General features: G+C 72.2%; 42 protein-coding genes, 1 other RNA gene and 1 pseudogene (1 of these 44 running past the window's edge). 21 read left to right on the top strand and 23 right to left on the bottom strand.

The genetic code is table 11. The features are described 5' to 3' along the window. Positions 1–321 carry the 5' portion of a DJ-1/PfpI family protein gene (locus tag ACFYMU_RS19835; protein WP_388374504.1) on the bottom strand. Its footprint begins 246 nt before the window's first position, so the window shows 321 of its 567 coding nt (coding positions 1–321); its start codon is at positions 319–321; the stop codon falls past the left edge of the window. Between the two features lie 585 nt (positions 322–906). Between ACFYMU_RS19835 and ACFYMU_RS19830 the strand changes: the two genes are divergently transcribed. The 3 genes from ACFYMU_RS19830 to ACFYMU_RS19820 all read left to right on the top strand — a co-directional run bounded on the left by ACFYMU_RS19830 (position 907) and on the right by ACFYMU_RS19820 (position 8,251). Next, entirely contained in the window at positions 907–5,847 is a 4,941-nt protein-coding gene (locus ACFYMU_RS19830) for an NAD-glutamate dehydrogenase (protein ID WP_388374502.1), read from the top strand. Positions 5,848–6,062: 215 nt separating this feature from the next. Further along, positions 6,063–6,620: a GtrA family protein gene (locus tag ACFYMU_RS19825; RefSeq protein ID WP_388374500.1), complete on the top strand. Its 558-nt coding sequence runs from the start codon at positions 6,063–6,065 to the stop codon at positions 6,618–6,620. 218 nt (positions 6,621–6,838) lie between these two features. Beyond that, on the top strand, positions 6,839–8,251 hold the full coding sequence (locus ACFYMU_RS19820) for a hypothetical protein (RefSeq protein WP_388374563.1): 1,413 nt from the start codon (positions 6,839–6,841) through the stop codon (positions 8,249–8,251). 96 nt (positions 8,252–8,347) lie between these two features. Here the strand turns inward: ACFYMU_RS19820 and ACFYMU_RS19815 are convergent, their stop codons facing one another. Beyond that, positions 8,348–9,184: an ABC transporter ATP-binding protein gene (locus ACFYMU_RS19815; protein ID WP_388374498.1), complete on the bottom strand. Its 837-nt coding sequence runs from the start codon at positions 9,182–9,184 to the stop codon at positions 8,348–8,350. After that, a complete protein-coding gene (locus tag ACFYMU_RS19810; RefSeq protein WP_388374496.1) occupies positions 9,177–10,091 on the bottom strand; it encodes an ABC transporter permease in 915 nt (304 codons plus the stop codon). The genes ACFYMU_RS19815 and ACFYMU_RS19810 overlap by 8 nt, the downstream gene beginning before the upstream one ends. A 220-nt stretch (positions 10,092–10,311) precedes the next feature. Here ACFYMU_RS19810 and ACFYMU_RS19805 point away from each other — a divergent pair, with 220 nt between their 5' ends. After that, complete coding sequence (locus tag ACFYMU_RS19805) at positions 10,312–10,938, top strand: TetR/AcrR family transcriptional regulator (protein ID WP_388374494.1); 627 nt, start codon at positions 10,312–10,314, stop codon at positions 10,936–10,938. Between the two features lie 190 nt (positions 10,939–11,128). On the opposite strand, the gene ACFYMU_RS19800 is transcribed toward ACFYMU_RS19805, so the two are convergent. The 5 genes from ACFYMU_RS19800 to ACFYMU_RS19780 form a co-directional block, all read right to left on the bottom strand. After that, positions 11,129–11,629, bottom strand: coding sequence for a hypothetical protein (locus tag ACFYMU_RS19800; RefSeq protein ID WP_388374492.1), 501 nt, complete (start codon positions 11,627–11,629; stop codon positions 11,129–11,131). Between the two features lie 234 nt (positions 11,630–11,863). Further along, on the bottom strand, positions 11,864–12,844 hold the full coding sequence (galE, locus tag ACFYMU_RS19795) for a UDP-glucose 4-epimerase GalE (protein ID WP_388374490.1): 981 nt from the start codon (positions 12,842–12,844) through the stop codon (positions 11,864–11,866). Between the two features lie 49 nt (positions 12,845–12,893). Then, on the bottom strand, positions 12,894–14,489 hold the full coding sequence (locus ACFYMU_RS19790) for a glycosyltransferase family 2 protein (protein WP_388374561.1): 1,596 nt from the start codon (positions 14,487–14,489) through the stop codon (positions 12,894–12,896). Between the two features lie 37 nt (positions 14,490–14,526). Then, complete coding sequence (locus ACFYMU_RS19785; RefSeq protein ID WP_388374488.1) at positions 14,527–15,876, bottom strand: glycosyltransferase 87 family protein; 1,350 nt, start codon at positions 15,874–15,876, stop codon at positions 14,527–14,529. Positions 15,877–17,611: 1,735 nt separating this feature from the next. Then, the gene (locus ACFYMU_RS19780; protein ID WP_388374486.1) at positions 17,612–18,154 is read right to left on the bottom strand and encodes a MarR family winged helix-turn-helix transcriptional regulator; all 543 of its coding nucleotides are present in this window, start codon (positions 18,152–18,154) and stop codon (positions 17,612–17,614) included. A gap of 125 nt (positions 18,155–18,279) precedes the next feature. On the opposite strand from ACFYMU_RS19780, the gene ACFYMU_RS19775 reads away from it, so the two are divergent. After that, the gene (locus ACFYMU_RS19775; protein WP_388374484.1) at positions 18,280–18,693 is read left to right on the top strand and encodes an organic hydroperoxide resistance protein; all 414 of its coding nucleotides are present in this window, start codon (positions 18,280–18,282) and stop codon (positions 18,691–18,693) included. Positions 18,694–18,699: 6 nt separating this feature from the next. On the opposite strand, the gene ACFYMU_RS19770 is transcribed toward ACFYMU_RS19775, so the two are convergent. The 7 genes from ACFYMU_RS19770 to ACFYMU_RS19740 all read right to left on the bottom strand — a co-directional run bounded on the left by ACFYMU_RS19770 (position 18,700) and on the right by ACFYMU_RS19740 (position 33,170). Further along, the gene (locus ACFYMU_RS19770; protein ID WP_388374483.1) at positions 18,700–20,907 is read right to left on the bottom strand and encodes a CDP-glycerol glycerophosphotransferase family protein; all 2,208 of its coding nucleotides are present in this window, start codon (positions 20,905–20,907) and stop codon (positions 18,700–18,702) included. A 3-nt stretch (positions 20,908–20,910) separates the two neighbouring features. Further along, positions 20,911–23,103 carry a CDP-glycerol glycerophosphotransferase family protein gene (locus ACFYMU_RS19765; RefSeq protein ID WP_388374481.1) on the bottom strand — a complete coding sequence of 731 codons (2,193 nt, stop codon included), beginning with the start codon at positions 23,101–23,103 and terminating at the stop codon, positions 20,911–20,913. Positions 23,104–23,269: 166 nt separating this feature from the next. After that, entirely contained in the window at positions 23,270–25,525 is a 2,256-nt protein-coding gene (locus ACFYMU_RS19760) for a CDP-glycerol glycerophosphotransferase family protein (protein WP_388374479.1), read from the bottom strand. A 163-nt stretch (positions 25,526–25,688) separates the two neighbouring features. Beyond that, positions 25,689–26,597, bottom strand: a complete 909-nt coding sequence (locus tag ACFYMU_RS19755; protein WP_388374477.1) for a carbohydrate ABC transporter permease — start codon at positions 26,595–26,597, stop codon at positions 25,689–25,691. An 88-nt stretch (positions 26,598–26,685) separates the two neighbouring features. Beyond that, positions 26,686–28,032, bottom strand: a complete 1,347-nt coding sequence (locus ACFYMU_RS19750) for a carbohydrate ABC transporter permease (protein WP_388374475.1) — start codon at positions 28,030–28,032, stop codon at positions 26,686–26,688. A gap of 42 nt (positions 28,033–28,074) precedes the next feature. Beyond that, positions 28,075–29,478 (bottom strand): ABC transporter substrate-binding protein, encoded by a 1,404-nt coding sequence (locus ACFYMU_RS19745; RefSeq protein WP_388374473.1) that lies wholly within the window; start codon positions 29,476–29,478, stop codon positions 28,075–28,077. Between the two features lie 248 nt (positions 29,479–29,726). Then, a complete protein-coding gene (locus ACFYMU_RS19740) occupies positions 29,727–33,170 on the bottom strand; it encodes an FHA domain-containing protein (protein WP_388374471.1) in 3,444 nt (1,147 codons plus the stop codon). A 495-nt stretch (positions 33,171–33,665) separates the two neighbouring features. On the opposite strand from ACFYMU_RS19740, the gene ACFYMU_RS19735 reads away from it, so the two are divergent. The 4 genes from ACFYMU_RS19735 (at position 33,666) to ACFYMU_RS19720 (ending at position 39,128) form a co-directional block, all read left to right on the top strand. Next, positions 33,666–35,372: a protein kinase gene (locus ACFYMU_RS19735; protein WP_388374469.1), complete on the top strand. Its 1,707-nt coding sequence runs from the start codon at positions 33,666–33,668 to the stop codon at positions 35,370–35,372. Between the two features lie 202 nt (positions 35,373–35,574). Continuing rightward, positions 35,575–36,807 (top strand): serine/threonine-protein kinase, encoded by a 1,233-nt coding sequence (locus ACFYMU_RS19730; RefSeq protein ID WP_388374467.1) that lies wholly within the window; start codon positions 35,575–35,577, stop codon positions 36,805–36,807. 259 nt (positions 36,808–37,066) lie between these two features. Continuing rightward, a complete protein-coding gene (prfB, locus tag ACFYMU_RS19725) occupies positions 37,067–38,173 on the top strand; it encodes a peptide chain release factor 2 (RefSeq protein ID WP_388374465.1) in 1,107 nt (368 codons plus the stop codon). Positions 38,174–38,498: 325 nt separating this feature from the next. Beyond that, entirely contained in the window at positions 38,499–39,128 is a 630-nt protein-coding gene (locus ACFYMU_RS19720) for an LPXTG cell wall anchor domain-containing protein (protein WP_388374463.1), read from the top strand. A gap of 123 nt (positions 39,129–39,251) precedes the next feature. Here the strand turns inward: ACFYMU_RS19720 and ACFYMU_RS19715 are convergent, their stop codons facing one another. After that, positions 39,252–39,443, bottom strand: coding sequence for a hypothetical protein (locus tag ACFYMU_RS19715; protein ID WP_388374461.1), 192 nt, complete (start codon positions 39,441–39,443; stop codon positions 39,252–39,254). Positions 39,444–39,727: 284 nt separating this feature from the next. Between ACFYMU_RS19715 and ftsE the strand changes: the two genes are divergently transcribed. From ftsE to ACFYMU_RS19685, 6 genes are all read left to right on the top strand, one after another. Beyond that, entirely contained in the window at positions 39,728–40,417 is a 690-nt protein-coding gene (ftsE, locus tag ACFYMU_RS19710; RefSeq protein WP_004000799.1) for a cell division ATP-binding protein FtsE, read from the top strand. Positions 40,418–40,445: 28 nt separating this feature from the next. After that, the gene (gene ftsX, locus ACFYMU_RS19705) at positions 40,446–41,363 is read left to right on the top strand and encodes a permease-like cell division protein FtsX (RefSeq protein WP_388374459.1); all 918 of its coding nucleotides are present in this window, start codon (positions 40,446–40,448) and stop codon (positions 41,361–41,363) included. 67 nt (positions 41,364–41,430) lie between these two features. Next, positions 41,431–42,594: a S41 family peptidase gene (locus ACFYMU_RS19700; RefSeq protein ID WP_388374457.1), complete on the top strand. Its 1,164-nt coding sequence runs from the start codon at positions 41,431–41,433 to the stop codon at positions 42,592–42,594. 102 nt (positions 42,595–42,696) lie between these two features. Beyond that, positions 42,697–43,176: an SsrA-binding protein SmpB gene (gene smpB, locus ACFYMU_RS19695; RefSeq protein ID WP_388374455.1), complete on the top strand. Its 480-nt coding sequence runs from the start codon at positions 42,697–42,699 to the stop codon at positions 43,174–43,176. A gap of 128 nt (positions 43,177–43,304) precedes the next feature. After that, positions 43,305–43,703: a transfer-messenger RNA gene (ssrA, locus tag ACFYMU_RS19690) on the top strand. 318 nt (positions 43,704–44,021) lie between these two features. Beyond that, a complete protein-coding gene (locus ACFYMU_RS19685; protein WP_388374453.1) occupies positions 44,022–45,014 on the top strand; it encodes an alpha/beta hydrolase family esterase in 993 nt (330 codons plus the stop codon). A gap of 21 nt (positions 45,015–45,035) precedes the next feature. Here ACFYMU_RS19685 and ACFYMU_RS19680 read toward each other — a convergent pair whose 3' ends face one another. The 3 genes from ACFYMU_RS19680 to ACFYMU_RS19670 form a co-directional block, all read right to left on the bottom strand. Further along, positions 45,036–45,650, bottom strand: coding sequence for a hypothetical protein (locus tag ACFYMU_RS19680; RefSeq protein ID WP_388374451.1), 615 nt, complete (start codon positions 45,648–45,650; stop codon positions 45,036–45,038). 520 nt (positions 45,651–46,170) lie between these two features. Continuing rightward, the gene (locus ACFYMU_RS19675) at positions 46,171–46,527 is read right to left on the bottom strand and encodes a hypothetical protein (RefSeq protein WP_388374449.1); all 357 of its coding nucleotides are present in this window, start codon (positions 46,525–46,527) and stop codon (positions 46,171–46,173) included. Between the two features lie 656 nt (positions 46,528–47,183). Continuing rightward, positions 47,184–48,602: an MFS transporter gene (locus ACFYMU_RS19670; RefSeq protein WP_388374447.1), complete on the bottom strand. Its 1,419-nt coding sequence runs from the start codon at positions 48,600–48,602 to the stop codon at positions 47,184–47,186. 83 nt (positions 48,603–48,685) lie between these two features. Here ACFYMU_RS19670 and ACFYMU_RS19665 point away from each other — a divergent pair, with 83 nt between their 5' ends. Then, positions 48,686–49,684, top strand: coding sequence for a LysR family transcriptional regulator (locus tag ACFYMU_RS19665; protein WP_388374445.1), 999 nt, complete (start codon positions 48,686–48,688; stop codon positions 49,682–49,684). A gap of 124 nt (positions 49,685–49,808) precedes the next feature. Here the strand turns inward: ACFYMU_RS19665 and ACFYMU_RS19660 are convergent, their stop codons facing one another. Then, positions 49,809–49,991, bottom strand: coding sequence for a DUF397 domain-containing protein (locus ACFYMU_RS19660; protein WP_388374443.1), 183 nt, complete (start codon positions 49,989–49,991; stop codon positions 49,809–49,811). Between the two features lie 11 nt (positions 49,992–50,002). Continuing rightward, complete coding sequence (locus tag ACFYMU_RS19655) at positions 50,003–50,875, bottom strand: helix-turn-helix domain-containing protein (RefSeq protein ID WP_388374441.1); 873 nt, start codon at positions 50,873–50,875, stop codon at positions 50,003–50,005. A 205-nt stretch (positions 50,876–51,080) separates the two neighbouring features. On the opposite strand from ACFYMU_RS19655, the pseudogene ACFYMU_RS19650 reads away from it, so the two are divergent. Then, a pseudogene (locus tag ACFYMU_RS19650) lies at positions 51,081–51,518 on the top strand (ATP-binding protein); the annotation flags it as partial. 152 nt (positions 51,519–51,670) lie between these two features. Here ACFYMU_RS19650 and ACFYMU_RS19645 read toward each other — a convergent pair. Further along, positions 51,671–52,258, bottom strand: a complete 588-nt coding sequence (locus ACFYMU_RS19645) for a CGNR zinc finger domain-containing protein (RefSeq protein WP_388374439.1) — start codon at positions 52,256–52,258, stop codon at positions 51,671–51,673. Between the two features lie 83 nt (positions 52,259–52,341). On the opposite strand from ACFYMU_RS19645, the gene ACFYMU_RS19640 reads away from it, so the two are divergent. Then, positions 52,342–53,235: an alpha/beta fold hydrolase gene (locus ACFYMU_RS19640; protein WP_388374437.1), complete on the top strand. Its 894-nt coding sequence runs from the start codon at positions 52,342–52,344 to the stop codon at positions 53,233–53,235. Between the two features lie 225 nt (positions 53,236–53,460). Here the strand turns inward: ACFYMU_RS19640 and ACFYMU_RS19635 are convergent, their stop codons facing one another. Continuing rightward, positions 53,461–54,093 (bottom strand): TetR/AcrR family transcriptional regulator, encoded by a 633-nt coding sequence (locus ACFYMU_RS19635; protein ID WP_388374435.1) that lies wholly within the window; start codon positions 54,091–54,093, stop codon positions 53,461–53,463. Positions 54,094–54,139: 46 nt separating this feature from the next. On the opposite strand from ACFYMU_RS19635, the gene ACFYMU_RS19630 reads away from it, so the two are divergent. The 3 genes from ACFYMU_RS19630 to ACFYMU_RS19620 all read left to right on the top strand — a co-directional run bounded on the left by ACFYMU_RS19630 (position 54,140) and on the right by ACFYMU_RS19620 (position 57,593). Continuing rightward, entirely contained in the window at positions 54,140–55,021 is an 882-nt protein-coding gene (locus ACFYMU_RS19630; RefSeq protein WP_388374433.1) for an ABC transporter ATP-binding protein, read from the top strand. After that, a complete protein-coding gene (locus ACFYMU_RS19625) occupies positions 55,008–55,769 on the top strand; it encodes an ABC transporter permease (protein WP_388374432.1) in 762 nt (253 codons plus the stop codon). The genes ACFYMU_RS19630 and ACFYMU_RS19625 overlap by 14 nt, the downstream gene beginning before the upstream one ends. Before the next feature lie 333 nt (positions 55,770–56,102). Beyond that, entirely contained in the window at positions 56,103–57,593 is a 1,491-nt protein-coding gene (locus tag ACFYMU_RS19620) for an ATP-binding protein (protein WP_388374430.1), read from the top strand. The last annotated feature ends 78 nt before the right edge of the window (positions 57,594–57,671 follow it).

Genomic DNA, 57,671 nt, shown 5'->3' with positions numbered 1-57,671 from the left:
GTCGAAGAACGACTTGAGGATCTTGCGGAGCTCCGGGTCGTTGCGCAGATACTCCGGGGCGCGTCCCCCGGGGATGACGACGGCGACGTACTCACCGGGGTCGACCTCGGAGAAGGCCAGGTCGGCGGGCCAGGTGTAGCCGGGTTTCTCGGTGTAGGTGTCGAAGCCGGGTTCGAAGTCGTGGACGACGAAGCGGAGCTTCTTGCGGGAGGGGGCCGCGATGTGGACCTCGTAGCCCTCCTCGCGCAGGCGCTGGTAGGGGTAGAGGACCTCCAGTGATTCCGCCGCGTCGCCGGTGACGATCAAAATCTTCTGCGCCATGTTCGCCGGGCTCTCCTCGATCGTGCGGTCGGGGTGCTTCAGGCAACGTGCCTGACGCCGGGGCCCTTGCCAAGGGGCCGCGCGCCGATCGTGCGGCGATGCTCCCATCGAGTGCCCCGCACAGCCGGGCCCCCGGTGCTCCTGTGCATAACGTCAAAGTTCGACCCCCGGTTTTGTACACATACGGCTCATGACGTGCCCCCGGTCCGGAGCGATAGCCTTGTGACGTGATCAGCGCGATACCTCGCGGGGACATCGTCGTCCCTGCCCTGCGCCCGGTGACCACGGACGACATCCGTGACCGGGCGGCGGTCGCTGGTCTTCGCGGGCGGGGCCGTTCGGGAGGGGCGCCGCAGGCGCCCACGGGGGCCACGGGAGCGCCGGGCACGCGGGAGGCGCACAGAGCGCCGAGAGCGGCGTCAAGGCCCTCCACGGCACCGTACATGGCCGATAACACCCCGCCGATCTCTCCAAGCGGCATAGCGTCGAAGCAGACCGGACACCCCGCGTCGTGGCGTTACGTCGGAGAAGAGACCGTACTTCCTTCTACGTCACGCAACGGCGCGCGACAGGAGCCAGAGGACAATGCAGACCAAGCTGGACGAAGCCAAGGCCGAGCTGCTGGAGAGGGCCGCTCGGGTAGCTGAGAACAGCCCGGTCGGGGGGTACCTACCGACTGGGACGACGGGCGAGGACACCCCCGACCGGGACACCGTGCTCGCGTTCCTTCAGCGCTACTTCCGGCACACCGCCCCCGAGGACCTGGCCGAGTGCGACCCGGTGGACATCTTCGGAGTGGCCTTCTCGCACTACAGAATGGCCGAGATGCGCCCACAGGGCACGGCCAACGTGCGGGTGCACACCCCGACCGTCGAGGAGAACGGCTGGACGTGCAGCCACTCCGTCGTCGAGGTCGTGACGGACGACATGCCGTTCCTCGTCGACTCCGTGACGAACGAGTTGTCGCGCCAGGGACGCGGCATCCACGTCGTCATCCACCCGCAGTTCGTCGTCCGCCGGGACCTGACCGGCAAGCTCCTCGAGGTGCTGCCCGCCGTGCCCGAGGGGGAGTTGCCGCACGACGCGCACCTCGAGTCCTGGATCCACGTCGAGATCGACCGGGAGACCGACCGCGCCGACCTCAAGCAGATCACCGCCGATCTGCTGCGTGTCCTGTCCGACGTCCGCGAGGCCGTCGAGGACTGGGAGAAGATGCGCGACGCCGCGGTGTCCGTCGCCGAGGGGCTGCCGACGGAGCCCATGCCGCGCGACCTGCCCGACGTGGAGCGCGAAGAGGCCCGCGAGCTGCTGCGCTGGCTGGCCGGCGACCACTTCACCTTCCTCGGCTACCGCGAGTACCAGCTCCGCGACGACGACTCACTGGCCGCCGTGCCCGGCACCGGTCTCGGCATCCTGCGCTCCGACCCGCCCCACGCGGGCGAGGACCACCACCCGGTGAGCCCGTCCTTCGAGCGGCTGCCGGCCGACGCCCGGGCCAAGGCCCGCGAGCACAAGCTGCTGATCCTCACCAAGGCCAACAGCCGGGCGACCGTGCACCGGCCCTCGTACCTCGACTACGTCGGTGTGAAGAAGTTCGACGAGAACGGCGACGTCGTCGGCGAGCGCCGCTTCCTCGGCCTGTTCTCGTCCGCCGCCTACACGGAATCCGTGCGCCGCGTGCCCGTCGTCCGGCGCAAGGTCGACGAGGTCCTCAAGGGCGCCGGGCTCTCGCCCCACAGCCACGACGGCCGTGACCTGCTCCAGATCATGGAGACCTATCCCCGCGACGAGCTGTTCCAGACGCCCGCCCGCGAGCTGCAGTCGATCGTCACCTCCGTGCTCTACCTCCAGGAGCGGCGGCGGCTGCGCCTCTACCTGCGCCAGGACGAGTACGGGCGCTACTACTCGGCCCTCGTCTACCTGCCGCGCGACCGCTACACCACGGCCGTCCGGCTGCGGCTCATCGACATCCTCAAGGATGAACTCGGCGGCACCAGCGTCGACTTCACGGCCTGGAACACCGAGTCGATCCTCTCCAGGCTGCACTTCGTGGTGCGCGTCCCGCCGGGCACCGAGCTGCCGCAGCTGTCCGACTCCGACAAGGAGCGCATCGAGGCGCGGCTCGTGGAGGCCGCCCGCTCCTGGGCCGACGGCTTCGCCGAGGCGCTGAACGCCGAGTGCGGCGAGGAGCGCGCCGCCGAACTGCTGCGGCGCTACGCCAACGCCTTCACCGAGGGCTACAAGGCCGACCACACCCCGCGCGCCGCGGTCGCCGACCTCGTCCACCTGGAGCGGCTCGGTGACGAGAAGGGCGGCAGGAACTTCGCCCTCAGCCTGTACGAGCCCGTGGGCGCCGGCCCCGGCGAGCGCCGCTTCAAGATCTACCGCAAGGGCGACTCCATCTCCCTCTCCGCCGTCCTGCCCGTACTCCAGCGGCTCGGCGTCGAGGTCACCGACGAGCGGCCGTACGAACTGCGCTGCGCGGACCGCACGACCGCGTGGATCTACGACTTCGGGCTGCGCCTGCCCCGGTCGCTGTCCGGCACCGGGGACTACCTCGGCGACGACGGCCGTGAGCGGTTCCAGGACGCGTTCGCCGCCACCTGGACCGGGCAGGCCGAGAACGACGGCTTCAACGCCCTGGTGCTGAGCGCCGGACTGACCTGGCGGCAGGCGATGGTGCTGCGGGCGTACGCCAAGTACCTGCGCCAGGCCGGTTCCACGTTCAGCCAGGACTACATGGAGGACACCCTCCGGAACAATGTCCACACCACCCGGCTGCTGATCTCGCTCTTCGAGGCGCGGATGTCGCCGGAGCGCCAGCGGGCGGGCCGGGAGCTGACCGACGCCCTCATGGAGGAGCTGGACGCCGCCCTCGACCAGGTCGCCTCGCTCGACGAGGACCGGATCCTGCGGTCCTTCCTCACCGTCATCAAGGCGACCCTGCGCACCAACTTCTTCCAGGAGGAGACCGGCGGCACGCCGCACGACTACGTCTCCATGAAGTTCGACCCGCAGGCCATCCCGGACCTGCCGGCGCCGCGCCCCGCGTACGAGATCTGGGTGTACTCGCCGCGCGTCGAGGGCGTGCACCTGCGCTTCGGCAAGGTCGCGCGCGGCGGGCTGCGCTGGTCCGACCGGCGCGAGGACTTCCGGACCGAGATCCTCGGCCTGGTCAAGGCGCAGATGGTGAAGAACACCGTCATCGTGCCGGTCGGCGCCAAGGGCGGGTTCGTCGCCAAGCAGTTGCCGGACCCGGCCGTGGACCGCGACGCGTGGCTCGCCGAGGGCGTCCGCAGCTATCGGACGTTCATCTCGGCGCTGCTGGACATCACCGACAACATGGTGGCCGGTGAGGTCGTGCCGCCGCCGGACGTCGTCCGGCACGACGGCGACGACACGTACCTGGTGGTCGCGGCCGACAAGGGCACGGCGACGTTCTCGGACATCGCCAACGAGGTCGCCGGGAAGTACCACTTCTGGCTCGGCGACGCCTTCGCCTCCGGCGGCTCCGCGGGCTACGACCACAAGCGCATGGGCATCACCGCCCGCGGCGCCTGGGAGTCGGTCAAGAGGCACTTCCGGGAGCTGGGCGTGGACACCCAGACCGAGGACTTCACCGTCGTCGGCATCGGTGACATGTCCGGTGACGTGTTCGGCAACGGCATGCTGCTGTCCGAGCACATCCGCCTGGTCGCGGCCTTCGACCACCGGCACATCTTCATCGACCCGAACCCGGACGCGGCGACCTCGTACGCGGAGCGCCGCCGGCTGTTCGAGCTGCCGCGTTCCTCCTGGGCCGACTACGACACCGGGCTGCTGTCGGCCGGGGGCGGCGTGTTCCCCCGCGGGGCCAAGGCGATCCAGCTCAACGGGCACATCCGCGAGGCGCTCGGCATCGACTCCGGCATCACCAAGATGACGCCGGCCGACCTGATGAAGGCGATCCTCACGGCGCCGGTGGACCTGCTGTGGAACGGCGGCATCGGCACGTATGTGAAGGCGTCGGCGGAGACGCACGCGGACGTCGGCGACAAGGCCAACGACGCCATCCGCGTGGACGGCCGCGACCTGCGGGTCAATGTGGTCGGCGAGGGCGGCAACCTGGGTCTGACCCAGCTCGGCCGGATCGAGTTCGCCCAGCACGGCGGCAAGATCAACACCGATGCCATCGACAACAGCGCGGGCGTGGACACCTCCGACCACGAGGTGAACATCAAGATCCTGCTCAACGCGGTCGTGGCCAACGGCGACCTGACGCTCAAGCAGCGCAACCAGCTGCTGGCCGAGATGACCGACGAGGTCGGCGCCCTGGTGCTGCGCAACAACTACGCGCAGAACACGGCGATCGCCAACGCCCTGTCCCAGTCGAAGGACATGCTGCACGCGCAGCAGCGGTTCATCCGCCACCTGGTGCGCGAGGGCCATCTCGACCGGGCCCTGGAATTCCTGCCCACCGACCGGCAGATCCGTGAGCGGCTGGGCACCGGGCACGGCCTGACCGGCCCGGAGACGGCCGTCCTGCTGGCGTACACGAAGATCACGGTGTCCAGGGAGCTGCTCGACACGGCGCTGCCCGACGACCCGTATCTGCGCACCCTGCTGCACGCGTACTTCCCGACCGCGCTGCGCGAGAAGTTCGCCGAGCAGATCGACACCCACGCGCTGCGCCGGGAGATCGTGACCACCGTCCTGGTCAACGACACCGTCAACACCGGCGGCACGAGCTTCCTGCACCGCCTCCGGGAGGAGACGGGCGCCTCGCTGGAGGAGATCGTCAGGGCGCAGACCGCGGGCCGCCAGATCTTCCACGCGAGCGCGGTGTGGGACGGGGTCGAGGCCCTGGACAACGAGGTCGACGCGGACGTCCAGACCCGTATCCGCCTGCACTCCCGCCGGCTGGTCGAGCGGGGCACGCGCTGGCTGCTCAACAACCGGCCGCAGCCGCTGGAGCTCGGCGAGACGATCGCGTTCTTCAAGGACCGTGTCGAGCAGGTGTGGAGCGAGCTGCCCAAGCTGCTGCGCGGCGCGGACCTGGAGTGGTGGCAGAAGATCTACGACGAGCTGACGGGTGCCGGTGTCCCGGACGAACTCGCCACACGGGTCGCCGGGTTCTCCTCCGCCTTCCCGGCGCTCGACATCGTCTCGGTGGCCGACCGCATGGGCAGGGAGCCGATGGCCGTCGCCGAGGTCTACTACGACCTCGCCGACCGGCTGCGGATCACCCAGCTCATGGACCGCATCATCGAGCTGCCGCGCGCCGACCGGTGGCAGTCGATGGCGCGCGCGGCGATCCGCGAGGACCTCTACGCGGCCCACGCGGGCCTGACCGCCGACGTCCTGGCGGTCGGCAACGGCGCCTCCACGCCGGAGCAGCGCTTCCAGGCTTGGCAGGAGCGGAACGCGGCGATCCTGGGAAGGGCGCGCACGACCCTCGACGAGATCGCGAACTCGGATTCCTTCGATCTCGCGAATCTGTCGGTCGCGATGCGCACGATGCGCACGCTGCTGAGGTCACACGGCTAGCGCCTGGTCACGCAGGACCCGGTACGGCGAGGGGGCACCCCAGGACGATGGGGTGCCCCCTCGCCGTACCCGGGATGATCTTCCCGCCCGGCGGCCGATTCCGGGACCCTTGCCGCGACTTAGGGTAATTACCTCTTCCTCCTTACCTTTCCCGTAAAACGGGACATTGCGGCTAGGGTTGGCGTGATCGCCGGACCAGTGGAGGACCCGTACCCGTGACTGTGAACCTCGCCGAGCAGCGTCCCCAGGCCGCTCGTGCGGCCGTCGAGGCCGATGTTCCCCCCGTGCCCGCCCCCGTCCTGGAGCCCGCCCCCGCCCTCGCGCCCGCCCCCGTTCCCCGGCCGGCCAGGGTGCGGCGGTTCGCGGTCGAGGTGGCCAAGTTCGGGGTCGTCGGCGGCAGCGGGGTCGCGGTCAACTTCCTCGTCTTCAACTTCCTGCTGCACGGCCTGGCCCGGCCGCCGATGACGGCGACCGTGCTCGCGAGCGTCGTCGCCATGGGCACCAACTACCTCGGATTCCGTTTCTTCGCCTACCGTGACCGCGCCTCGCGCACCGGCCGGCAGATCGCGCTGTTCTTCGTCCTCAGCGGGATCGGCGTGGTGATGGAGAGCGCGCTGTTCTACGCCGCCTACCACGCCCTCGCCATGAACGGGCCGTTCGGCTCCAACGTCGCGAAGGCGCTGTCGATCGGGCTGGCCTCGGCGTTCCGCTTCCTGGTGTACCGGACGTGGGTGTTCCAGCACGGGGCGAGACACGGCGCCGGCACCCGATGAGCGTCGCGGCCGAGAGAACCGGCGGACTCCGGGGTGCCGGAAGGGTCACGGGGGCCCGGACCGGCGGGACCGGCGGGACCGGCGGGGCGGGCGGGTCCGGTGCGGCCGGCGGTGCCAAGGGGCCCTGGGGTCCGCTCGCGACCGCAGGGGCGCCGCGCGGAACGGGCGGTGCCGCACCGTTCCTGCTGTGGGCGGCGGCGGCGCTGCTCGTCGTGCTGATGGTGCTCGTCGTCGGCCGGCTGCCGTGGGACGGCGACCTCGGCATGCACGCGGCGACCCTGGAGAGGCTGCGGCACCGGCTGCTCGACCCCGGCAACCCGCTGGTCGACGAGAACACGCCGAGCCCGTACTACTCGCCGTGGACCGTCTTCCTCGGCGTCGTCGCCCGCGTCACCGGGCTGTCCGTCTGGGCCGTGCTGCGCATCGGCGCGCTCACCGGGCTGACGCTGCTGGTGACGGGCGTGTGGCGGTACGTCCGCGCGCTGAGCGCGCACCCCCTCGCGCCACCGCTCGCCCTGCTGTGCCTGGTGCTGCTGTGGGGCACGCACGTGTTCAAGTGGAGCGGCTTCCTCGGGCTCAACTCCCTCGCGCTGACGGTGGCCTACCCGAGCGTGTTCGCGCTGGGTCTGGCCTTCCACTTCTGGGCGCTGCTGACGGGGGCGCTGAGGGAGCGGCCCCCGAGGTGGCTGCCCTTCCTCGGTCTCGGCGCGATATGGGCGGTGATGCTGCTCAGCCACCAGTTCACCGGGGTGGTGGCGACGCTGGGCGCACTGGCCACGGTGGCCGGGGCGCGGGCCGGGCGCCGGGCCTGGCCGCGGCTGGGGGCCGGAGCCGCGCTCGGTGCGGCCGTTCTGGTGCTGTGGCCCTACTACGACTTCTTCGCACTGCTCCGGGCGGACGAACTGGAGTCGATCCACCAGCCGCTGTACCGGGACCTGTTGGCCCGTCACTGGCTGGTGCTGCTCGGGATCGTGGCGCTCGCCGCACGGGCGCGGCGGGACCGGCGGGACCCGCTGGCGGTGTTCTTCCTGCTGGGGGCAGTGGTGTTCGCGGCCGGCGGGCTGACCGGGCACTGTTCCTGGGGGCGGGCGCTGCCCGCCGCGGTTGTCCCGGCGCAGCTCGCCGTGGCCGTGGAGGTGGCCGGGGCGGCCCGCGGGCGATCGCGGACCGCGGGGGCGGTGCTGCTGGCCGGAGCACTGGCCGCCGGGGCGTGGACGCAGGCGCAGACCGTGGGCTACGTGACCGGGCCCGGCGCCCTGCCCGGCGTGGTCGCGGCGAAGTACCAGGTGCCGTGGGCGGGGTACCGCTGGATCACGCCGTGGGTGCGGTACGGGGACGTGGTGATGGCGCGGACCTTCCCCGCGCGGCAGATCCCGGCGTACGGGGCGTACACCGTGGCGCCGGGGTACCCGGACTTCTTCCTGCCGGACGCCGGCGCGCGGGAGGCCGCGGTGCGGACCTACTTCGGCGCGGGGGCGTCCCGCGGCGAGCGGATCGGGGTGCTGCGGTCGTACGGGGTGCGATGGGTGGTGCAGGAGCCGTCCGGCGGGGGGCTGCCGGCCGGGGACGGGACGCTGCGGCGGGTGGCCGCGGGGCCGGACGGCCAGGTGCTGTACGAGGTCCTGCGCTGACGGCTTCCGTGCCGGGGGCCTCCGCCCCGGTGCCCGCCGCTGCCGCACCACCGCAGGAGCCGGGCCCCGGTGGTGGTGCGGCAGCGGCGGTGGCCGCTACTTCCCCTGCTTCGCCGGAGCGGGCGAAGCCGCGCCCTTCGGCTTGTCGCCGTTCGTGAACTCCTCGTAGGCGGCGAGGACTTCCTCGGTCGGTCCGTCCATGCGCAGCACTCCGCGCTCCAGCCACAGCGCCCGGTCGCAGGTGTCCCGGATCGCGCCGTTGCTGTGGCTGACCAGGAAGACCGTGCCCGCCTGCTGGCGCAGTTCGCGGATGCGCGCCTCGGACCGCTTCTGGAAGGAGCGGTCGCCGGTGGCCAGCGCCTCGTCGATGAGCAGGACGTCGTGGTCCTTGGCGGCGGCGATCGAGAAGCGCAGCCGGGCGCCCATGCCCGAGGAGTACGTCCGCATGGGGAGCGTGATGAAGTCGCCCTTGTCGTTGATGCCGGAGAAGTCGACGATCTCCTGGTAGCGCGCCTTGATCTGCTCGCGGGACATGCCCATCGCCAGGCCGCCCAGGATGACGTTCCGCTCGCCCGTGAGGTCTCCCATCAGGGCCGCGTTCACACCGAGCAGGGAGGGCTGCCCGTGGGTGTAGATCTTGCCGTTCTCCACGGGCAGCAGCCCGGCGATGGCCCTGAGCAGCGTCGACTTGCCGGAGCCGTTGGTGCCGATCAGGCCGATGGCCTCACCCTTGTAGGCGGTGAAGGAGACGTTCTTCACCGCGTGCACCCGGCGCACCCCGGCCGCCTTCTCCGCCTGCTTGCGGCGCACCATGCGGTTGAGCGCGGCCGTCGCGGAGCCCCGGCCGGAGCCGGTGCCGTTGACGCGGTAGACGATGTCGACGCCGTCGCAGATGACGGTGGGGATCCGCTCGTCGTTCACAGAATCAGCCACGGCCGTACTTCTCCTCAGCCTTCCAGAAGTAGATGAAGCCGCCGACGCCCGCGAGCAGGGCCCAGCCGATCGCGTAGGCCCACACGTGGTGGGGGAGCTGGTGTGCGTGGAAGCTGTCGATGAGCGCGAAGCGCATCAGGTCGATGTACACCGCGGCGGGGTTGGCCTTCAGCAGGACCTTCACGATGTACGGGATACTGCTGTCCTTGAGCATCGAGTCGATGCTCCACATGACGCCCGACACGTACATCCAGGTGCGCAGCAGGAACGGCATCAGCTGCGCGATGTCCGGCGTCTTCGCGCCGATCCTGGCCATGATCATGGAGACGCCCGCGTTGAAGGTGAACTGCAGGACCAGGATCGGCACCGCGAGCACCCACGAGAGCGCCGGCGGCACCCCGACGCAGAACAGGATCACGACGAGGGCGACCATCGAGAACAGCAACTGCTGGAGCTGCTGCAGCGCGAAGGAGATGGGCAGCGCGGCACGCGGGAAGTGCAGGGCGCGGACGAGGCCCAGGTTGCCGGAGATCGCGCGGGTGCCCGCCATGATCGAGCTCTGGGTGAACGTCCAGACGAACACGCCCGTCACCAGGAACGGGATGAAGTCGGCCACGCCGTGCTTGGTGCCGAGCAGCACGCCGAAGATGAAGTAGTAGACCGCCGCGTTCAGCAGCGGCGTCATGACCTGCCAGACCTGGCCGAGCTTCGCCTGGCTGTACTGGGCGGTGAGCTTGGCGGTGGCGAAGGCCGTGATGAAGTGGCGGCGCTCCCACAGCTGACGGACGTACTCCGACAGGGAGGGGCGGGCGCCGCTGACGGACAGGCCGTACCGGGCGGCCAGCTGCGCGGGCGTCTCGCCTGCCGCGGGTGCCGTGGGGGGCGGTGTGTCGAGGACCTGGCTCACATCCGCTGCTTTCGCTCGGGGGTCGGGTGCGGCGAACCGGTCCGTAGTCTCCCCCCGTCGTGGCCCCGCCGATACCGCGTTCCTGGGGCCTTGTGCCACTCTTGGGGGTTTGAATGGCCGCGCTTTACGTCGAGACGGGACCGTATCGTCGCAACGTGAGCGTAAGCCGTCCCGACGTCGGGACGCAACCGTTTCGTCGTTACGCCCTATGCTGGTGCGCATGACCACGAACGCCGACACTCCCCAGGTGAAGCGGCGCCGCAGGGCGCCCGCGGGTGCGGCCGTGCTCCGCGAGGACGTGACGGAGGCCATCCGGGTGGCGGTCTTCGAGGAGCTTGCCGCCGTCGGCTACGCCCGGATGTCCATCGAGGGCATCGCACGCCGGGCGGGTGTCGGCAAGACGGCGGTGTACCGCCGGTGGCGCTCCAAACTGCACCTGGTGCTCGACCTGGTCTCGGCGGTCGCGGTCCAGGGCCTGCCGGCCCCCGACACGGGGACACTGGAGGGTGACCTGCGCCTGCTGTACGAGGTGACGTCCCGCGCCTTGCGCCACCCGGTGGCCGGCCAGATCATCCCGGACCTCCAGGCGGAGGCCGCGCGCAACCCGGACATGGCCGACGCCATGCAGAAGGCGCTGCGCGAGGGCCAGCAGAGCGTGGCGAGCGGCATCGTCGCCGCGGCCGCCGCCCGGGGCGAGATCCGCGAGGGCGTCGACACGGACCTGGCCCTCGACCTGATCTCGGGCCCGCTGTACTGGCGGGCCGTGGTGGTCCGCAGCCCGAAACTCCCGAAGGACTATCTGGCGGGCCTCGCCCGTGCGACGGCGGGCGCGCTCAAGGCGCTGTGACGCGCTCTACGCGCTCTACGCGCTCAAGGCGCTGTGACGCGCTCTACGCGCTGTGCGGCGGTGGGCGCGCGCTCGAGGCGCCGTGCGGCGGCAGGTCGTCGCGGCACGGCTCCCGGACCGGAACGCGGAGGCGGGACCGGCCGCCGGTCGGCGATCGGTCCCGCCAGGGTCCGCTGTCCTTCTCCTGCCGTCAGTAGATGGGGGTGAACCCGACGCCGCACAGTGTTCCGATGTTCGCCGTGGTGAAGGGGGCGATGGTGGGCGTGCACGCCGCCCCGTAGACCGTGCCGTCGGGGCCCACCACGGTGAGGAAGAGGGTGCCGGTGGAGGTCGACTCGGTCACGGCCACGGACGCGTCCACGACGCAGGTCGGGGTACCGCGGACCGCTGTGAGGTCGATCCAGGCCGTGGAGTTCCGGCTGTCGTTGAGGAAGGCGTGTCCTTCGGCCGTCGTCACGCGGAAGACCGTCCCCTCCAGCGTGCCGAAGTCCACGACGGCGGAGTCGACGGTGTGGTCTCCCTGGTCCCGATCCCCTCCCAGGCTCCGCAACGTGCACGTCGTGGTGCCCTGGGTGGCGGACGACGACTGGTCGGTGTCGTCCGCGGACGCCGGTGCGGCCACGAGAGCCCCGACGAGGAGGGCCCCCGACACCGTCGCGAGCCCTCTGGCCGCCCAAGCGAGCTTCTTCATTCCTGCCTTCCTCTCCATTGATGCAAAGGCCGGCCGGCGACCGAGAAGAAGGCGTCTCCCTGAGCGAAATGCCGCCTGTCATCCAGAACGCCGCAAACGACCTCTTTTCGGCGATCAATATTCCAGGCGGAGAATGCGACTGTCCGCACACCGTTCCGACTCATCGCCCAGGGGGAGTAGGCGTTGTGCTCCCAATGGAGCCCGAGGGCGCGGCGGCGGGGTCGGGCCGAAAGCTCAACTCCGTGCCGCTCCCGGATGCCTCAGCACCCATCCCTCCCACGCCGACGTGATCATGTCGTCCACGCCGTACTGCGCCGTCCAGCCCAGTTCCTTGGCGATGCGGTCGGCCGAGGCGACGACGCGGGCCGGGTCGCCGGGGCGGCGGGGGGTGGACGTCGGCGGGATGTCGTGGCCCGTGAGCGCGTTGATGCGGTCGATCATCTCGCGGACCGACACGCCTTCCCCGCGGCCGATGTTGAGGGTCAGGTCGACGCCGGGGGAGGACCCGAGCGCACGGGCCGCGGCCACGTGGGCCTCCGCCAGGTCCACCACGTGGATGTAGTCGCGCACGCACGTGCCGTCAGGGGTCGGGTAGTCGTCGCCGAAGATGCGCGGGGGCGCGTTTCCGGTCAGCTTCTCGAAGACCATGGGGATCAGGTTGTACACGCCGACGTCCGCCAGGTGCGGCGCCGCCGACCCCGCCACGTTGAAGTAGCGCAGGGACGCCGTGGCCATGCCCGTCGCGCGGGACGTGGCGCGCACCAGCCATTCGCCGGCGAGCTTCGTCTCGCCGTACGGCGACATCGGCGCACACGGGGTCTCCTCCGTCACCAGGTCCACGTCCGGCATGCCGTACACCGCGGCGGAGGAGGAGAACACGAAGGAGGGAACGCCGGCCGCCGTCACGGCTTCCAGCAGGACGCGCAGGCCCTCCACGTTCTCCCGGTAGTAGTGGAGCGGCCGTTCCACCGACTCGCCGACCTGCTTCTTCGCCGCGAGGTGCACGACACCCGTCACGGCGTGCTCGGTCAGCGTCCGGCGCAGCAGTTCGCCGTCCAGGGTGGAGCCCACGACCAGCGGCACCGTGGCGGGTACGCGCTCGGCGATGCCGGTGGACAGGTCGTCGTACACCACGGCCCGCTCGCCCGCCTCGGTCATGGCGCGGACGACGTGCGCCCCGATGTAACCGGCGCCGCCGGTGATCAGCCAGGTCATGTGGGGCCGTCTCCTCGTCAGTTGTGGCCTTGGTACTGGTGCGTGATGTTCAGGGGAACAGGCGTCGCAGTCTGCGACCGGCGACGGAGGCCGCACCCCGGAGGCCGGACGCCACGCGCACTGCCAGCGCCCCGGAGTGCGTCGCGTAGGGCTGTACCAGCAGCACGCCGTGCCGGAGGCTCGGCACCGCGCGGCGGCGCAGCAGGCCCGGACCCGACAGGGCGTGGGCCGTGGTCTCACAGTTCGTGCCGTCGTCGAAGCGAAGCGTCAGCCGCAGGTCCCAGGTGCCGGCGCCGAGCGTCCCGAGGTCCAGGGCCGTCTCGGCCGTCCAGCCGCCCGAGTCCGTGTCCCGTGCGAGCCGGGCCGTGCGGGTGAGGCCGACCCGTGCGCCGTCCTCCCGCAGCACGCACTCCACGTCCACCCGGTCCGGGCGCGCGTTCTCCACCCGCCCGTACAGCTCGTGCAGGCGCAGCCGCAGCAGGGAGGCACGCGCGCGGGGGTGCAGTTCCGCGTCGACGGCGACGGGAAGGTGGTGGATGGGGCGGTGCAGCACGTGCTCCAGCTGGACCTGCGGAAGGTCCGCCGACCAGATGGGGACGCCGTCCTCCGTGCTCGCGTAGGGCGGGGTCAGCCGCGCCGGGTGGGCCGCCAGTTCCTTGAGGCGGTGCAGGTCCCGCGGCTGTTCGGAGGCGAGCACCACCTGGGCGACGACCCGGCCCGGCACGGACGCCTGCGCGAAGTCCGCCGCGTCGAAGTCCGACAGGTACGCGCGCGTGAGCCGCCACCACTCCTCCCGGTACTCCGCGGAGCGGAGCGGGAGTTCCCGGGCGTACATGCGCAGCCCGCGATCCAGGAAGGCGGTGCGCGCCGACCGGGCGAGCCGTTTCTCCCCGGCGCCCAGCAGGATCTCGTGCGCCTGCCGGTTCGCCTCCATGCGCGCCGTCCAGTTGTCGATGCCGGCGCGGTCGAGGGAGATGGACAGGCGCCGTGCGGAGCGGCGGACGTGCCAGACGTAGACGGTCTCGGGGACCAGGGCGATGCTCGGTCCGGCGGCGAGGACGCGCGCCCCGAAGACGAAGTCCTCGTAGGGGAAGCGGCCTTCGGGGAAGCGGATGGCGTGCTCGCGCAGGAAGTCGGTGCGGTACAGCTTGTTGACGCACAGCGTGTCGTGCGCCAGGCGGGGACGCCGGGTGGGGTGCGAGACCACCGCGGGCCGTTCGTACAGCTCCGGCTCCCAGGGCGTCTCGCGGCCCGACGGCAGCTCGCGGCGCACGCACAGGCCCGCGGAGAGCTCGGTCCCGTGCGCGACGGCCGCCATGAGCAGCGCGTCGGCCGCGCCCGGCGGCAGGATGTCGTCGCTGTCCAGGAACATCAGGTACGGGGCGGTCGCCGCGTCGATCCCGTCGTTGCGGGGAGTGCCGCAACCGCCGCTGTTGACGGTTCTGCGCACCACTTTCACGCGCGGGTCCTCGGCCGCGAGGGCGTCCAGCAGGTCGGGGCTGCCGTCCGTCGAGCAGTCGTCGACCGCGATCACCTCGCGGACGACACCGCCCTGCGCGAGGGCCGAACGAACCGCCTCGGCCACATGAAGGGCGTCGTCGTACCCGATGACGACGACGCTGACCTGTGCATCGTCGGGGTGCATCAATTCCACGAGCTAGGAGAGTACGGATACCTGGTAATCATCTGTTAAGAGGGGATGGGTTGTCTGTGGGGAAGAGGGCAGGAACACGGCAGGGGTTCCATGCCGGCGCGTTCGGTTCCGACCGGCGCGGGAGGGAGCATCCGGAGCGCCACAGGCGGGCGAAGGACACGGCCGCGGCCAAGGCCAGCAGTCCGTTGCGCACCAGCATGACCGCGCAGCCCGCCCAGGTACCGCTCACCACCTCCCCGTAGAAGGCCGGATACTCCACCGCGCTCACCGCGCTCGCCACGAGGACCAGCAGCGCGACCGGCCGCTGGGTGGTGTGGCGCGACGTCAGGCACACGGCCGACAGCCCGACCAGCCACACCATGTACTGGGGACTGATCACCCGGCTCGTCACCGTGAACATCAGGACGGCCGCGAGAGCCGCGTCGTACGGGGTCGCGGGCGTCCACCGGCGGGCCCGCATCCGCCACAGCAGCAGGAGGACGAAGGCCGCCGCGGTCAGCGCCAGCGAACAGAGGGCGACCGTGTGCACCTGAGGGCCCACGAACTCCACCGCGCCGTACTGGTAGCGCGTGTGCCCCGGCCAGCCGGCCCGGCGGGCGAGCATCAGCACCGTCCCGCCCAGTGACTCGACCTGCACCCCCCGGCCGCCCTGCTGGCGCAGGAAGTCGAACGGACTGCGGAACAGGACCGCGAGCAGGACGAGCAGCGTGACCGCGGTGACCGCGGCCGCCGTCAACGCCTCACGGGTCGTCCGGCCGCGCGGGATGCCGATGAGCGTCAGGGCCGGCCACACCTTCACCAGGGCGCCCAGCGCCGCGAACACGCCGCACGCGCGCGTGGAGCGCGTCAGCGCCAGCAGGGAGACGACCGCGAAGGCGGTGACCTGGATGTCGTACCGGGCGAGCGGGATGTGCAGCAGCAGGGGCAGGCCCGCCGTCCACACGGCCGCGCCGCGCAGCGAGCGGCCCGGACGGGTGCCCGCGCGCACCAGGGCGAGGGTGATCAGGGCGTCCGTGAGCAGCGTCAGGGCGACGAAGGACTGGAAGTACGTCAGTCCCGGCAGCAGCCCGGGGGAGAGCAGCACCAGGCCGGCGCCCGGCGGGTACTGCCACAGGTGGTCGCCCGACGGGAACGCGCCGTGGCGGAGGACGCCGTACCAGTGGAAGTACAGCCTCCACACCTCCTGGGCGACACCTCCCCGGCCGAGCAGGGGGTAATGGCCGTGGGCGAGCAGCCACAGCATCAGGACGCGGGTGGCGAGCCAGCCGGCGGCGAGGAGGGGCGACCGCGGGCGCCCGCGGATTCTCTTGCGACGGGGTGGCGGCACGGGCGCGGACGGCGCCGCCAGGGGCTCCGTGGCACTCTTCAAGGCACTCATCAAGCCCGGATGGTAGGCCGCGTGCACGCCGTATGTGCGGAGATACGCCGTCAACAGCCCACAAAGGTTGGTTCATCACACAAAAAGCGTCCCTGTTCAATGCGGGCATGAATCGGTCACCGGTGAGGCGTAGGGAGCGCGCGGCCGTTCTCGTGCCCGTGGTCGTCATGCTGGCGCTCGGGCTGTGGGGACTGGACCGCGGCGGCATGTGGCGCGACGAGGCGGCCACCTACCAGGTCGCCCGGCGCTCGCCGCGGCAGATCTGGGATCTGCTGCACAACGTGGACGCGGTGCACGGCCTCTACTACCTGCTGATGCACGTGGTGATGGCCGTGCGGCCGGGCGAGGTGCCGCTGCGGCTGCCGTCGGTCTGCGGGGCCGCCGCCGCGGCGGGGCTGGTCGCCGCGCTCGGTGCGCGGCTGTGCCGGCCGCGGGTGGGACTGTGGGCCGGGCTGCTGTACGCGGTCACGCCGATGGCCGGGCACTACGCCCAGGAGGGCCGCTCCTACGCGCTGGTGGCGGCCGGGGTCGCGGGCGCGACGCTGCTGCTGGTGCGGGCGGCACGGGGCGCGAGGTGGTGGCCGTACGGCGTGGCCGTCGCGGTCACCTGCCTGCTGCACGAGTTCGCGGTGCTGGCGCTGCCGGCGCACGCCTGCACGCTGGCGCTCGCGCGCACACCGGCGAGGGTGTGGCGGGGGTGGGCCTGCGCCGCGGGGGCGGCGGTCGCGGTGCTGCTGCCGCTGGTGCTGGTCTCCCGGGGGCAGGCGGCACAGGTGGCGTGGCTGAGGCCACCGGACGGGGCGAGCGTGGTGCGGCTGGCGCGGGAGTTCACGGGACCCGGGCGGGTCGTTCTGGGCCCGTATCTGGTGCTGGTGGCGCTGGCCGTGCGGATGCCGGGGCCGCGGCAGGGGGTGTCCCTGCCGGGTGTGGCACTGCCGCTGCTGCTGATCCCGCCGGCGGTGCTGATGACGGTGTCGCGGTTCTCGCCCCTGTACGACGACCGGTACGTGCTGTACGCCCTGGCCGGGGCGCCGCTGCTGGCCGCGGCGGGCGCGGAGCGGATCGCCGGGGCGGTGCGCCGGCCGTGGGCCGCGAGCCGCACGGCCGCCGGTGTCGCCGCGCACGCACCGAACCGCGGTGCCGCTGCCGGGATTCCGCTGCCGGCGCGGGGCGGGCCCGTCTCGCCCGGTGGTGCGGTCGCGCTGCGGGAGCGGCCGCGGGTGTCGCCGCCCGGCGCCTCGGTGACCGCCCGGCGGCACCCGTGGCCGGGGCGGCACGGCGTCGCCCTGCTCGGCGTGCTCGCCGTCTGCGCCGATCTGGTCGCGCAGTTCCCCCTCCTCGAAGCCGATCGCGGTGCCGCCCACCGGCCCGACGACCTCGCGGCCGTGTCCGCGCTGGTGGCGCGCCAGGTGCGGCCCGGCGACCCCGTGCTGTTCCTGCCGTCGCTGGAGCGTCGGTCGGCGCTCGCCTATCCGACGGGCTTCCGCGGGGTGCGGGACGTGGCGCTTGAGGTGCCCGCCGCCGTGGACGGGACGCTGTACGGCCGGGAGGCCGGCCCGGGGGAGGTGAGACGGCGGCTCGGGGGGCTGGCCCATGTGTGGGTGGTCGGCGGGCCGTTCGCGCTGCGGCCCTCCTGGACTCCCGGGGACCCCACCGAGCGCGCCAAGCTCGCGATCCTGGAGGAGCAGTTCATCACCCGCAAGGAGTATGCGAGCCGCGGCGTCACCCTTCGACTCTACGTACGCCGTCCGCCGGTCCGGCCGGCCGCCGGAAGTTCCGCGTCCTCGGCACAGCCCGGCGCGTTCTCGAGCGCCGACGCGTCCAGCGCCCGGGTGAGCAGGTCGAGGCGGGCCTTGAGGGCGGTGATCTCCTCCAGCTCGAAGCCCGTCGACGCGGCGATCCGGCCCGGCACCAGCAGCGCGCGCTCCTTCAGGGCCGTGCCCGCGTCCGTGGGGCCGACACGGACGGACCGCTCGTCCTGCGTGCTGCGCTCCCGCCGCACCAGGCCCGCCGCCTCCAGCCGCTTCAGCAGCGGCGACAGCGTCCCGGAGTCCAGCCGCAGACGCTCCCCGAGCTTCTTCACCGGCAGCTCGCCGTGCTCCCACAGCACCAGCATCACCAGGTACTGCGGGTAGGTGAGCCCCAGGTCCTTGAGTACGACGCGGTAGACGCCGTTGAAGGCGCGGGCCGCGGCGTGGAGCGAGAAGCAGATCTGGTGGTCGAGGCGCAGGTACTCCTCGTCCACGGGGGCGTCGGCGCGGGCACGCGTGCTCGTCATGCCCCTCAGGATAACTCCGGGGCATTCAGTTGTGCACAACTAAATTGTGTGCTTCACTCTTCTTCGTGAGGCGGTCCCGACGCAAGGGCGACCGCCGGGCACGACTTCGAGAGGGACGGATTTCCATGGACGCGCTCTACACCGCTGTCGCCACCGCCACCCACGGCCGCGACGGGCGTGCCGTCAGCTCCGACGGCACGCTCGACCTCCAGCTGGCCATACCGGTGGCGATGGGGGGCAGCGGCCAGGGCACCAACCCCGAGCAGCTGTTCGCCGCCGGGTACGCCGCCTGCTTCGCCAGCGCCCTCGGCCTGGTCGGCCGGCAGGCGAAGGTCGACGTCAGCGACGCCGCGGTGACCGGCGAGGTCGGCATCGGCAAGCAGGGTGAGGGCTTCGGCCTCGCGGTCACCCTGCGCGTCGAACTGCCGGACACCGTCGACGAGGCGACCGGCCGCAAGCTGGTCGAGCAGGCCCACCAGGTCTGCCCCTACTCCAACGCCACCCGCGGCAACATCCCCGTGGAACTGGTCGTCGAGTAACCCGGGTCAGCGCCTTCCCGTCAGCAGGTCGCTGTCGCCGGTCGCCGGGGCCGGGATCGACGGCGGGACGTCGGGCTCGCCCAGCATCAGGGTGCGCACCACCCGCTGGGCCGCCCGCCCGTCGTCGAACTCGCAGAACCGCGCCCGGAACCCGGCCCGCAGCCGCGCCGCATCCGCGTCCCGCCAGCACCCGGAGGCGAACAGCCACGCCAGTTCCCGGTAGGAGCGCGAGACATGACCCGGCGGGTCGGCCGTGATGTCGAAGTACGCGCCCCGGCCGGCCGTGAACGCGCCCCAGTCGTCGGCGTGCACCACGATCGGCCGGTCCAGGACGGCGTAGTCGAACATCAGGGCCGAATAGTCCGTGACCAGCGCGTCCGAGGCGAGCATCACCTCCTCGACGTGCGGTTCGTCGGTGGCGTCGACCACGACGCCCCGCCGGTGCAGCTCCGCCAGCCCCATCCCGCGGGCCGGCCCGTCCGCGAGCGACGGGTGCAGACGCACGACGAGGGTGTGGCCCTCGCCCAGGTCCTCGGCGAACCGGGCCGCGTCGAAGCGCTCCGCATGGCCGCCCCGGACGTGGTCGCGGCGGGTGGGCGCGTACAGCACCACCGTGTGGTCCTCGGGGATGCCGTGCCGAAGCCGGAACCCGGCCCCGTCCCCGGGCCCCGCGTTGACGAGGACGTCGTTGCGCGGGCTCCCGGTACGGGCAGAGGCGAAGTGACAGGGATAGGCGCGGTCCCAGACCAGCTCGGAGTGGCGGTTGGCGACCAGGCTGTGGTCCCAGCGGTCGGCGCGGCGCAGCATCTGCGGCACGTCGAACCCGTACCGTGCGCCCGGCTTGCCCAGCAGATCGGCCCCCATGTACTTCAGCGGGGTCCCCTGGTGGGTGTGGATGTGGACGCTTCCCGGGCGTTTGACCAGGGCGCCGGGCCAGTTGACGTTGTTGACGAAGTACGTGGCCCGCGCGGTGACCCGGTGGTAGGCCCACGAGCCCGGGACGACGTACTCGATGTCCGGCGGCAGGTCGCGCACCTGGTCCTCCCGCACGACCCACACCCCCCGGATGTCCGGGGCGAGCTCGCGCGCCGCGCGGTGGATCGCGGCCGGATCGCCGAGGACGCCGCGGTGCGAGAACGCGGAGTAGACCGCCAGGCCCGGATCCAGGCTCCGGCGCCCGTGCGCCCAGGACCAGCCGCGTTTGATCCGCCCGGCCGCCGCCCCGCGGACCTGCCGGCCGCGCTCGCCGAGCGCGGTGCCCGCGGCGGCGGTCCGCTGCCGGGCCCGGTAGCGGGCGTAACCTCCCTCCAGGACTCGCAGTTCGGCGGGCACCGGCTCGTCGGTGCGGTGCCTGCGGAAGAGTTCGGCGGTGCGGTCGAAGAACTCCCGCTTGTCGCCGGCGGGCAGCCGGTCCGGCTTGGCGAGGATGTCCAGACAGTGTTCGCCCATCTTGTGGCGCAGGTAGGGGCGCCAGCGGGCCGGCTCAGGGTGGGCGTCGACGAACGCGAAGACCCGTTCGTACTGGTCGTGGACGTCGAAGTGCTTGCGGCTGGTGGTCGACAGGATGTTGCCCTGGCGGCGCTGCCGGTAGTTCAGGCAGATGCGGTCCAGGGTCGCGATCCGCCGCGCGGACAGCAGCGCGGGGAAGGTCCACGGGGTGTCCTCGTAGTAGCCGGGCGGGAAGGCGAAGCCCTCCCGCTCGACGAAGTCCCGGCGGTAGGCCTTGTTCCACACCACCATCAGCAGTTCGAGGATCTCGGGGTGCTCGGCCGCGGTGAAGGTGCCGTCGCCCGCCTCGGCGAGCACCCGGGCCAGCGCGTTGCGGCGGGTGCCGCCCCACCAGTAGGTGCGGGCGTAGTCGAACACGAGGACGTCGGGATCGCCGGTCTCCTCGAGCCGGTCGGCGATCGCGCGCAGCGCGCCCGGGGTGAGCGTGTCGTCGCTGTCGAGGAAGAGGAGGAAGTCGCCGGTGGCGTGCGGCATTCCCGCGTTGCGGGCCCGGCCGAGGCCGACGTTCTCGGTCAGGTGCAGCACCCGCACCCGCGGGTCGCGCTCGGCGTACCGGTCGAGGATCGCGCCGCAGCCGTCGGGGGAACGGTCGTCGACGGCGATCACCTCGATGTCGGTGTACGACTGCCCGAGCACCGAGTCGAGGCACTCGCGCAGGAAGCCCTGCACCTTGAAGACGGGGACGATGACGCTGAAGCGGGGCACGGGTCAGCTCCTCACGAGGGCGTGGGCCGGGGCCGGGATGCGCTCGGCGAGCGGGATCACGGGCGGGATCGACTCGGGCGGCTGGCCCAGCAGCACCCGGCGTACGACGCGTTCGGCGGCGCGTCCGTCGTCGAACTGGCAGAAGCGCTCCCGGAAGGCCGTGCGCAGGGCGGCGGCGGAGCCGTCGGCGTACGAGCCGTCGCGGAAGGCGGCCGCCAGCCGGCCGGGGGTCCGTGCCACCCGGCCCGGCGGGGTCCGCATCAGGTCGAAGTAGACGCCCCGGGTCTCCCGGTAGACGTCCCAGTCGTCCGCGTACACGACGATCGGCCGGTCGAGGTTGGCGTAGTCGAACATGATCGACGAGTAGTCCGTGATCAGCGCGTCGGCGGCCAGGCAGACGTCCTCGGAGGAGCGGTGCCGTGTCACGTCGATGATCCGGCCGTCGCCGCGCGCCCGGCCGCCGTCGTAGAAGTAGTGGGCCCGCAGCAGCACCACGTAGGAGTCGCCGATCGCCTCGCAGAACGCCTCCAGGTCGAGGTGCGCGTCGAAGCCGGTGCTGTAGTCCCGGTGCGTGGGCGCGTACAGGAGGGCCGTCTTGTCGTCGGGGACGCCCAGCTCCCGGCGGATGCGGGCGACGTCGTCGGCGGTCGCCGTGTAGTAGACGTCGTTGCGGGGATAGCCGTACTCGAGGGTCTCGTAGGCGCCCGGGAAGGCCCGCTCCCACATCTCGGTGGAGTGCCGGTTGGAGGAGAGGTTGTAGTCCCAGCGGTCCACGCGTGCCAGCAGCTTGGTGAAGCTGCCGGTCGCGGCGGCCACCACGGGGTACGTCGACTGGTCGACGCCCATCTTCTTCAGCGGGGTGCCGTGCTGCGTCTGCAGGTGCACGCTGCCGGGGCGTTTGACGACGCCGTCGGCGAAGTTGGCGTTGTTGATCAGGTACTTGGCGCGGGCGAGCACGTCCCAGTACGCACGCGTGCCGATCACCGCGTACTCCACGTCCTCGGGCACGCCGTCCACCGCGTCCGGCTCGACCAGGAACACCGAGCGGATGTGGGGGGCCAGTTCGCGGGCCTCGGCGTGGAGGGCGGCCGGGTTGCAGGCGTAGCCGCGGCCCCAGTAGGCGCAGTACACGGCGAGGTTCTCGTCGAGCGGCCGGCGCAGCTGGAGCGCGTACCGGGCACGGGTGCGCGCCATGCGGGGCAGCGGCGTCCCGCGTACCGTCCTCGCCGCGGCCTGGTTGGCGGACCGCAGGGCGCGGAACGCGTCGTAGGCGCCGGCCGCCAGCAGCCGGTGCTGCACCCCGACGCTGCCCGCGGGCGGCCGGAACCCGGCCGGGCGGTGACGCCGGTACAGACGGGCCGCCCGCCGGAAGAAGGCCCTGCGCAGATGCGCGGGCAGCCGCTCCGGATGCGCGGCGGTCCTCAGCACGACGGAGAAGAGCTGCTCGAACAGCGGCCGGAACCGGTCTACGGGCAGGGCGAGTTCCGCGGCCCGGACGAGCACCGTGTCGAGCTGGTCGAGGAGGTCGAACTGGTGCACGCCGGGGGTCTGCAGCCGGCTGCCCTGGCGGCGCACCAGATGCCGTACGCAGACCGAGCGCAGGACCGCGACGCGGTCGGCGGCGAGCGTGACCAGTCCGCCCCAGCCGATGTCGGTGAAGAGGCCCGCGGAGAAGACGAGGTGGTGCTCGGTGACGAAGGCGCGCCGGTAGGCGGCGCTCCACACGGGAACGGACACACCGGTCAGCCGCGGGGCCCGGCCGGGGGCGAACGCCCCGTCGGGCGCCGGGCCCAGCGGGGGCGTGGACGTCTCGGCGTCCCACCAGTGGACCCGCTCGTGGTCGAGGTAGAGGACGTCCACGTCGCCGGTCGCCGCCAGGCGTGCGTCGATCGCGGCCAGCGCGCCGGGCGCGAGGAGGTCGTCCCCGTCGAGGAACAGCAGGTACGCCCCGGTCGCCGTCCCCATTCCGGTGGTGCGGGCCACGCCCAGGCCGCCGGAGGGCGGCGAGGTGAGGGCGACCACCCGTGGGTCGCGCTCCGCGTACGCGGCGGCGACCGCGCCCGCCGGGGAGTCGGGCGCGTCGCAGACCGGGATCAGCTCGAAGTCGCCGAAGGACTGGGCGAGAACCGAGTCCAGGGCCTGGGACAGACGGCCGGCGACGCCGAAAGCGGGGACGATGATGCTGAATCGGGGCATTCTGGTCTTTCTCTCGGGCCCGGTCCGTGTCCTGGGGCCGTGTGTCGTGGAAGGCGGAAACGTCCGGGACTCCGTGGGCCGGGCGTCGTGGGAGCGGGGCGCCCGGGACTCCGTGGGCCGGGCGTCGTGGGGGCGGGAACGTCCGGGACTCCGTGGGCCGGGCGGGTCAGCGGCTCTCGATGTCCGGGACGGGGCGGCCGGGCGCCGGAACGGTCGCGAGCCGTACGGTGGGCAGGCCGGTCGAGGCGGACGGCGCGGGGCGCCGGTCGTCCAGCGGCACGACCGACGGCTGCCAGGCGTTCTCCCCGAGCACCACCCGGCGCACGATCCGCTCGGCGGCGCGCCCGTCGTCACAGGGGCAGAAGCGCTTGCGGAAGGCGGCCCGCAGGTTCGCCGAGTGCGAACCGCACCAGTGCCCCGTGGTGAAGATGTCGATCAGCTCGTCCTCGCCGCGGGCGATCGCGCCCGGCGGGAAGGCGCGCAGGTCGAAGCAGGTGCCCCGGGCGGCCTGGTACGCCTCCCAGTCGTCGGCGTACACGACGATCGGCCGGTCGAGGTTGGCGTAGTCGAACATGATCGACGAGAAGTCGGTGACCAGCGCGTCCGAGGCCAGGCACACCGACTCGACGCTCGGATGGCCGGTGACGTCGATCAGCCGGCCCCCGGTGGTCCGGGTCAGCGGCTCACCGTAGGAGGGGTGCGCGCGGGTCAGCAGCACGAAGCGCGGGCCGAGCTCGTGCAGGAAGCGCTCCAGGTCGAGCCCCGGGCGCTGGCTGCGGCGGTAGTCGCGGTACGTCGGCGCGTACAGGATCGCCACCGAGCCCTCGGGGATGCCGAGGGTCTGGCGCAGCCGGGCCACGTCCGCCGATGTCGCCCGGGCGAGGACGTCGTTGCGGGGCAGCCCGTATTCCAGGGTCGTGAAGCGCGAGGGGAAGACGCGCTCCCAGACCACAGTGGAGTGGCGGTTGCCGGACACGACGTAGTCCCAGGTGTCGGCGGAGCGCAGCATCCGGGCGAAGTCCGCGTCGCGGGCGGCGGCCGGACGGTCCCGGAGGTCCAGGCCCATGCGCTTGAGCGGGGTGCCCCGCAGGGTCTGGATCACGATCTGGCCCGGCCGCTTGACCACCCCGGGGTCGAAGTCGGCGTTGTGCACCAGGTACTTGGAGCGGGCCAGCGCCGTCCAGCACGCGGCGGAGCCCGGTCGCAGCCTGCGGGTGGCCACCGGGATCGTGGGGTGGTGCTCGGGCTCGGCGATCCATGCCGTGCGGATGTGCGGGACCAGGTTGCGGAAGGTGGACTCCAGCGCGGCCGGGTTGCAGCCGTACCGGCCGCCCCCGTCACTGGTGAAGACGGCCCGGTCGGCGCGCAGGGGGAGGCGCAACTGGATGCGGTAGTACGCCCGGAGGGCGGCACGGGCCAGGCGGCGGCCGGTGCCGGCGGCCGCGCGCCGGGCGCGGTGCCCGAGGCGGGACACCAGGGACAGCAGGCGGTAGGTGCGGTGGCTGCCGAACCGGATGAGCAGATGGCGGGGGCGGAGCGGGACGCCCGGGACGTGGTGGCGGCGGTAGTGGGCGCGGGCCCTGCGCAGGAACTCGGCGTGGCTGCCCCGGGGCAGCCGGCCGCGCCGGACGAAGACGGTGGCCAGGTGGTCGACCATGCGGCGGAACAGTTCCGGCCGCCAGTGGGCGAGTTCCGGGTGTGCGTCGAGGAAGGCGAAGACCCGGTCGTACTGGTCGAAGACGTCGAAGTGCCGGTCGCTGGTCGAGCCGAGGATGCTGCCCTGGCGGCGCTGGCGGTAGTGCACGCAGACCCGGTCGAGGGTGGCGATCGTGTCGGCGGACAGCAGCACCGGGAACGTCCAGGGGGTGTCCTCGTAGTAGCCGGGCGGGAAGGTGAAAGCCCCGCGCTCGACGAAGTCCCGGCGGTACGCCTTGTTCCACACCACCATCAGCAGGGACAGCAGGCCGGGGCGGTCGTCGAGCCGGAAGGGCGCCGGGCCCCGCTCGGTGAGCCGGTCGGCGAGGCGGTTGCGGACCGTCCTGCCCGTCCAGTACGTACGGGCGTAGTCGAAGACCAGGACGTCCGGGTCGGAGGTGGCCTTCAGCCGGTCGGCGATGCCCTCCAGCGCGCCCGGGGTGAGGGTGTCGTCGCCGTCGAGGAAGAGCAGGTAGTCGCCGGTCGCCCGGCGGATCCCCGCGTTGCGGGCCCGGCCCAGTCCCACGTTCTTGGGCAGGTGCAGGGCACGGACGCGGGAGTCACGGGCCGCGAACTCGTCGATGATCGCGCCGCAGGCGTCGGGCGAACGGTCGTCGACCGCGATCACTTCGAGGTCCGCGTACGACTGCTCCAGCACGGACGCGAGGCACTCGTGCAGGTACGCCTGAACCTTGTACGCGGGAACGATGACACTGAACCTGGGCAAGGGGCATCCATGGGTCGGCGCGGGCATACTGCCCGAAAACGTCCGAAGGGGTGGTTCGGTTACGTCCGCTGCGCCATACGGGGGAGCGGCCAGGGAACCCCCAGGTGGACGCGCGGGGGTGGACCGGCACCGGCCCACCCCCGGACGACCGCTGCGGGCGCCCCTACTTGACGGCTCCCGCCATGACCCCCGACACGAACTGCCGCTGGAACGCGAAGAACACCGCCAGCGGGATCACCATCGAGATGAACGCGCCCGGCGCCAGGACGTCGATGTTGTTGCCGAACTGGCGCACCTGCGTCTGCAGCGCCACCGTGATGGGCTGCGTGCTGGACTTGGTGAAGACGAGCGCGACCAGCATGTCGTTCCACACCCACAGGAACTGGAAGATGCCGAGGCTCGCGATCGCCGGCCCGCCCAGCGGCATCACGACCCGGGCGAACAGCCGCAGTTCGCCGGCGCCGTCGAGGCGGGCCGCCTCCAGCAGCTCCCGGGGGATCTCCGCGAAGAAGTTCCGCAGCAGGAACACCGCGAAGGGCAGACCGAAGCCCGTATGGAAGAGGATCACCCCGAGGACCGTGCCGAACAGGCCGATCCTGCCGAACAGCTCGGCGATCGGGATCAGCGCCACCTGCACCGGGACGACCAGCAGCCCGACCACGCCGAGGAACCACCAGTCGCGGCCCGGGAACTCCATCCAGGCGAAGGCGTACCCGGCCAGGGAGCCGATCACCACGACCAGGACCGTCGCCGGGACCGTGATCAGGACCGTGTTCACCAGGGAGGTGGTGATGTCGCTGTTCTCCAGGAGCTTCTGGTAGCTCTCGAACGTCAGCTGCGACGGCCGGCTGAGGACCTTCCACCAGCCGGAGGAGCTCATGTCGGACGGCTTGCGCAGCGAGGCCAGCAGCAGACCGATGGTCGGCACCAGCCAGAACAGGCCGACCAGGACGAGGAAGACGCGCAGCAGACCGCCGCTGACGCCGCCCGCGAGCCGGGCCCCGAGGGACCGCCGTGCCCTCACGACGGTGACGGGTGCCGCCTTCGGCGGACTTCCGGCATGTGTCGTCATCGCCGCACCTCCCGCCTGAGCCTGCGGATGTTGCTGCGTCGTCCCGGGGGACGACCCCCGGACCCCCGGCCGGGAGAGGGATGCGGTCTCATCGCCTGACCTCCCGCCTGAGCCTGCGGATGTTGAACAGCATCACCGGGATGACGAGCAGCAGCAGGAAGACCGCGATCGCGCTGGCGATGCCCGGCTGGTCCTCCGAGAAGCCCTTGCGGTACAGCTCCAGGGCCAGCACGTTCGCGTCGTCCTGGGACGAGCCCGGCGGAATGATGAAGACCAGGTCGAAGATCTTCAGCACGTTGATCATCAGCGTGACGGCGACGACCGCCAGCACGGGCGCCAGCAGCGGCACCGTGACCCGGCGGAACACCTGCCACTCGTTCGCGCCGTCCACCCGCGCCGCCTCCAGCAGCTCCCGCGGCACGCCCGCGAGTCCCGCCGCGATCAGCACCATCGCGAAACCGGCCCACATCCACACGTAGGCGCCGATGACCGCGGGGGTGACGAGCGCCGGGCCGAGCCAGTCGACGCCGTTGTACGGCTCCCTGAAGTTGCTCGCCGGAAGCCGCAGCCGGGCGCCGTCGGCCGCGGCCGGGAGCGTGAACGTCCCGTCGGCGCCGGCCTTCGTGGAGGCGACGACCTCGCCGTCCTTCACCGCCTCGATCGTCATGCCCGCGTAGCCCTGCTCGGACGGGTCGACCGCGCCGAGCCTCCCCACCCCCTCGCCGCGGGTGAAGTCCTGCCAGGTCGTGCCGGTGACCTTGCCGGGCTCCGGCTTCGCCGGGGCCGCCCGCCGGGCGTCCTTCGGCATCTGGTCCGGGGCGACGCCCACGAGGGGCAGCGCGACCGGACGGCCGGTGTGCACGGCGGTCCGGGTGACGAAGCCGCCCCCGTCGGGCCCCAGGGGCGACCGGCGGCCCGGGTGCGCCTTCGGGAACGCGGAGGACTCGGCGAACGTGTCGTGGACGGACACCCACACCGCGTTGGCGACGCCCTTGTCCGGACTCTCGTCGTACACCAGCCGGAAGATGATCCCGGCGGCGAGCATCGAGATCGCCATCGGCATGAAGACGACCAGCTTGAACGCCGTGCCCCACCGCACCCGTTCGGTGAGCACCGCGAAGATCAGCCCCAGCGCCGTCGAGACGGTCGGCGCGAACACCACCCAGATGATGTTGTTCTTCAGGGCCGTGCGGATGCCGTCGTCCGTGAACAGTGCCTGGTAGTTGTCGAATCCGGCGAAGGAACCGCCGGACTGGTCGAGGAAGCTGCGGATCAGCGAGTACCCGATCGGGTAGACCACGAGCGCGCCGAGCAGCACCAGGGCGGGCAGCAGGAACAGGGCTGCCACGGTCCTGCGGGTGCCGGTCACACTCTTGCGCGTCCTGGGCGGCGGGGCGGGGGCCTCGGGGACCCCCGCCGCCGTGGTCGGCGTCATCGCCGGCCCGGCCCGTCGGTGTCGTGTCCGGTCATCGCCGGATCAGCTCCCGTACGCCTTCGCCGCGTCCGCCTCCAGCCTCGCCTGGGTGCCCGCCACGTCCGCCGGGTTCTTCAGGAAGTCCTGGAGTTCCTTCCACTCGCCCTTGCCGGGCGTGCCGCCGAACGCCTGCGGTGCCTGGTCGGACATGTCGAAGCGGAAGTCGTCGCCGGCCTCGATCAGCGCCTTGGCCATCTTCTGCTGCACCGCGTTCGGATACGCGGACAGGGCGACCGACTTGTTCGGCGAGAGATAGCCGCCGAGACGGGCCTGGACGGTCGCCGCGTCCGGCGAGGCCAGGAAGGTGACCAGTGCCTGGGCCGCCTTGGAGTCCTTGAGGACGACGGCCGCGTCGCCGCCGGAGACCACGGGGGCCTGGCCGCCCACGGCCGGGAACGGGAACACCTTCGCGTCCGTGCCGATCTTCGCCTTGGTCTCCCCGATGTTGACCTGGGCGAAGTCGCCCTCGAAGACCATGCCGGCCTTCGGCTGGTCGCCGCCAGCGAAGGTCTGGGTGACCGAGACCGGGAACTCGGTCTGCAGCGCGCCCTTCGCGCCGCCCGCCACGTAGTCCTTCTTGCCCCAGATCTGGGCGAGCGTGGTCAGGGCCTCCTTGACGGAGGGGTCCGTCCATTTGATCTTGTGCTGGGCGAGCTGGTCGTACTTCTCCGGGCCCGCCTGGGAGAGATAGACGTTCTCGAACCAGTCCGTGAGGGTCCAGCCGTCGGCGCCGCCGACGGAGAAGGGGGTGACACCGGAGTCGTAGACGGCCTGGGCCGTCGTCATCAGCTCCTGCCAGGTCTTCGGCTCCTTGGCGCCGGCGTTCTCGAAGACCTTCGCGTTGTACCAGATCAGGGACTTGTTCGCGGCCTTGTAGTAGACGCCGTACTGCTTGCCGCCGACCTTGCCGATGTCCTGCCAGCCCTGGGAGTAGTTCTTGCCGAGTTCCGCCTGGGCCTCGGGGCCCAGGGGCTTGGCCCACTTCTTGTCGACGGCCTGCTTGATGGCGCCGGGCTGCGGGAGCAGCGCGACGTCCGGCGGCTGCCCGCCGGCGATCTTCGAACCGAGGAAGTTGATGATCGGGTCCTGGGCGGGCACGAAGGTCACCTTGGCGCCGGTGCGTTTCTCGAACTCGGCCAGCACCTTCTTGAAGTTCGCCTGTTCGGCGCCGGTCCAGACGGCGGAGACCTCCAGGCTCTGGCCGTTCAGCTCGGGGAGCGTCACCGTGGAGCCGCTCTCCCTGCCACCGCCGCTCGTCCTGTCGCTGCTGCTCTTGTCGTCGCCGCCCCCGCAGCCGGCGAGCGCGAGCGCCCCGGCGGTCACGGCGGCCGCCGCGGCCAGAGCGGTGCGGCGCGTCCGGCGGGCGGGCTGCTTCGGAGACCTGCGTGTACGAAGAGTGCTGTGCATCACTGCCCCGTTCTTCGTTCCTCGTTGAACGTTCGAGCGCTGTCCCGTGCGCTCTGGTCTACGCGGGGTCGTTCGGGGCGGCAAGAGCGCCTGCCGTGTCAACCAGGCGATCGTGACCCCCTCGTGACGTGCAGTCAGCCGAGCGGGGGACGGCACGCCGGGACGCGGGGCGTACGGCGCCGCCCGGCCCGTACACACGTGCGCACGTACGGGCCGCGGCGACGCCGGGACGATCCGGGCGACGGGGCCTACAGCAGGGACGGCACCTCCGCCGCCGACACCGATCGTGCGGCCCTCTCCAGCGCGCTCGCCAGCAGGGCCAGGTCCGTGGGCCCGTTGCCCAGCTCGCGGACCGGCCGGCGCGCCGGCGGGTCGCCCATGCGCTGCCACTCCAGGGCGACGACCGTGGGGCGGAGCGTCGCCGTCCGGGGGATGCGCCCCGTGATGCGCCCGCCCTGGAACGGCGTCACCCCGCCGTCCGGCCATATCACCTGTCCCCGGCCCGGCGCCGACTCCTCGCCCCCCGGCGACACCGCCTCCAGGGTGATCCGGAGCGAGGCCGCACGGGCCGGCCCCCACTCCGCCGTCCGCCCGCCCAGGTCCGCGGCGGCCACGAGGTGCAGCCCGAGCCGCTCGCCGTCCCGGGCCACCGCCTCCAGCGCCCGCACCACCGACCCGGCCGCGGGCCGGCCGGGTGAACCCAGTGCCGGGGACAGCAGCGCGTCCAGGTCGTCGACCAGCACGACCAGCCGGGGCAGCGGCGGCCCCGCCTCCGTCTGCTGCCGTGCCGCCGGCCGCAGCCGCAGCGTGGTACTCGGCGGGGAGTCCAGATCGCCCGAGGCCGTGCGCCCCGTCCGCTGCGGCGAGGTCCGGCCCGGCGCCCCCTGCTGGGCGTGCCACTCGGCGAAGCCGAGCCGTCCCAGCAGGTCCGCCCGCCGCTTCAGCTCGGCGCTGAGCGCCTGGGCGAACTCCCGCATGCGCACGGGGTCGTTGGCCGCCAGATGCGTCGTGACATGCGGCAGGTCCGTGCAGACCCGCAGGCCCTCGCCGCCGCTGCCGCCGTTCGCCCCGCAGTCGCGGCCGTCGATCAGCACGATCCCGAGGCGGTCCGGGCGCTCGGCCGCCGCGAGCGATGCGGCGATGGAGCGCAGCAGCTCCGTACGGCCGCTGCCGGGCGGACCCTCCAGCAGCAGATGCGGCCCCTCGGCCGCGAGGTCGACGGACACGGGGCCGCGCGGCCCGGCACCGAGCACCGCCCATGCGCGCCCGCCCGGTGCCCCCGGGTCGTCCGCCGCGTCCGCCCAGCGCGCCATCAGCGACGCCGGGGTGGCCCGCGCCAGGCCCAACTCGTCCAGCAGCCGCGCCGCCTGCGGCAACGGCGCCGACACGCGCGGGTGCCGGTCGCCGCCGCCCTCCGTCCGCAGCGGGGCGAGCGCCCGCGCGAACCGCTCCGCCCATGCCGCCGACACGGCGTCCAGGGCGGCGAGCGTGCCGCGCCCCACCGGACCGCGGTCGGCGTGCGCCGGGTCCGCCGCCTCTCCGGGCGCGATCCGCAGCAGCCGCAGCGCCGTCGCGACGTCGCCGCTCAGCAGCGCCGCGGCCCCGCACTCCCGGAACACCGGCGAGGCCGCGCACGCCGCCTCGTACGTCTCCGTCACGGGAGAGGCGGGGGAGGCGGACGGCGCCTCCGCCAGGCAGACGACGTGGATCCCGGCCCGCGGGCCCTCCTGCGCCAGACGCGCCACCGCCTCGCGCACATCGGCACCGCCCGGGTCGCCGTCCACGACCACCACCGTGTACGGCCCGGTGAACGCACCGTCCGCCGGGTCGTCGTCCCGCGCCCAGGAAGGACGGCGGACGGCACCCCGCGCGGGAGCGCCGGCGGCCCCGCCGGGCGGGGCCGGGCGCGGGACCGTGGCGGTGGCGCCGCCCGTGTCCGCCAGGTGGTCCGCCAGGCGGCGCAGGAGCTCGTCCGCGCGGGCCGTCGCCTGCTCCCGGTCGTAGGCCAGCAGGAGCCGGCAGTCCTGGCCGTGCGCCGGGCGCAGATGCGGCAGCCAGCCGAGCCACGACCAGTCGGCGAGGCGCTCCTCCAGCGGGCGTGAGCGGTCGGCGCTGATCAGGACCAGCTCCAGCGTGTCGGGGGAGTGCAGCGCGGCGAGCTGCGCCACCACCGCGCGCGCCAGGCCGGCCAGCCGCGCCCGGGGCCCGGCCAGACCGAGGGCGCCCACCTCGCGCAGCCCGGCGGTCACCGGCACCGCGGGCAGCAGTCCCGTCCCGTCCGGCGCCGCCCGGTCGGCCGTGCCCAGCCGCACGGTGAGCGTCTCGGGGTGCTGCGGGCCGCGCTCCCACAGCCGGGGTCCCGGCCCCAGCGCGGCGAGCAGCAGCGCCGCGGGGTCCGGCCACTTCTCCGGGGCACCGGTGAGGTGAGGCGCGGGTTCCGGGGCACGCCCGGAGTCGTCGTGCCCGTCCCGTGCCGCACCGTCCGGTTCGGTGCGGCCTCCCGCCAGCCGGCGTGCCCACGCGGTGAACCCGCCGCGCCTGCGCACCATCACCCCCGGCGGCAGCTCCGTCCCGCGCAGCGGGGTGCCCTTGCGCGTGCCCCCGCCCGCCGGGCCCTCGGGGAGCGGACCCCGGCCGCCGGCCCCCGGGGCGGCGGCCTGCCCCGGCACGACCGGCGCCGTGGGGGCCCCTGCCTGCTCCTGGGGGCGGGGGGAAGCCGAGAGCCCGGGGAAGGGGGGCTCCGCCGGGCTGTGCTCCTGTGCCCCCGGGGCGGCGCCGTCCGAGGCGCCCCAGGCGGTCAGGCCGAAGCCGTGGTGGGTGTCTCCGGAGAGGCCGCCGCCGTCCCCGGCGCGGGTCCCGGCTTCCGTGCGGCCCTGCGCGCCGGACGTCCCGGCGGTGGCCGGCCCGGCCCCTGGGGCGCCGTCCGCGCGTGGGTGCGGCGCGGCCGCCGCCGTCGCGCGCGCGTCGTCCCGCGCGCCGTCCGGGGCATCCCCGACGGAGGTCCCGCCCGCCGCGGGGACCCGTACATGCCCCTCCCCGTCCGGGGCCGTGCCGACGGTGCGCACCGTGCCGGGCGGGGCCAGCCGCAGGGCCGACTCGCCGAGGCGCAGCAGAGCCCCGGGGGCGAAGCGCACCGGACGGTCGGTCACCCGCCTGCCGTCGAGCACCGTGCCGTTGGTGGAACCCAGGTCGGCGACCGAGACACGGCCGTCGGCGGCGACCGTGACCGCGCAGTGCAGCCGGGAGACGTCCGGGTCGTCCAGCGGGACGTCCGCGTCGGCGGAGCGGCCTATGCGGATCGCGCCGCCGTGCAGCAGATGGACGCCGCCCGCGTCGGGGCCCGCCACCACGTGCAGCTGGGCCGCGTCCTCGTCCGGCTCGGGGCCCGGCTCCGCGGGGGCGCCCAGGGTCAGCACCGCGCCGTCCAGCAGCGGAGGCTCGCCCAGCGTGCAGCGCTGGGCGTCCAGGCGCTCCGCGCCCGCGTACAGCACCACGGGGCCTCCCCCGGGCTCCCGGCCACGCTCGGGCGCGGAGGCACCCCCGCCCCCGCCGACCGCCGAGGCGAGGCCGGCCGCCACCGCGGCCAGCGCCGTCCCGGCCGGCGCGGTGACCAGCACGTCGCAGCTCGCGGCGCGCGCCCGTGACTCCGGGGGCGGCCCCAGCGGGTCTACGACGGTCAGCCGGATCTGCATCGCCGTCAGCGGTCCCTTCTGCGCGGGCGCCCGGGCGCGGGACGGGGCCGCACCGCGGTCCCCCCACCGCGGACTCCCCCCACCGCACACGAGCGATCGGCCAATACGGGATGCATCCTTGCACCTGCCACTGACAGCGCGCCCGCCGCCCGGGGGCAAGTGATCTTGATTGGTCGGCTCTGCCCGCAAAAGTGCCTGACCGGTACCCGGCCGGCGTCCGCTTGAGATCGGTCACGTCCGCTTCGGGCAACCAAGTGCATCGAAGCGAGCGTCTTCTCATCGAACACATAGGGGAACCCCGTACGTACTGCACAACGGGGGACGCGGGAGGCGGGCGTACGGACCGACGAGCCGGGCCCCGGTGACCGCCGGTAACGGGAGAGATCGTCGACGCGGCCGCGGGAAGCCTGTGCCGGGTCCTGCGGCACTACAGTGGGGCGAACACCGGTAGCACGGTGGACGGACCAGACAGGCGAGCAGCAGGGAGCGCATGACGTGCGGCCGGTAGGCAGCAAGTACCTGCTCGAGGAGCCGCTCGGACGCGGCGCCACGGGCACCGTCTGGCGAGCCCGCATGGGGGTCCCCCCCGGGGCGGAGCTTGCCGGAGCTCCGAGGGGGAGGGAGACCGCGGGTGCCGAGGCGGCCGTCGCGGGTCAGCCCGGCGAGACCGTGGCGATCAAGGTCCTCAAGGAGGAGCTGGCGAGCGACGCGGACATCGTGATGCGGTTCCTGCGCGAGCGATCCGTCCTGCTGCGCCTGACCCACCCCAACATCGTGCGGGTGCGGGACCTGGTGGTGGAGGGCGATCTGCTGGCGCTGGTCATGGACCTCGTCGACGGCCCCGACCTGCACCGCTACCTTCGTGAGAACGGGCCCTTCACGCCCGTCGCCGCCTCGCTGCTCACCGCGCAGATCGCCGACGCGCTGGCCGCCAGCCACGCCGACGGGGTGGTGCACCGCGACCTGAAGCCCGCCAACGTGCTGCTCATGCAGCGCGACGGCCAGATGCATCCGATGCTGACCGACTTCGGCATCGCCCGCCTGGCCGACTCGCCGGGCCTCACGCGCACGCACGAGTTCGTGGGCACGCCCGCGTACATCGCACCCGAGTCGGCCGAGGGCCGCCCGCAGACCTCCGCCGTCGACATCTACGGCGCCGGCATCCTGCTGTACGAGCTGGTCACGGGACGTCCCCCGTTCGGCGGCGGAACCGCCCTGGAGGTGCTCCACCAGCACCTGAGCGCCGAGCCGCGCCGCCCGTCCACGGTCCCCGACCCGCTGTGGACCGTCATGGAGCGCTGTCTGCGCAAGAACCCCGACGACCGGCCGAGCGCCGAGAACCTGGCGCGGGCGCTGCGGGTCGTCGCCGAGGGCGTGGGAGTGCACGCGAACTCGGCCCGGATCGCCGCCGCCGAGGGCGTGGGCGCGCTGCTGGGCCCGGACCCTACGCCCACCGCCGTCCCCGGCTCCGCCGACCCCACGCAGGTGCTGCCGCAGGGCTCCGCCGGGTACGACCCGAACGCGGCGACCAGCGTCCTGCCGCACACCTCGGCCGGGGCCCCGGGCGCCGCCGATCCCACGGCCGTCCTGCCCAGGAACGGGGCCGCCGACCCGACGGCCGTGCTGCCGCCGGTGCCGAACGAGCCCGGCGGGCAGCCGCGGCCCGAGGAGCCGCACCCCTGGCAGAGCCAGCTGCGCGCGGCCCGCGACCGCAACGAGCAGACGCAGATCCAGTACCTCGACCCCGGCGAGGACCCGCTGCGCCGCCGCCCGCAGCGGCAGGTCGCACGTCCGCAGCAGCGGCCCCAGCAGCAGCCGCGGCCCCAGCAGCAGCCCGGCCCCGGGTACGGGTATCCGCAGCAGCAGGCCCAGCAGTACGCGCCCCAGCGGCAGCAGTACGCCCCCGCGCCGCAGCAGTACGCCCCCGCCCCGCAGCAGCCCCGGCAGCCGGCGCCGCGTCCGGCGCGCGAGCCGCGGCCGCCGCGGCAGCGCAGCGCCAACCCGATGAAGATCCCCGGCCTCGGCTGTCTGAAGGGATGCCTCTTCACCATCGTCATCCTGTTCGTCGCGGGCTGGCTGGTCTGGGAGTTGAGCCCCCTTCAGGACTGGATCGGTACGACGAGGTCGTACTGGGCGGAGCTGAGCCACGGGTTCGACAAGGTGACCGGCTGGATCGGGAAGCTCGGCAGCAGCTCCAAGTAGCCGGGACACGGATGTCCCGAAAGCCCCCCGAGCTTGGGGATTTGTCGACATCTGATGGGTGATTTCCGTCCCGGCGGTGAAGGTTGGCGCTCCGGACGCGTAGTTTTGTCGACCGGAGGCCCGGGGTCCGTGGCGTCAGCCGCGTGCACGGGGCCCCGGAACGGCGCAGCGTCGGCAACACGCGTCCCCAGTAGGAGCAGTCTTGGCACGGAAGATCGGCAGCCGGTACACCGCGAACCAGATCCTGGGACGGGGCAGCGCCGGCACGGTGTGGCTGGGCGAGGGGCCGGAGGGCCCCGTCGCCATCAAGCTGCTGCGCGAGGACCTCGCGTCCGACCAGGAACTCGTGGGCCGCTTCGTCCAGGAGCGCACGGCGCTGCTGGGGCTCGACCACCCGAACGTGGTGTCGGTACGGGACCTGGTCGTCGACGGGAACGATCTCGCCCTGGTGATGGACCTGGTCCGGGGCACGGATCTGCGCACCCGTCTGGACCGGGAGCGCCGTCTCCCGCCCGAGGCGGCCGTCGCGATCGTCGCCGACGTGGCGGACGGACTGGCGGCCGCGCACGCGGCGGGGGTCGTGCACCGGGACGTGAAGCCGGAGAACGTGCTGCTGGACATGCAGGGGCCGCTGGGCCCGGGCGGCTCCCACCCCGCGCTGCTGACCGACTTCGGCGTGGCGAAGCTGATCGACTCGCCGCGCCGTACCCGGGCGACGAAGATCATCGGCACCCCGGACTACCTGGCGCCGGAGATCGTGGAGGGCCTGCCGCCGAGGGCGGCGGTGGACATCTACGCGCTGGCGACGGTGCTGTACGAACTGCTGGCGGGCTTCACACCGTTCGGCGGCGGTCACCCGGGCGCGGTGCTCCGTCGGCACGTCACGGAGACCGTGGTGCCCCTGCCGGGCATCCCCGAGGAGCTGTGGCAGCTGATCGTGCAGTGCCTGGCGAAGGCGCCCGCGTCGCGGCTGCGGGCCTCGGAGCTGGCGGCCCGGCTGCGGGAACAGCTGCCGACGCTGGCGGGGATGCCGCCGCTGGACGTGGACGAGCCGGACACGGAACCGGCGCAGGAGCCGGACGAGGCCGACGCGCCCGGGGAGCCGGCGGTGGCGCGGGTGCGGCGCGGGGCGGTGCCGCTGGTGCCGGGCGCGAAGCCCGACTCGAACCGGGACACGCACACGTCGATGCGGGTGCCCGGGCCGGACGAGCTGGCGGGCGGCGCCCGCGGCACCGCCCGCGTGCCCCGCGCCGCGGGCGCGCCGCGCCCGGGCTCGGCCCGCCATCGCGCGATGGCCCGCCGCCGCAGGATCGCCCTGGGCGTGGCGGCGGCGGCGCTGCTGGCGGCGATCGGGGCGGGCGCCTGGCTGGCGACGTCGGGTGACGACGACGCGCCACCGTCCGGGACGAGCACCTCGGCCCCGGCGTCCCCCTGACCGGAGCGCCCGCCCGCGCCCCCACCGCGGCCCGGTCGGTGCGCGCGGGCTGCCGCCGCGCCTCCGGGCGGCCCCCCGACCCTCCCGCCGCGCCCGCCGCAGGTCAGAGCAGGGCGGGCCGTGTGGTGTCCGCGAGTGGGGGCGGTCGGGAGGAGGGGGCCCGGGTGGGGGCCGCAGGTCCCGGGGAGGGTGGTTGCGACCAGGTTTCGGCCGCGGTCGCCCGGCTCGGACCGGCCGGCGGAGCCGTTACGCTGGATGCGTGGCAGTCGTCGATGTATCCGAAGAGCTCAAGTCCCTCTCCTCGACCATGGAGTCGATCGAGGCCGTTCTGGACCTCGACAAGATGAGGGCAGACATCGCCGTGCTCGAGGAGCAGGCGGCCGTGCCGTCCCTCTGGGACAACCCGGACGAGGCGCAGAAGATCACCAGCAGGCTCTCCCACCTCCAGGCCGAGGTGAGGAAGGCGGAGACCCTGCGCGGCCGGATCGACGACCTCGGGGTGCTCTTCGAGCTCGCCGAGGCCGAGGACGACCCGGACACCCGTGCCGAGGCCGAGGCCGAGCTCACCGACGTCAGGAAGGCGCTGGACGAGATGGAGGTCCGGACGCTGCTGTCCGGGGAGTACGACGCCCGCGAGGCGCTCGTCAACATCCGGGCCGAGGCCGGCGGCGTCGATGCGGCCGACTTCGCCGAGAAGCTCCAGCGCATGTACCTGCGCTGGGCGGAGCGGCACGGCTACAAGACGGAGATCTACGAGACGTCGTACGCCGAAGAGGCCGGGATCAAGTCCACGACCTTCGCCGTCCAGGTGCCGTACGCCTACGGCACCCTCTCCGTCGAGCAGGGCACCCACCGGCTGGTCCGCATCTCCCCCTTCGACAACCAGGGACGGCGGCAGACCTCCTTCGCCGGTGTCGAGATCCTTCCGGTCGTCGAGCAGTCCGACCATGTCGAGATCGACGAGTCCGACCTGCGGGTCGACGTGTTCCGCTCCTCCGGCCCCGGCGGCCAGGGCGTCAACACGACCGACTCCGCCGTGCGGATCACGCACCTGCCCACGGGCATCGTGGTCACCTGCCAGAACGAGCGGTCCCAGATCCAGAACAGGGCCTCCGCGATGAACGTCCTGCAGGCCAAGCTCCTGGAGCGGCGCCGGCAGGAGGAGCAGGCGAAGATGGACGCGCTCAAGGGCGACGGCGCCGGCTCCTGGGGCAACCAGATGCGTTCGTACGTCCTGCACCCCTACCAGATGGTCAAGGACCTGCGGACGGACTTCGAAGTCGGCAACCCCGAGGCCGTTTTCAACGGCGAGATCGACGGGTTCATCGAAGCCGGGATTCGCTGGCGCAAGCAGCGGGAGAAGTAGCGCCGCCGGCCGGCGGTGACCCGCCCGCCGAGAACAGCGCTTTGTCGACAAGGCAACTGCCCTTCAGTGGAGGGCAGTTGCCTTGCCTGTTGCTGGATGTCTGGGTTTTACATCACACTCACACCCCTGCTACTCCCGCAAACGCCGCCTTGTGGGACATCGCGTACGCAACGACCTTGACGTTGCTGTCGAAAGTCGGAAGGGTGAAGGACGGCATGCGTATCTCTGGGGCGCATGTGAACCGGGGGCTTGATCACTGTCGTCCCCGATGCCGTGGCCCCGGGCGCTGCCTCACCGACGAACAGCTACTGGGGGTAGCAGGCAGATGACCAAGAAGACGCGGATCCGCGTGGCGCGGATAGTCGCCGGCGCGGTGATCGCCGCCGGTGCATCGCTGACCGCCGCGGGTGCCGCCTCGGCGCTCGACATCAACATCGGCGCGAGCGCCGACGACAACGGCGTCGGGGTGGGCGTCGGCGTCGGCACGGCGACCGACGAACCGACCGGCCAGCCCACCGAGACCGGCATCCCGGGGGATCCCTCCACGCCCCCGGTGACGCCGCCCGGACCGACGGGTGAGCCCACCGGTGAGCCCACGGGTGAGCCCACCGACACCCCGCCCCAGCCCACCGACGAGCCCACCGAGCCGACGGAGGGCCCGACCCACGGCAACGGCGGCGGCAACGGTGGCGGCAACGGCGGCGGCAACAACACCAACCCGGACGGCGGCAACAAGCCGGTCGAGCAGGGCAAGGGTTCCTCGGGCCTGACCGACACCGGCTCGGACAGCGGCAACTCCGACGCCTCCGCCCAGGGCGGTGGCAAGCAGCTGGCCGAGACGGGTGCCGCCGAGACCACGTTCCTGCTGCTCGGCGCCGCCACGATGATCGCCGGCGGTATCGGCTTCCGGGTGCTGCCGCGGCTGGTCAGCGGCCGCGACGGCGCCTCCGCCTGATCCACAGGCGCCGGAACGCGCGGGAAGGGCCCGGGGCGTCCGCCCCGGGCCCTTCCCGTACGTGTCTGCGGTTCCGGCCGCTGTGTCGCGTCCTGTCGCGTGCCACCCGCCGTGCGCGCCGCCCTACGCCGTCTGGTGCGCCAGCAGCACGACCGCCGCGATCAGCACGGCCAGCAGGGCGATCAGCGCCGCAGGATTCAGCCCTGACCAGGGGTTTTCCTGCTGGAGTCGCTCACGGCTGGCGCGGCAGACGGGGCAGCGGCCCTCACTCACGGGCGCCGCGCAGTTCGCGCACACCAATCGGTCGTACGTCATGCGCTTCGCCCTCCTCGTGCCGCTTCCACGTACACAACGCTTCCGGGAACGCAACCGTTCCCCCCACCACTGTGCCAGGTTCCGCGGATTTCGGCGCGGTCGGCCTTATCCTGCCCGCGCGAATCGGGGCCCGGGCCGAAAACAGGCCGTACATCACACCCGGAAGCCCCTTCGGAGGCGTGACAAAACACGCAAGCCTCGCGCAACCGTGCAGGCCGACTGCGCTCGTCCACCCGCTTCGCGTATGGTCACGGTCACCTACCCCAACGGCCCGTGGTGCATCCGTGATCCGATTCGACAATGTCTCCAAGGTCTACCCCAAGCAGACCCGCCCCGCCCTCAGGGACGTCTCCCTCGAGGTGGAGAAGGGCGAGTTCGTGTTCCTCGTGGGGTCCTCCGGCTCCGGAAAGTCCACCTTCCTGCGGCTCATCCTCCGCGAGGAGCGATGCAGCCACGGCCAGGTGCACGTCCTGGGCAAGGACCTCGCCCGCCTCTCCAACTGGAAGGTGCCACAGATGCGCCGCCAGCTCGGGACGGTGTTCCAGGACTTCCGGCTCCTGCCGAACAAGACGGTCGCCGAGAACGTGGCCTTCGCCCAGGAGGTGATCGGCAAATCGCGCGGCGAGATCCGCAAGTCCGTGCCCCAGGTGCTCGACCTCGTCGGTCTCGGCGGCAAGGAGGACCGGATGCCGGGCGAGCTGTCCGGCGGTGAGCAGCAGCGCGTCGCCATCGCGCGGGCCTTCGTCAACCGGCCCAAGCTGCTGATCGCGGACGAGCCCACCGGCAACCTCGACCCGCAGACCTCCGTCGGCATCATGAAGCTGCTCGACCGGATCAACCGGACGGGCACGACCGTGGTGATGGCCACCCACGACCAGAACATCGTGGACCAGATGCGCAAGCGCGTCATCGAGCTGGAGAAGGGCCGCCTCGTCCGCGACCAGGCGCGCGGCGTCTACGGCTACCAGCACTGAGTTCCACGGAAAGGCTTGAGCAGACGCCATGCGCGCGCAGTTCGTTCTGTCGGAGATCGGTGTCGGTCTCCGCCGCAATCTGACGATGACCTTCGCGGTGATCGTCTCGGTCGCCCTCTCGCTCGCCCTGTTCGGCGGCTCGCTCCTCATGAGCGACCAGGTGAACCAGATGAAGGGCTACTGGTACGACAAGGTCAACGTCTCGATCTTCCTCTGCAACAAGAGCGACGCGGAGTCCGATCCCCACTGCTCCAAGGGCGCGGTCACCGAGGAGCAGAAGAAGCAGATCCTCAGCGACCTGGACAAGATGACCGTCGTCCAGAAGGTCACCCACGAGTCCCAGGACGATGCGTACAAGCACTACAAGGAACAGTTCGGCGACTCCCCGCTGGCCAGCTCGCTCACCCCGGACCAGATGCAGGAGTCGTACCGCATCAAGCTGAAGAAGCCGGAGCAGTACCAGGTCATCGCGAGCGCCTTCAACGGCCGTGACGGTGTGCAGTCGGTGCAGGACCAGAAGGGCATCCTGGACAACCTCTTCGGGCTGCTCAACGGCATGAACTGGGCCGCCCGCGCGGTCATGGCGATGATGCTGGTCGTCGCGCTGATGCTGATCGTCAACACCGTGCGCGTCTCCGCGTTCAGCCGTCGCCGTGAGACCGGCATCATGCGCCTGGTCGGCGCCTCCGGCTTCTACATCCAGGCGCCGTTCATCATGGAGGCCGCGGTCGCCGGAGTCATCGGCGGCACGGTCGCCTGCGGATTCCTGTTGATCGCCCGGTACTTCATCATCGACCACGGTCTGGACCTGTCCCACAAGCTGAACCTGATCAACTTCATCGGCTGGGACGCCGTGCTGACGAAGCTGCCGCTGATACTCGCCACCAGCCTGCTGATGCCGGCGCTGGCGGCGTTCTTCGCGTTGCGCAAGTACCTGAAGGTGTGACGCACGCCAACGGGGCCGTAGGGGCAACCGCCCGTACGGCCCCGTGCGTTGTCCTAGACTCACCGCCATGTCAGGCCGTGACCTGTTCTGTGAGCCCCGCCGCATCCGCCACGGGGCGGCCTTGACATTGGTCTTCGCGAGCGTGCTCGTCGCGGGCGCCGCGACCGGCTCGTTCGACGACGCGGCCCGCAAGCCCGCCTCGCCCGAGCAGGCGGTCCCCGCCGGCCACCGCGAGGACGTCACCGAGGCGGCGGCGAGGGCGATGGCCGACGGCAAGTCCCCCATGGAGGCCGCCGAGCGCGCCGTCAGCCGCAGCGGCGACCGCTGGGGTGCCGTCTACTCCCAGGGCGAGTACCAGGAGTTCCAAGAGGCGCTGGACGGTGCGTACACCGGCGTCGGCCTGTCGGCCCGGCGCGAGCGCGACGGCCGGATCCAGGTGACCCGGGTGCACCCCGGCTCGCCGGCGGCCGCGGCGGGGATCCGCGTGGGGGACCGGCTGCGCAGCGTCGACGGCACCGACGTCGACGGCAGACCCGTCACCGAGGTCGTCTCCCTGCTGCGCGGCGACGCCGACGACGCGAGCGCCGGAACCCGGGTCCGGCTCGGGCTGCAGCGCGGCACCCGCACCTGGTGCCGGGTGGTGCGCCGGGCCCGGCTGTCCACGGACTCGGTGACCGCGCGACGGCTCGCCCGCGACATCACCGTGGTCAAGGTCGCCGCCTTCACCAAGGGGTCCGGCGGCCTGGTACGGCACGCCGTCGACACCGCGCCGAAGGGCGCCGGGATCGTCCTCGACCTGCGGGGCAACTCCGGTGGTCTGGTCACCGAGGCCGTCACCGCCGCGTCCGCCTTCCTGGACGGGGGGCTCGTGGCGACGTACGACGTCGACGGCGAGGAGCAGGCCCTGCACGCCGCCCCGGGCGGCGACACCGCCCGGCCCCTGGTCGCCCTCGTCGACGGCGGCACGATGAGCGCGGCCGAACTGCTCACCGGGGCCCTCCAGGACCGTGGGCGGGCCGTCGTGGTCGGCACCCGCACCTTCGGCAAGGGCTCGGTCCAGATGCCGAGCCGGCTGCCCGACGGCTCCGTCGCCGAGCTGACCGTCGGGCACTACCGCACTCCGTCGGGCCGCGGGGTCGACGGTCGCGGCATCACCCCCGACCTGGAGGCCGACGACGAGGTGCTGGAGCGGGCGGAGACGGTGCTCAGCGGCCTCGGCGACGCCTCGTAGGCCGCCTCTCCCCGGATCTTCCCGGGTCTTCCCGGGCCCTCCTCGGCCCGCGGTAATCGGCTTTCCGGACACCCCCTCCGGGGTGCGAAAATGGGCGGCACTATGGCTAAGGAAAAAGGGCGCAAACTGATCGCGCAGAACAAGAAGGCGCGGCACGACTACCACATCCTCGACACCTACGAGGCCGGTCTCGTGCTCACCGGGACCGAGGTGAAGTCACTGCGCCAGGGGCGGGCCTCGCTGGTCGACGGGTTCGTGCAGCTGGACGGGCACGAGGCGTGGCTGCACAACGTGCACGTGCCGGAGTACACCCAGGGCACCTGGACCAACCACAGCGCCCGCCGCAAGCGGAAGCTGCTGCTGCACCGCGAGGAGATCGACAAGCTGGAGGCCAAGTCCCAGGAGACGGGCCACACGATCGTGCCCCTGGCGCTGTACTTCAAGGACGGCCGCGCCAAGGTCGAGATCGCGCTGGCGAAGGGCAAGAAGGAGTACGACAAGCGGCAGACGCTCCGCGAGAAGCAGGACCGCCGAGAGGCGGAGCGGACGATCTCGGCGATCCGCCGCAAGCAGCGCGCCTAGCGGTACCGCCCGGCGGCGGGAATAGGCTGGCACCCGTCCGCGTTGGTCACGTACGATGGCACCGCACCTCACCGAAGGTGCCGCGCGGATCCCTCTCCGGAGGGGTTCGTTCATTGAAAAATCAACATGGGGATGATCGGTTTCGACAGCGGCTGTCGAAGCAGGGGAAGCGTGTCGAGGAAGCGGCCATGATCTCGTAAACCACAGGCCGAAAAAAATAATCGCCAACATCAAGCGCGATTCCTCCCAGCAGGCCTTCGCCCTCGCTGCCTGATAGGCAGCGCGAGCGAGCCTCCTACTAAAGGGAGTGTCAGCCCGGGGCTGTTCCCGACCCGGATCCTGGCATCAGCTAGGGGACTAAACCTTGATCCCGGTCACGGGGTGAAGAGGGAAACCACACAGTGACTGAGCCCGTCGGAGACTTGTCCGCGTGATCTCCGGGGCCGAGAAAAGCACAGCGGACTGCACACGGAGAAGCCCTGATTCCGCACCGTTGGACGCGGGTTCGATTCCCGCCATCTCCACGAAGGCGACAGGCGACGTGTGCCCGCGGAAAGCGCGGGCCGCGTCGCCTTCGTCGTTCTTGCGCGGCTTCGCCGCGCGGGCGGGGGCTTCGCCACCCGCACCCCCCTTGTGGCGGGGTGGGCCGGGGGTTTCGGGGTGGGCGGTGTGCCCGCGCGCGGAAAGCGTGGGCCGCGTCGCCTTCGTCGTTGTTGCGCGGCTTCGCCGCGCGGGCGGGGGCTTCGCCACCCGCACCCCTGGGGGGCGCACCCCACCGTCGGTGGCCCCGGTGTGGGGTCCCACGCCATATCGGTGGGTGGTTGCCGCTTCTACGGTCCCTCCTCATGACACAGACCAGAGCCGCACGTCGACCACTCGTCCCGGCGACCCTCCTGGTTGCCCTGATCACCGCCTTGATCACCGCCCTCCTCGCCCCCGGCAGGGCGTCGGCCGCGTCCCTCCAGGAGGTCACCGGGTTCGGATCCAACCCCGGAGCCCTCCGCATGTTCCGCTACGTCCCCGCCGGGCTGCCCGCCGGGCGGCCCGTCGTCGTCGCGCTGCACGGGTGCACGCAGGACGCCGCCGGCTACGGCACCGGCAGCGGATGGATCCAGCTCGCCGACCGGTGGGGCTTCTCGGTGGTGCTGCCGCAGCAGCAGAGCGCCAACAACCTCTCGAACTGCTTCGACTGGTTCCAGAGCGGGGACATCGAGCGCGGCCAGGGCGAGGCCGCGTCCGTCGCGCAGATGGTCGACCGGCAACTCGCCGACGTGTCGGGCGACGCGGCACGCGTGTATGTCACCGGGCTGTCCGCCGGAGGCGCGATGACCGCCGTGATGATGGCGGCCTACCCGGAGAAGTTCGCCGCGGGCGGCATCGCCGCCGGACTGCCGTACGGCTGCGCGCAGGCCGCCGGATCGCCGTACGTCTGCATGTACGTCGGCGCCACGCAGACACCGAAGCAGTGGGGCGACCGGGTCCGGGCCGCCCGGCCCGGCTACGGCGGCCCCTGGCCCACCCTGACCGTCTTCCAGGGCAGCGCCGACTACACGGTGAAGCCCGTCAACATGACGGACCTGATGAAGCAGTGGACCGACGTGCACGGCGCCGACCAGACCGCCGACGTCAGCGACACCGTCGCGGGATATCCGCACCAGGTCTTCCGGGACCCGGCCGGCGACCCCGTCGTGGAGACCTACAGCATCACCGGCATGGGCCACGGGCAGCCCGTCGATCCCGGCAGCGGCGCCGAGCAGTGCGGAACGGCGGGCTCCTACATCCTCGACGTCGACCTGTGCGCCGCGTACCGCCTCGGGCGGGCGTGGGGGCTGGGCTGATCCGGCGCACGCCCGGGCACGTCAGGGGCCGGTCAGCTCGTACGGCTCGCCCAGAGGCTGCGGACCGGTCCCCGTCTCCACCATCGCGCGAACGGTGATCCGCTCGCCAGGGAAGAGGGCGAAGAGGGCGACCGGGGACACGAGCGACTTCCGGATCCGGTCGCGCGGGAGGCCAGTTTCCGGGGAAGTTCCCTCGACGTTCAGATGGTCGGCCTCCGCTTCCACGAGCAACTCGTGGAAGCGGAGGAGTTCGTACCCGTCGTCGGCCTGGGGCCGACCAGTGAACAGGCAGGTCTCCGACTCTCCGAACGGCACCAGAGACCTGCCGTTCGACAAGCCCGCCCCATACCGGATGCCCGCCGGGCCGATTGCCGTGACGCCCCCGGACAGGTGGTCCGCTCGTGCCCACGACCCGTCGCCAAGTCGGGTCGAGGCATAGAGTTCCTCGGCGACGTGGCCGTCCCTGCGGCGGTGGAAGAGCAGGACGAAGCCGAGGTTGTCACGCAGAGACACGTCGGCGACGACGGCCCTGGTCGTACTGTCGAGACGGGTGAGCACGGAGTGCGCCCCGTCGGTGTCTGGCATGTATCCGGCCGTCAGGGCTGCATGGGCGAGTTCTGCCAGATTCCTGGGCATCGTGGGCTTGGTCCTTGCGGGAATGCGATTTCTTCACGGGAGTTTGCCTGATGTCGTGTGCATCTTTCCGTATGTGGAGATCAGCCCGACAGCCTGAGCCGCGAGTCGCCGCCAGCCCCACACCGTCTACGTCCGCGACTCGAAGCTCGGCTCTCGAAGCCCCGCCGGCGCCTGGACGGCCTTTCTCGCATACGCCGCCCACGGGGCCCGGGCCCCGGGCTCCGGGTTGCGAGACCCGCCGTGCGGCCCCATCACGGGCAACAGGCCGCGCGCGTCAGAGGAAGGTCACCTGCATGATGTAGAGCCGTTCGTGCCGAGGGACGACCAGGTAGTTGAAGAAGCCTCCAGCCACGTGGGCGAAGCCCCCGTTCGGCCTTCTCCTTGGTAGGCGCTGCCTTGAGGTAGAAGGCTGCCGCGGCGCGGACCAGTTCGTCGGCTTTCTTCTCGACCTCCGCGAGGAACGCGGGAGGGGCGCCGCCCGCGACATGCTGTTCGTCCGGGTCGTACTCCCACTGCCAGGTCACGCGGACACCGCCCGCTGAGCCTCCGCTTCGACGGCGGCCAGGTCGTTCATCCCGGATCGGAAGGCGGGGTCGTCCTTGCCATCAGTGCGGTTCACGGCGGTGAGCGCGGCGCGGTAGCGGGCGGACAGGTCAGGACGTCGTTCGACCTCGACCTGCGCGTGCCAGTGGCTCAGCCAGTGCTGGAGGTGGCCGATCTTTCCGTCCGTGATGGCGGCGGCGACGGCCTGTTCCTTGTGCCGCTCCATGTCGGCGAGCCGGTGGGGAGCGACGCGGGCGAGTGCGACACGGACAGCCTCGGGGGTTCGTTCCGGTCGAGGGATCAGTTCCCGTCCGTGGTCTGGCTGGGTGGTCACGTGAGGTTCCTTCGTTGTGTGCTCCCTGTTGCCTACGGTACTGGCGGAGCAGCCGACGGGATCGGTCTTCCCGGCATCGCAGAGGACGCCACCCCTCGCGTGAGCCGTCTGCGAGGCCTGAGCCTCGGGCTCCGGGGTGCGAGACCCGGGTGCCTTTCCAAGGAAGCGGGCGGAAAGACTCCACCCGCCCTCCCCGTACGCAAGACCCCCGTTGGCGGGGGTGACGACTTCCTGTGATCGGCTTGCGACAGATCGTGTCAACCCTCTGGTGTTCGCAGCAACAAACAACCCCGGTCGGGTGCCTTCGTCCGGCGACGGCTGATCGACAAGCTGCCTCCCGAGCCGCCCACTGTTCGGCCCCGGGCACCCCACACCCTGATGCAGTGCACCGGCTGCAGCGGCCCCGGCCGTCCGGACGCCCTGCCCGGGGGCCTCTGCCCGAGCCTGTCGCGGCACGGACGGGCCCGCAACCTCCCGGGTCGGGCTCGATGCCGACTCCGGAGTTCTGCGCCCGGGCCGCCGGGGTACGAGATGCGATCCGCACACTACAGCCCGCCTGAGCAATGTCCGCCGGGTTCGTCGTGGTGGCACGCGAGGACCTCTGTACCCGGGGGTCGTGCTCGCTCTCTGCCTTGCCGAGGTGGGCCGTGCGCGTGTCAACGGGGGGCGCGGGAATCGGTGACCACGCGAACGGCGAGCCGGCGCCCGGCCGTGATCACCAGGGCCACGGCCGCCGCGGCCGCCGGCACGGTGAACCCGGCCGACGGGGACAGGTGCTCCGCCGCCCAGCCGCCGGCGGCGGAGCCGCAGGCGATGCCGCCCAGCAGGCCCGTCACCGCCAGGGTCATCCCCTCGTTCAGCCGGCCCTCCGGTGTGCGCCGCTGCACCAGGGTCATCGCCGTGACCATGGTGGGCGCGGTGGCCATGCCCGCGACGAGCAGCGCGGGCGCGAGCGCGAGCAGGGAGCCCGCGGTGCGCGCCGCGAGCAACGGCAGGGTCATCAGGGCCGTCATGGCCGCGAGGCACCGCACATGGCGGCGTTCGGCGGGGCCGGCGGGCTTCAGCACGCCGTAGAGGAGACCGGCCGCGCACGACCCGGCCGCCTGCAGCCCGAGGACGACCCCCGCGGCCGACCGGTGACCCTGCGCGTCCGCGAACGCGACGGTGACGACCTCCATCGAGCCGAACACCGCCCCGGTGGCGAGGAGGCCGAGCAGCAGCGGGGGCATGCCCGGCGCCCGGAGCGGGGGCGCCGCGTGCGCCTGCCGCCCCGGCGGCGGCTCCGTCGCGCGCTGCGCGGTGAACAGCAGCATGCCGCCCATCAGCAGGATCCCGCCGGTCAGCGTGCCGGCCTCCGGGAACAGAACACCGCACAGGAACGCGGCGAGCACCGGGCCGAGCAGGAAGCACAGTTCGTCCGCGGCCTGCTCGAAGGCGTTCGCGGTGTGCAGGGACCCCGGGTCGCCGCGCAGCAGGTGGGCCCAGCGGGCGCGGGACATGCCGCCGATGTTGGGCGTGGTGGCGGTGGCGGCGTAGGCGGCGAAGAGGGTCCAGTCCGGGGCGCCGTAGTGCACGCACAGCACCAGGGCCAGGCCGCCGAGCAGCGCGAACGCCGTCGCCGGGACGGCGATCCGGGCCTGGCCGTGGCGGTCCACGAGGCGCGCGACCCACGGCGCAACGAGGGCCGTCGCCGCGAGGCCCGTCGCACTGACGGCGCCGGCGAGCGCGTACGAGCCGCGGGAGCCGGCGATCATGATGATCGTGCTCACGCTGAACATGCCCATGGGCAGCCGGGCGAGGAGGTTGCCCGTGGTGAAGGCGAGGGCGCCGGGGACGGCGAAGAGACGGCGGTACGGGTTGCGGGACGCGTCGGCGGCCGGACGGTTGCGGGACCGAGATCCGGCAGCGTGGTTGCGGGACCGAGCCCCGGCCGGGCGGTTGCGGGACCGCGCTCCGGCCGCCCTGTCGGGGGACGGCGCTCCGGCCGCCGGTCGGCGCCGGGTGAGGTCGGCCAGGACCAGGGCGTCCTGCACGACCGCGGGCAGGGGTGCTGGAGGAGGGGGCGGCTGCGGCATGGCTCCACCGTCGGCCGTGTGCCGGTCTGTGGTCCAACACCAAGTCCGTGGCGATTGACGCGCCGGGGTTGTAAGTTCCCCGGATGTCCGCCACGACCGTCGACCCCCGGCTGCTGCGCGCCTTCCTCGCCGTCGCCGAGGAACTGCACTTCACCCGGGCCGCTGCCCGCCTGTACGTCGCGCAGCAGGCGCTCAGCCGCGACATCCGCCGGCTGGAGCGCCTGTTGGGTGCCGACCTGTTCGTGCGGACCACCCGTCAGGTGGCCCTGACGCCCGACGGCGAGCGGCTGGTGCCGTACGCACGCCGGGTCCTCGACGCCCACGACGGACTGCTCGCCGCCTTCGGGCAGGCGCGCCCGCTGCTGGTGGACCTGAACTCCCCGGGCCTGACGACGGGTCGCCGGGTGCTGCTCAGGGCCCGTGAGCTGGCCCCCGGGCAGGAGCTGATGGCCCGCTACGAGAGCGGTCTGACGGGCGCCGCCGTCGACCTGCTCGCGGGCCGCCTCGACGCGTCGTTCGGCCGGTTCGCGGGCCTCGCCCCGTCGCTGCGGGCGGGCCTCGACCAGCAGCCCGTACGTTACGAGCCGATGGCGGTCCTGCTGCCCGAGCGCCACCCGCTGGCGCCGTCGGCGGCGGTGCCGCTGGACGCGCTGGCCGGGGAGACCGTCTACGCCGGCGCGGGCAACCCGCGCACACCGGAGTGGACCGACCTCGCCCACCGGCTCTTCGAGGAGCGCGGCATCCGCGTCGCCCCGCCGCGTCCACTGGCCGTCGGCGAGGAGGAGTTCCAGCGGCTCATGGCCCGCACCCGCCACCCGGTCCTCGCCGTGGTGGGCTTCCCGGCCCTGCCCGGGACGGTGCTGCGCCCGCTCGTCGACCCCGTCCCGCTGTCCCCTGTCTCACTGGTGTGGCGAAAGGGCCTGGCACACCCCGGGATCGCCGCGCTTCGACGCGCGTCGGCCGAACTCGCCGCCGCGGAGGGGTGGCTGCGGCAGCCCGCCGGGGGGTGGATCCCGGCCCTGGACGCGGACGTCATGAATCCGGGGGATGACACGGCACGTGCCGACGCTGACCGCCGGTAGGTCAGTCGCAGGGCGCCGTTGTTCCGCGCCTTTGTACCTGATGGGCACGGCGCCCCTTGCGGCATGCCCGCAGGCGAAGGCGCAGCAGCCTTCTGGACCTGGTGGCGGGTCGCCCCGCCGCCCCTCACCGTCCCGCTCGGGCCGCGTACGGCAGGAAGTTCGCCCAGGTGGAGGCGGTGACGGTGAGCTGAGGGCCGGTGCTGTTCTTCGAGTCGCGGATGTGGACGGAGGTGGGGGTGGCGGCTATTTCGACGCAGTTCGAGCCGTCCGGGCTGTACGTCGACTTCTGCCAGGTGAGTATGTGCATGTCGGTCCCTCTCAGAGGCTCTGCATGAGGCGCTCAATCATCCTGCGTGACTCGGCCGGCTCGAGGGCGCAGGATTCCATCTGCTCCAGTACTGTGCGGTACTTCGCCAACTGTGCTTCGGCGTCGAGGAATTCACAGCCTCCGTGGTGGGTGTCCAACTGGACCGTGTCGAGCTTGGGGACCGGGCCGACGGCGTAGTCGAAGGACTGACCATTGCCGGGGAAGTGTGTCGAGGTGAAGGGGATGACCCGGACGGTGATGTTGTCCTGCTCGCTCAGCTCCAAGAGGTGGGCCAGTTGAGAGCGTGCGACGTCCGGGCCTCCGTACCGCATGCGCAGCGCCGCCTCGTGTATCAGTGCCCTGTAGGGGAGTGGGGTCGAGCGGTGCAGGGCCCCCTGACGTTTGATGCGGTACGAGAGGCGGTGCTCGAGCTCGTACGGCCGGAAGGGCGGGACTGCCTCTCGAAGCATGGCTCGGGCGTGGTCACTGGTCTGCAGCAGGGCAGGGATGTGCAGAGACAGCGAAACTCGCAACTCGACCGCGCGATATTCCAGTTCGGCGAGATCGATCAAGCCGACGGGCAGATACTCCCGGTATTCGTCCCACCAGCCCCGTGAGCGGCCGCCGGTCATCGCGGCCAAGGCTTCGACGAGCGCCGGGTCGTCACAACTGTAGGCACGGGCGAGAGTGCGGACCCGGTCGGCGCTGACGGCATAGCGACCTGACTCGATGCCGCTGATCTGCGCCTGCTTGAGGCCGAGCAGTTCCGCGGCGGCGGTCGAGGTCAGCCCGGATTGCTCCCGGAGCTTGCGTAGCTCGCTGCCGAGGCGCTGCTGGCGCAAGGTGGGAGCGGCGTTGGGTCGCACTGAGCCTTCTCTCGTCATGGCGACCTCCTGGGGTCACCCACAGGAGGGAATTGTTAATCCTTGCTCTCGATCGATGTTAACTATCACACCCCGTGCCCTAAGGTGTAGCTCACGCCGCCCAACTCCCCGCACCCATAAGCCGGAAGCGCACCCACCCAGGCAGAGCCACCGCCCGGCGCGGCCGTTGAGCGATCCCGTGTCCGCCTTCTTCCAGGAGGTCTTCATGGCCACCGTAGCCCTGCCCGACACCTGGGTGTACGCCCTTCGTCTGCCCCATGACCCCCGTGCCGCCCGGGTCGCACGTGCGACGGTGAGGGCCGCACTCCAAGGCCACGGGATGGGTGAAGCCCTGGACGTCGTCGAGTTGTTGACGTCCGAGTTGGTCACCAACGCGTACCGGCACACCGGCGGCCCCGCCTCCCTCCGGCTGACCGCCCTGGGCGGCGGGCGGCTGCGCGTCGGCGTCTGGGACAGCCACCCGCACATTCCGGCGCCCTTCGGCAAGCCTCCCCGGGACAGGGTTGTGCCCGCCCCGACCGGTGCCGACGGCGGGCGTGGGTTGTTCCTCGTGCAGGAGCACGCGGACTCGTGGGGCGGCTGGCCGCTCGGCGACGACCTGCTGGGGCGGGGTGCCGGGAAGCTGCTCTGGTTCGAGGTGGGCGGGCAGTGGGGGAGAGGCCCGAAGAGCGCTCGGCTGATCACAGGCGACGACGCTTGTGCCGTGACCGGGTTGCATGGGCCGGGCCCATGCCCTGCACCGGCCTCGGTGCCGCATGCCGTCCGGCGGATCGGTTTCCGCGGAGGCGGCCGCGATCAGGCGCGGGACGCGTCCGGCGGGTTGTGGCGCCGGTAGTAGCGGGCCACGCGGGTCCGGTTGCCGCAACGTACGGGCGAACACCAGCGACGGCGAGGATGCGACGGCAGGAAGACCATCACGCAGTCGCCCGCCTCGCATTCCTTGAGCCTGCCGACCGCGGGGTCGGTGAGCAGACGGGCCGCGGCCTCGGCCAGCGCGGCGGCCAGTCGGACACCGAGCGGGCCGGAGCGGCGGGTGGTGGCTGTGACCGTGGTGCCGTCCCAGCCGAGTTCGCGTACGGGCGGCGCCGCGCGCTGGGCCTCGGTCAGCCCGCGCAGGGCGGACGCGGGAGGCGCGGCTGCGTCCAGCAGCGCCCGGACGGCGGCTTCGGTGTGCTCTCGGACGATGTGGACGGGGAGGAGGTCGTCCCGGGTCGGTGCCGCGAGCGTGACGTCTTCCTGAAGGCGGTCCGCCTCCAACGCCAGCCACCGGGACAACTGCCGAGGGGTGCCGAGCAGATCCACCCGGCCCTCGGCGCTCAGCGGGCGTGTGTTGATCAGGTCCAGGGCCAGGGACTCACCGGTCAGCGGCTCACTGTCAAGCATGGGCTAATGCTAACTCCCGCGATTGACGCATTAGCAGAGCTGGGTTAGGACTAATGCATCTTCACATCAAGGAGGCATGTGACATGACGTCTGCGAGTACGTTCCGCATCCCTGTTCCGGCCCGGGCCGCCCACCGGTTCGTCGAGGTCGACGGAGTCGAGGTCTTCTACCGGGAATCCCTGCCCGAGCGTGCCGACGCTCCCGAGGTGCTGCTCCTGCACGGCTTCCCCTCCGCCTCGCACCAGTTCCGCCGCCTCATCGACACCCTCGGCAGCCACTACCGGCTGATCGCCCCCGACTACCCGGGCTTCGGACACACCCGGGCCCCGGACGGATTCACCTACTCCTTCGAGCGGCTCGCCGATGTCGTCGAGGGCTTCACCGAACGCCTCGGGCTGACCCGGTTCGCGATGTACCTCTTCGACTTCGGTGCCCCCGTGGGCTTCCGCCTGGCGCTGCGGCACCCGGAGCGGATCGCGGGCCTGATCGTGCAGAACGGCAACGCGTACGCCGAGGGACTGTCGGATGCGGCCCGCGCATTCACCGCCCTCACCCCCGACACCCCCGGCGCCGAGCAGGCCGTACTCGACCTGTTCACCCTGGACGCCACCCGTGCCCAGTACGAGGGCGGTACCGCCGACCCCGAGCTGATCGCCCCCGAGGGCTGGCTGCTCGATCAGCGCTTCCTCGACCTGCCCGGCCGCCGGCAGGCGCAGCGCGCCCTCGCCTACGACTACAAGAGCAACATCGCCGCCTATCCCACCTGGCAGACGTGGCTGCGCGACCGGCAGCCGCCGACACTGATCACCTGGGGCGTCCGCGACCCGTTCTTCCCCGCACCCGGTGCGCGCGCGTACCTGCGTGACCTGCCGGACGCCGAACTCCATCTGTTCGAGACCGGCCACTTCGCGTTGGAGGACCACCTGCCGCAGATCGCCCCGCTGATCGCCGACTTCCTCGACCGCACCCGGGCCTGACCGTCTCAGCCGCCCGCCGGGCATCGGACGGACGGGTACGCCGACCGTCGCGTCCGTGAGCACCTGGGGCACGAGCTCGACGTCGTGGCGCTCGGTCGTGGGACCCGTGCCCGCGACAAGGGAGCCCGCGTCACTCTGGGGCACCACCGGCGTCCTGCCGGCCGAGGGGGGATACCGCAGGTGGGGGAGGACGCGTACCGAGGACGCGTACCTGAAGGCCGGCGGTCAGTCCTGCCGCCGTGCGGCCGCCTCGACCAGGCGCCGGATGTCGTCCAAGTCGGCCTCGAACTCGGCGGTGAGGTCCACGGGGAGGTCCAGCCATGGCTTGAGTTTGCTGTGGCCGGGGAGGTCGCTGTCCGGGAGCCGGCCGCGACGGCTGCGCGGGTCGAGGGCGCCCGGGGTGAAGCGGCCCGAGGCTTCGGAGGCGGCGAATCCGATCACGAAGGTGCTGATCAGGCGTTCCAGGCGGGGTACTTCGGGCTCGGGAACGCCGGCTTCGATGAGCGCGGTGTAGATGATGTCCACCGCGCGCACGGCGTCCGGCGTGACGGCGGGCCGTGAAAAGAGCAGGTGCGCTGCCCAGGGGTGATGCTGGGTCACCTTTCGGCAGGCGTGCGCGAGGGCACCGAGCCGTTCGTCCCAGGCTTGATCCTCGGCCGTGTCCGACGGCAACAGCGCGGCGAGCAGGCGTCCCACCATGCCGTCCAGCAGGGCGGCCTTGTCCTTGACGTGCCGGTACAAGGCCATCGGCGTGACGCCGATGCGGTCGGCCAGTGCGCGCATCGAGACGGCTTCCAGGCCGTGCTCGTCGGCGATGGCCAGTGCCGCGTCCAGTATCTCTTCCCGTCTGCCGCCCATGTGTCTACAGTGTAGACGTATACGGCGTATACATCAGGGAGGCAGGATGCTCACTGCACAGGGTTTGGTGAAGTGCTACGGCCGCCGTCACGCGCTCGACGGCTTCGACCTGACGGTCGCACCCGGTGAGATCGTCGGCCTGATCGGGCACAACGGTGCCGGCAAGACCACCTTCGTCGAGGTCGTCACCGGTCTCGTGCGTCCCGATGCGGGCCGGATCCGCATCGGCTCGTACGACGCGCTGCGCGCCGGGCGGGCCGCACGGCGGCTCCTCGGCGTGGCTCCGCAGGAGTCGGCCTTGTACGGCAGCGTCACCGTACGGGAGAACCTGCGGCTGTTCGCCGGACTGGCGGGGCTGCGCGGGCGGGGACGAGATGCGGAGATCCACCGGGTCCTGGGCGAGCTTTGCCTGGCCGCCGTCGCGGACCGGCCCGTGGGCGTCCTGTCCGGAGGGCAGCGCCGTCGCGTCCAGGCGGCCACCGCCATGGTCGGCTCTCCGCCGTTACTGCTGCTGGACGAGCCGACCGCCGGGGCCGATCCGGAAACCCGCTCGGCACTGCTGGCCGCCGTCAGGGCCCGCGCCGAGGCCGGCGCCGCCGTCGTCTACACGACTCACTACCTGCCCGAACTCGTCGATCTCGATGCCACGTTGGCACTCGCCCGGGCCGGGCGCGTCATCGCACGCGGTACACAGGAAGAGCTCACCCGCCACCTGCCGGGCGAACTACGGGTCACCTTCCCCGACCCGGACGAACCCGAACTGCGTCTGTCGACCGCGGATCCCGGCGCCGATCTGGCCGCCTTGCTCGCCTCAGGCCGCGCACCCGCCTCCGTCGACGTTCGTCGCCCCAGTCTGGACGACCTCTACCACTCCCTGGAAGCCGCAGCGATCGAGGAGAAGACGGAGCCCCGTGATGTCGCCGCGTGAATCCGCCACCCGCCTGAGCGTCCTGGTACGCCACAATGCGCTGCTGATGCTGCGTGAACCCGGCCCGCTCCTGAGCCGGATGATCCTGCCGCTCGTCTTCATCACCCTGCTGCGCCCGCTCTACCTGGCCGCACAAGGCCGGACGGCCGGCACCGAACAGGCGGTCGTCGGCACGCTCGTCACCTTCTCGCTGCTCGCACTCAGCATCTCCGGCAGCGCGATCCTCGCCGAACGGCTCGGCCGCACCTGGGACCGCCTGTGCGGCACGCCGCTCCATCCGGCGGAGATGCTCACCGGCAAGGCCGTCCCCGTCTTCACGGCCCTGCTGGCACAGCAGCTTCTGATCGTCGGCTTCGGCGTGTGCGCTTTCGGGCTGAGGGTGCCGCATCCGTTCCTGCTGCTGGGTGTCCTGCTCAGCTGGAGCTGCACCTTGCTCGGCCTCGGCGTGCTGCTCGGGGTGCTGGTCCGCAGCATGGGCGAGCTGTCGGCCGCCATCGACATCGGAGGCATGCTGCTCAGCAGCGTCGGCGGCGCGCTCGTCCCGCTCGGCGTCCTGCCGGCCTGGGTCGCGGACGTGGCCCCGGCCTCGCCCGGCTACTGGGCTGCCCGGGGCCTGCACGCCGCCCACGACGGCGACGCGTCCACCGCCGCGACGGCCTGCGGCACGCTCCTCGGCGTGGCACTGATCTGCGGCACCCTGGCCTCGGTCCGCCTACAGGGCCGCAGCGGTCGGCTGGTGGCGCTCTAGGCAAGCGCGCCTGGATGCTGCACGCCTCCGCTCGCGCGTGCGACGGGTGAGCGGGGTTCCATGACCGCGGGACCCCGTGGGTCGCTGCCGACGGCGGGCGCGGCTGTTCCTCGTGCAGGAGCACGCGGACTCCCGGGGCGGCGGCCGCTCGGCGACGACCCGCTCGGGCCGGTGCCGGCAAGCTTCTCTGGTTCGAGGTGGGTGGGCGGGGCGACAGCGGTGCAAAGAGTGGCTGAGTGATTACACCTCAGAAACTAGCCAAAATACAGTTAGGCTAACTGGAGTCAGGCTGGACCCAGGTCCCGCGAGCGCGCGGTCAGGAGGACGAAGCCCATGCCCATTCCGAAACCCGCCGCCGTGTTCGACCGGATCCACGAGTGGGACGAACTCACCCGCTTCTGCAGCGACCCCGCCCCCGGCCTGCGGATCGGCATCGTGCGCGGCCGTCGGCGGCACGGCAAGTCGTTCCTGCTGGAGCACCTGTGCCGGAGCGTCCACAGCGTCTACACGCTCGCCCTGCAGCAGAGCCGCGCCATGGCACTGGACCGGTTCGCCGACGGCCTCGCCCAGGGGCTCGGCTTCCGGGTCGGACGGTTCACCTCGTGGGTGGAGGCGATGGACACCGCGGCCGACGTCCTCGGAAGCGTCCGCGGCGATGCGACCCCTCCGCTCCTCGTCCTCGACGAGTTCCCCTATCTGGTCGAGCACTCCCCGGAGCTTCCGTCCGTCCTTCAGGCCCTCTACGACCAGCGCGGACCGTCGTCCGGGAAGCCTCCGCTGCGGATCATCCTGTGCGGCTCCGCGATCTCGACCATGTCGACATTGCTCGCCGGGGACCAGGCGTTGCGGGGGCGAGCGGTGATCGACATGCGGATCGGGCCCTTCGGGTTCCGGGACGCGGCGCAGTACTGGGGAGTGGACGATCCGGAGACGGCCTTTCTCGTCGATGCCGTGCTGGGCGGGGCGCCCGGCTACCGGGACGTCGTCGGTGACCCGCCGGAGCCCGGCTCGGGCGAGGAGGGGTTCTACGCCTGGCTGGCGCGCAGCGTCTTCAACCCCTCCCACATCCTTTTCACCGAGCCTGAGTACCTGCTGGCCGAGGACCCGCGCATCAGCGACCGCGCCACCTACCACGCCATCTGGGAGGCGGTGGCCTCCGGCGCTGCGACGCCGACGCAGATCGGGGGGCTGGTCGGGATGGATGCCAAGGCGCTGACGTACCACCTCAACATCATGAGGGCGGCCGCGTTCATCCGTTACGACCAGGACATGCTTCTGCAGCGCAAGCCTGTGATCACCGTGGCCGACCCGGTCGTCCGGTTCCACGACCTCGTCGTGCGGCCCAATCTCGTCGAGTTCGAGATGCGGGAGGGGCGGGCGGCCTGGGAGCGGTCGCGCGAGACCTTCTCCTCCAAGGTTCTCGGGCCTCACTTCGAGGACATGGCCCGCCAGTGGACGCTCCGGCACGGGCGCGAGTACGGACTTGACGACATCGGACAGGTGGGTACGACGACCGTCGCCTGCCGTGAGCACCGGGGGCACGAGGTCGACGTCGTGGCGCTCGGCCGTGGGTCCCGTGCCCGCGACAAGGGAGCCCGCATCACTCTGCTCGGTGAGGCGAAGGCGACGAACAAGTCGCGGACCGGCCATGACGTCCGGCGACTCGAACACATCCGCGATCTGCTCAGCGCTCAGGGATGGAACACGGACGACTGCCGGCTCGCCGTTTACACGAGGAGCGAACCCGCCCCGGAACTCGCCGAGGCCGCCCGGACGGGAAGGACGCTGCTCGTCGGGATGCGGGAGCTGTACGGCACCGGGTGAGCCCCCGCCTCCCCGGCCCCGAGCCGCCCTCGTGTGCCGGCGCCCCGAGCCGCCCGGGCGCCCGCACCGTGGCGTTTG

It is taken from the genome of Streptomyces sp. NPDC007264, from assembly GCF_042869095.1.
Taxonomy (GTDB): Bacteria; Actinomycetota; Actinomycetes; order Streptomycetales; family Streptomycetaceae; genus Streptomyces.
Note: the sequence above shows the minus strand (reverse complement) of the source record. Positions and strands in the feature narration are given on the sequence as shown.

Excerpts from the sequence above, each read along its gene's own strand:
- ACFYMU_RS19720 (WP_388374463.1), top strand. The coding sequence starts at position 38,499 with ATGACCAAGAAGACGCGGATCCGCGTGGCGCGGATAGTCGCCGGCGCG.
- ACFYMU_RS19680 (WP_388374451.1), bottom strand. The coding sequence starts at position 45,650 with ATGCCCAGGAATCTGGCAGAACTCGCCCATGCAGCCCTGACGGCCGGA.
- smpB (WP_388374455.1), top strand. The coding sequence starts at position 42,697 with ATGGCTAAGGAAAAAGGGCGCAAACTGATCGCGCAGAACAAGAAGGCG.
- ACFYMU_RS19660 (WP_388374443.1), bottom strand. The coding sequence starts at position 49,991 with ATGCACATACTCACCTGGCAGAAGTCGACGTACAGCCCGGACGGCTCG.
- ACFYMU_RS19800 (WP_388374492.1), bottom strand. The coding sequence starts at position 11,629 with ATGAAGAAGCTCGCTTGGGCGGCCAGAGGGCTCGCGACGGTGTCGGGG.
- ACFYMU_RS19755 (WP_388374477.1), bottom strand. The coding sequence starts at position 26,597 with ATGACGACACATGCCGGAAGTCCGCCGAAGGCGGCACCCGTCACCGTC.
- ACFYMU_RS19805 (WP_388374494.1), top strand. The coding sequence starts at position 10,312 with ATGACCACGAACGCCGACACTCCCCAGGTGAAGCGGCGCCGCAGGGCG.
- ACFYMU_RS19625 (WP_388374432.1), top strand. The coding sequence starts at position 55,008 with ATGTCGCCGCGTGAATCCGCCACCCGCCTGAGCGTCCTGGTACGCCAC.
- ACFYMU_RS19700 (WP_388374457.1), top strand. The coding sequence starts at position 41,431 with ATGTCAGGCCGTGACCTGTTCTGTGAGCCCCGCCGCATCCGCCACGGG.
- ACFYMU_RS19620 (WP_388374430.1), top strand. The coding sequence starts at position 56,103 with ATGCCCATTCCGAAACCCGCCGCCGTGTTCGACCGGATCCACGAGTGG.
- ACFYMU_RS19785 (WP_388374488.1), bottom strand. The coding sequence starts at position 15,876 with ATGAGTGCCTTGAAGAGTGCCACGGAGCCCCTGGCGGCGCCGTCCGCG.
- ACFYMU_RS19640 (WP_388374437.1), top strand. The coding sequence starts at position 52,342 with ATGACGTCTGCGAGTACGTTCCGCATCCCTGTTCCGGCCCGGGCCGCC.
- ACFYMU_RS19780 (WP_388374486.1), bottom strand. The coding sequence starts at position 18,154 with ATGACGAGCACGCGTGCCCGCGCCGACGCCCCCGTGGACGAGGAGTAC.
- ftsX (WP_388374459.1), top strand. The coding sequence starts at position 40,446 with ATGCGCGCGCAGTTCGTTCTGTCGGAGATCGGTGTCGGTCTCCGCCGC.
- ACFYMU_RS19645 (WP_388374439.1), bottom strand. The coding sequence starts at position 52,258 with ATGCTTGACAGTGAGCCGCTGACCGGTGAGTCCCTGGCCCTGGACCTG.
- ACFYMU_RS19765 (WP_388374481.1), bottom strand. The coding sequence starts at position 23,103 with ATGCCCCGATTCAGCATCATCGTCCCCGCTTTCGGCGTCGCCGGCCGT.
- ACFYMU_RS19740 (WP_388374471.1), bottom strand. The coding sequence starts at position 33,170 with ATGCAGATCCGGCTGACCGTCGTAGACCCGCTGGGGCCGCCCCCGGAG.
- ACFYMU_RS19715 (WP_388374461.1), bottom strand. The coding sequence starts at position 39,443 with ATGACGTACGACCGATTGGTGTGCGCGAACTGCGCGGCGCCCGTGAGT.
- ACFYMU_RS19820 (WP_388374563.1), top strand. The coding sequence starts at position 6,839 with ATGGTGCTCGTCGTCGGCCGGCTGCCGTGGGACGGCGACCTCGGCATG.
- ACFYMU_RS19775 (WP_388374484.1), top strand. The coding sequence starts at position 18,280 with ATGGACGCGCTCTACACCGCTGTCGCCACCGCCACCCACGGCCGCGAC.
- ACFYMU_RS19750 (WP_388374475.1), bottom strand. The coding sequence starts at position 28,032 with ATGACGCCGACCACGGCGGCGGGGGTCCCCGAGGCCCCCGCCCCGCCG.
- ACFYMU_RS19630 (WP_388374433.1), top strand. The coding sequence starts at position 54,140 with ATGCTCACTGCACAGGGTTTGGTGAAGTGCTACGGCCGCCGTCACGCG.
- ACFYMU_RS19635 (WP_388374435.1), bottom strand. The coding sequence starts at position 54,093 with ATGGGCGGCAGACGGGAAGAGATACTGGACGCGGCACTGGCCATCGCC.
- ACFYMU_RS19790 (WP_388374561.1), bottom strand. The coding sequence starts at position 14,489 with ATGCACCCCGACGATGCACAGGTCAGCGTCGTCGTCATCGGGTACGAC.
- ACFYMU_RS19685 (WP_388374453.1), top strand. The coding sequence starts at position 44,022 with ATGACACAGACCAGAGCCGCACGTCGACCACTCGTCCCGGCGACCCTC.
- ACFYMU_RS19670 (WP_388374447.1), bottom strand. The coding sequence starts at position 48,602 with ATGCCGCAGCCGCCCCCTCCTCCAGCACCCCTGCCCGCGGTCGTGCAG.
- ACFYMU_RS19830 (WP_388374502.1), top strand. The coding sequence starts at position 907 with ATGCAGACCAAGCTGGACGAAGCCAAGGCCGAGCTGCTGGAGAGGGCC.
- ACFYMU_RS19745 (WP_388374473.1), bottom strand. The coding sequence starts at position 29,478 with ATGCACAGCACTCTTCGTACACGCAGGTCTCCGAAGCAGCCCGCCCGC.
- ACFYMU_RS19665 (WP_388374445.1), top strand. The coding sequence starts at position 48,686 with ATGTCCGCCACGACCGTCGACCCCCGGCTGCTGCGCGCCTTCCTCGCC.
- ACFYMU_RS19655 (WP_388374441.1), bottom strand. The coding sequence starts at position 50,875 with ATGACGAGAGAAGGCTCAGTGCGACCCAACGCCGCTCCCACCTTGCGC.
- galE (WP_388374490.1), bottom strand. The coding sequence starts at position 12,844 with ATGACCTGGCTGATCACCGGCGGCGCCGGTTACATCGGGGCGCACGTC.